Annotated in this window: 55 protein-coding genes (2 of these 55 running past the window's edge); 31 read left to right on the plus strand and 24 right to left on the minus strand. The window is 61.7% G+C overall.

Annotated features, from left to right (window positions below):
• On the plus strand, positions 1–59 hold the final stretch of the coding sequence (locus NKF25_RS10130; protein WP_253226555.1) for an AAC(3) family N-acetyltransferase. 742 nt of this gene lie to the left of the window's left edge; 59 of the gene's 801 nt are visible here — the last part of the coding sequence; its start codon lies beyond the left edge, outside the window; it ends in the stop codon at positions 57–59.
• 1 nt (position 60) lies between these two features.
• On the opposite strand, the gene NKF25_RS10135 is transcribed toward NKF25_RS10130, so the two are convergent.
• Positions 61–390, minus strand: a complete 330-nt coding sequence (locus NKF25_RS10135; protein WP_066143980.1) for a 2Fe-2S iron-sulfur cluster-binding protein — start codon at positions 388–390, stop codon at positions 61–63.
• A gap of 122 nt (positions 391–512) precedes the next feature.
• Between NKF25_RS10135 and NKF25_RS10140 the strand changes: the two genes are divergently transcribed.
• Complete coding sequence (locus NKF25_RS10140) at positions 513–1,880, plus strand: geranylgeranyl reductase family protein (RefSeq protein WP_253226556.1); 1,368 nt, start codon at positions 513–515, stop codon at positions 1,878–1,880.
• 174 nt (positions 1,881–2,054) lie between these two features.
• Here NKF25_RS10140 and NKF25_RS10145 read toward each other — a convergent pair whose 3' ends face one another.
• Positions 2,055–2,372: a HalOD1 output domain-containing protein gene (locus tag NKF25_RS10145; protein ID WP_253226557.1), complete on the minus strand. Its 318-nt coding sequence runs from the start codon at positions 2,370–2,372 to the stop codon at positions 2,055–2,057.
• 173 nt (positions 2,373–2,545) lie between these two features.
• Positions 2,546–3,829, minus strand: a complete 1,284-nt coding sequence (locus tag NKF25_RS10150) for an amidohydrolase (protein WP_253226558.1) — start codon at positions 3,827–3,829, stop codon at positions 2,546–2,548.
• A 254-nt stretch (positions 3,830–4,083) separates the two neighbouring features.
• Here NKF25_RS10150 and NKF25_RS10155 point away from each other — a divergent pair, with 254 nt between their 5' ends.
• The 3 genes from NKF25_RS10155 (at position 4,084) to NKF25_RS10165 (ending at position 6,460) form a co-directional block, all read left to right on the plus strand.
• Positions 4,084–5,655, plus strand: coding sequence for a Na+/H+ antiporter NhaC family protein (locus NKF25_RS10155; protein WP_253226559.1), 1,572 nt, complete (start codon positions 4,084–4,086; stop codon positions 5,653–5,655).
• On the plus strand, positions 5,652–5,912 hold the full coding sequence (locus NKF25_RS10160) for a hypothetical protein (protein WP_253226560.1): 261 nt from the start codon (positions 5,652–5,654) through the stop codon (positions 5,910–5,912). Before NKF25_RS10155 ends, NKF25_RS10160 begins: the two co-directional genes overlap by 4 nt.
• Positions 5,913–6,016: 104 nt before the next feature.
• Complete coding sequence (locus NKF25_RS10165) at positions 6,017–6,460, plus strand: hypothetical protein (RefSeq protein WP_253226561.1); 444 nt, start codon at positions 6,017–6,019, stop codon at positions 6,458–6,460.
• Positions 6,461–6,548: 88 nt separating this feature from the next.
• Here the strand turns inward: NKF25_RS10165 and NKF25_RS10170 are convergent, their stop codons facing one another.
• Positions 6,549–6,881 carry an uS10/mL48 family ribosomal protein gene (locus tag NKF25_RS10170; RefSeq protein WP_253226562.1) on the minus strand — a complete coding sequence of 111 codons (333 nt, stop codon included), beginning with the start codon at positions 6,879–6,881 and terminating at the stop codon, positions 6,549–6,551.
• 191 nt (positions 6,882–7,072) lie between these two features.
• Between NKF25_RS10170 and NKF25_RS10175 the strand changes: the two genes are divergently transcribed.
• Positions 7,073–7,501, plus strand: coding sequence for a bis(5'-nucleosyl)-tetraphosphatase (locus NKF25_RS10175; RefSeq protein WP_253226563.1), 429 nt, complete (start codon positions 7,073–7,075; stop codon positions 7,499–7,501).
• 26 nt (positions 7,502–7,527) lie between these two features.
• Here NKF25_RS10175 and NKF25_RS10180 read toward each other — a convergent pair whose 3' ends face one another.
• Entirely contained in the window at positions 7,528–8,241 is a 714-nt protein-coding gene (locus tag NKF25_RS10180) for a PGF-CTERM sorting domain-containing protein (RefSeq protein WP_253226564.1), read from the minus strand.
• A 135-nt stretch (positions 8,242–8,376) separates the two neighbouring features.
• Here NKF25_RS10180 and NKF25_RS10185 point away from each other — a divergent pair, with 135 nt between their 5' ends.
• Positions 8,377–9,411: a DUF5787 family protein gene (locus NKF25_RS10185; protein ID WP_253226565.1), complete on the plus strand. Its 1,035-nt coding sequence runs from the start codon at positions 8,377–8,379 to the stop codon at positions 9,409–9,411.
• A gap of 3 nt (positions 9,412–9,414) precedes the next feature.
• Here the strand turns inward: NKF25_RS10185 and NKF25_RS10190 are convergent, their stop codons facing one another.
• Positions 9,415–9,915, minus strand: coding sequence for a DUF5797 family protein (locus NKF25_RS10190; protein ID WP_253226566.1), 501 nt, complete (start codon positions 9,913–9,915; stop codon positions 9,415–9,417).
• A 676-nt stretch (positions 9,916–10,591) separates the two neighbouring features.
• Here NKF25_RS10190 and NKF25_RS10195 point away from each other — a divergent pair.
• On the plus strand, positions 10,592–11,368 hold the full coding sequence (locus tag NKF25_RS10195; RefSeq protein WP_253226567.1) for an enoyl-CoA hydratase-related protein: 777 nt from the start codon (positions 10,592–10,594) through the stop codon (positions 11,366–11,368).
• A 34-nt stretch (positions 11,369–11,402) separates the two neighbouring features.
• Here NKF25_RS10195 and NKF25_RS10200 read toward each other — a convergent pair whose 3' ends face one another.
• Positions 11,403–12,650: an MFS transporter gene (locus tag NKF25_RS10200; protein WP_253226568.1), complete on the minus strand. Its 1,248-nt coding sequence runs from the start codon at positions 12,648–12,650 to the stop codon at positions 11,403–11,405.
• A gap of 181 nt (positions 12,651–12,831) precedes the next feature.
• Here NKF25_RS10200 and NKF25_RS10205 point away from each other — a divergent pair, with 181 nt between their 5' ends.
• The 3 genes from NKF25_RS10205 to NKF25_RS10215 all read left to right on the plus strand — a co-directional run bounded on the left by NKF25_RS10205 (position 12,832) and on the right by NKF25_RS10215 (position 15,363).
• The gene (locus tag NKF25_RS10205; RefSeq protein ID WP_253226569.1) at positions 12,832–13,089 is read left to right on the plus strand and encodes a hypothetical protein; all 258 of its coding nucleotides are present in this window, start codon (positions 12,832–12,834) and stop codon (positions 13,087–13,089) included.
• Positions 13,090–13,149: 60 nt separating this feature from the next.
• The gene (locus tag NKF25_RS10210; protein WP_066144032.1) at positions 13,150–13,461 is read left to right on the plus strand and encodes a transcription factor S; all 312 of its coding nucleotides are present in this window, start codon (positions 13,150–13,152) and stop codon (positions 13,459–13,461) included.
• Between the two features lie 219 nt (positions 13,462–13,680).
• Entirely contained in the window at positions 13,681–15,363 is a 1,683-nt protein-coding gene (locus NKF25_RS10215; protein WP_253226570.1) for a methylmalonyl-CoA mutase family protein, read from the plus strand.
• A gap of 54 nt (positions 15,364–15,417) precedes the next feature.
• Here the strand turns inward: NKF25_RS10215 and NKF25_RS10220 are convergent, their stop codons facing one another.
• Together NKF25_RS10220 and NKF25_RS10225 are read right to left on the minus strand one after the other, a co-directional pair.
• Complete coding sequence (locus tag NKF25_RS10220) at positions 15,418–15,747, minus strand: DUF1330 domain-containing protein (protein WP_253226571.1); 330 nt, start codon at positions 15,745–15,747, stop codon at positions 15,418–15,420.
• 131 nt (positions 15,748–15,878) lie between these two features.
• A complete protein-coding gene (locus tag NKF25_RS10225) occupies positions 15,879–16,994 on the minus strand; it encodes an aminotransferase class V-fold PLP-dependent enzyme (RefSeq protein WP_253226572.1) in 1,116 nt (371 codons plus the stop codon).
• Positions 16,995–17,165: 171 nt separating this feature from the next.
• Between NKF25_RS10225 and mce the strand changes: the two genes are divergently transcribed.
• Positions 17,166–17,549 carry a methylmalonyl-CoA epimerase gene (gene mce, locus NKF25_RS10230; RefSeq protein ID WP_253226573.1) on the plus strand — a complete coding sequence of 128 codons (384 nt, stop codon included), beginning with the start codon at positions 17,166–17,168 and terminating at the stop codon, positions 17,547–17,549.
• A 28-nt stretch (positions 17,550–17,577) separates the two neighbouring features.
• On the opposite strand, the gene NKF25_RS10235 is transcribed toward mce, so the two are convergent.
• A complete protein-coding gene (locus NKF25_RS10235; RefSeq protein WP_253226574.1) occupies positions 17,578–19,494 on the minus strand; it encodes a beta-CASP ribonuclease aCPSF1 in 1,917 nt (638 codons plus the stop codon).
• 300 nt (positions 19,495–19,794) lie between these two features.
• Between NKF25_RS10235 and NKF25_RS10240 the strand changes: the two genes are divergently transcribed.
• Positions 19,795–20,271, plus strand: coding sequence for a hypothetical protein (locus NKF25_RS10240; RefSeq protein ID WP_253226575.1), 477 nt, complete (start codon positions 19,795–19,797; stop codon positions 20,269–20,271).
• On the opposite strand, the gene NKF25_RS10245 is transcribed toward NKF25_RS10240, so the two are convergent.
• Positions 20,268–20,657, minus strand: a complete 390-nt coding sequence (locus tag NKF25_RS10245) for a hypothetical protein (protein ID WP_253226576.1) — start codon at positions 20,655–20,657, stop codon at positions 20,268–20,270. The genes NKF25_RS10240 and NKF25_RS10245 overlap by 4 nt on opposite strands.
• Positions 20,658–20,748: 91 nt before the next feature.
• Between NKF25_RS10245 and NKF25_RS10250 the strand changes: the two genes are divergently transcribed.
• Both NKF25_RS10250 and proS read left to right on the plus strand, forming a co-directional pair.
• On the plus strand, positions 20,749–21,210 hold the full coding sequence (locus tag NKF25_RS10250; RefSeq protein WP_253226577.1) for an 8-oxo-dGTP diphosphatase: 462 nt from the start codon (positions 20,749–20,751) through the stop codon (positions 21,208–21,210).
• A gap of 185 nt (positions 21,211–21,395) precedes the next feature.
• Positions 21,396–22,853 (plus strand): proline--tRNA ligase, encoded by a 1,458-nt coding sequence (gene proS, locus NKF25_RS10255; RefSeq protein ID WP_253226578.1) that lies wholly within the window; start codon positions 21,396–21,398, stop codon positions 22,851–22,853.
• Positions 22,854–22,867: 14 nt separating this feature from the next.
• Here proS and NKF25_RS10260 read toward each other — a convergent pair whose 3' ends face one another.
• The gene (locus NKF25_RS10260; protein WP_253226579.1) at positions 22,868–23,755 is read right to left on the minus strand and encodes an ABC transporter permease subunit; all 888 of its coding nucleotides are present in this window, start codon (positions 23,753–23,755) and stop codon (positions 22,868–22,870) included.
• Positions 23,756–23,976: 221 nt separating this feature from the next.
• Here NKF25_RS10260 and NKF25_RS10265 point away from each other — a divergent pair, with 221 nt between their 5' ends.
• From NKF25_RS10265 to gltB, 5 genes are all read left to right on the plus strand, one after another.
• The gene (locus tag NKF25_RS10265) at positions 23,977–25,620 is read left to right on the plus strand and encodes an AMP-binding protein (protein ID WP_253226580.1); all 1,644 of its coding nucleotides are present in this window, start codon (positions 23,977–23,979) and stop codon (positions 25,618–25,620) included.
• A 142-nt stretch (positions 25,621–25,762) separates the two neighbouring features.
• Positions 25,763–26,452 (plus strand): metallophosphoesterase family protein, encoded by a 690-nt coding sequence (locus NKF25_RS10270; protein ID WP_253226581.1) that lies wholly within the window; start codon positions 25,763–25,765, stop codon positions 26,450–26,452.
• Positions 26,453–26,477: 25 nt separating this feature from the next.
• Positions 26,478–28,604, plus strand: a complete 2,127-nt coding sequence (gene ppk1 / locus NKF25_RS10275) for a polyphosphate kinase 1 (protein ID WP_253226582.1) — start codon at positions 26,478–26,480, stop codon at positions 28,602–28,604.
• A gap of 243 nt (positions 28,605–28,847) precedes the next feature.
• On the plus strand, positions 28,848–29,348 hold the full coding sequence (locus NKF25_RS10280; RefSeq protein WP_253226583.1) for an Lrp/AsnC family transcriptional regulator: 501 nt from the start codon (positions 28,848–28,850) through the stop codon (positions 29,346–29,348).
• A 215-nt stretch (positions 29,349–29,563) separates the two neighbouring features.
• A complete protein-coding gene (gltB, locus tag NKF25_RS10285; RefSeq protein WP_253226584.1) occupies positions 29,564–34,069 on the plus strand; it encodes a glutamate synthase large subunit in 4,506 nt (1,501 codons plus the stop codon).
• Between the two features lie 24 nt (positions 34,070–34,093).
• On the opposite strand, the gene NKF25_RS10290 is transcribed toward gltB, so the two are convergent.
• Positions 34,094–34,828, minus strand: coding sequence for a GNAT family N-acetyltransferase (locus NKF25_RS10290; RefSeq protein ID WP_253226585.1), 735 nt, complete (start codon positions 34,826–34,828; stop codon positions 34,094–34,096).
• 265 nt (positions 34,829–35,093) lie between these two features.
• Between NKF25_RS10290 and NKF25_RS10295 the strand changes: the two genes are divergently transcribed.
• Positions 35,094–36,083: an NAD-dependent epimerase/dehydratase family protein gene (locus NKF25_RS10295; protein WP_253226586.1), complete on the plus strand. Its 990-nt coding sequence runs from the start codon at positions 35,094–35,096 to the stop codon at positions 36,081–36,083.
• 143 nt (positions 36,084–36,226) lie between these two features.
• Positions 36,227–36,937 (plus strand): DUF4336 domain-containing protein, encoded by a 711-nt coding sequence (locus tag NKF25_RS10300; RefSeq protein WP_253226587.1) that lies wholly within the window; start codon positions 36,227–36,229, stop codon positions 36,935–36,937.
• Positions 36,938–37,065: 128 nt separating this feature from the next.
• Here the strand turns inward: NKF25_RS10300 and NKF25_RS10305 are convergent, their stop codons facing one another.
• The gene (locus NKF25_RS10305; RefSeq protein ID WP_253226588.1) at positions 37,066–38,028 is read right to left on the minus strand and encodes a formate/nitrite transporter family protein; all 963 of its coding nucleotides are present in this window, start codon (positions 38,026–38,028) and stop codon (positions 37,066–37,068) included.
• A 137-nt stretch (positions 38,029–38,165) separates the two neighbouring features.
• On the opposite strand from NKF25_RS10305, the gene NKF25_RS10310 reads away from it, so the two are divergent.
• The 3 genes from NKF25_RS10310 (at position 38,166) to NKF25_RS10320 (ending at position 40,958) form a co-directional block, all read left to right on the plus strand.
• On the plus strand, positions 38,166–39,215 hold the full coding sequence (locus NKF25_RS10310) for an NAD(P)-dependent glycerol-1-phosphate dehydrogenase (protein ID WP_253226589.1): 1,050 nt from the start codon (positions 38,166–38,168) through the stop codon (positions 39,213–39,215).
• Positions 39,216–39,467: 252 nt separating this feature from the next.
• On the plus strand, positions 39,468–40,118 hold the full coding sequence (locus NKF25_RS10315) for a helix-turn-helix domain-containing protein (protein WP_253226590.1): 651 nt from the start codon (positions 39,468–39,470) through the stop codon (positions 40,116–40,118).
• A gap of 264 nt (positions 40,119–40,382) precedes the next feature.
• A complete protein-coding gene (locus NKF25_RS10320; RefSeq protein WP_253226591.1) occupies positions 40,383–40,958 on the plus strand; it encodes a response regulator in 576 nt (191 codons plus the stop codon).
• 15 nt (positions 40,959–40,973) lie between these two features.
• On the opposite strand, the gene NKF25_RS10325 is transcribed toward NKF25_RS10320, so the two are convergent.
• The 4 genes from NKF25_RS10325 to NKF25_RS10340 all read right to left on the minus strand — a co-directional run bounded on the left by NKF25_RS10325 (position 40,974) and on the right by NKF25_RS10340 (position 44,584).
• A complete protein-coding gene (locus tag NKF25_RS10325; RefSeq protein ID WP_253226592.1) occupies positions 40,974–41,807 on the minus strand; it encodes an ABC transporter permease in 834 nt (277 codons plus the stop codon).
• Positions 41,804–42,739: an ABC transporter ATP-binding protein gene (locus NKF25_RS10330; protein ID WP_253226593.1), complete on the minus strand. Its 936-nt coding sequence runs from the start codon at positions 42,737–42,739 to the stop codon at positions 41,804–41,806. The genes NKF25_RS10325 and NKF25_RS10330 overlap by 4 nt, the downstream gene beginning before the upstream one ends.
• A gap of 64 nt (positions 42,740–42,803) precedes the next feature.
• A complete protein-coding gene (locus NKF25_RS10335; RefSeq protein WP_253226594.1) occupies positions 42,804–43,643 on the minus strand; it encodes an ABC transporter permease subunit in 840 nt (279 codons plus the stop codon).
• Positions 43,640–44,584 (minus strand): ABC transporter ATP-binding protein, encoded by a 945-nt coding sequence (locus NKF25_RS10340; RefSeq protein ID WP_253226595.1) that lies wholly within the window; start codon positions 44,582–44,584, stop codon positions 43,640–43,642. Before NKF25_RS10340 ends, NKF25_RS10335 begins: the two co-directional genes overlap by 4 nt.
• Positions 44,585–44,705: 121 nt before the next feature.
• On the opposite strand from NKF25_RS10340, the gene NKF25_RS10345 reads away from it, so the two are divergent.
• A complete protein-coding gene (locus NKF25_RS10345) occupies positions 44,706–45,209 on the plus strand; it encodes a GNAT family N-acetyltransferase (protein ID WP_253226596.1) in 504 nt (167 codons plus the stop codon).
• A gap of 74 nt (positions 45,210–45,283) precedes the next feature.
• Here NKF25_RS10345 and NKF25_RS10350 read toward each other — a convergent pair whose 3' ends face one another.
• Positions 45,284–47,089 (minus strand): S9 family peptidase, encoded by a 1,806-nt coding sequence (locus NKF25_RS10350; protein ID WP_253226597.1) that lies wholly within the window; start codon positions 47,087–47,089, stop codon positions 45,284–45,286.
• A 216-nt stretch (positions 47,090–47,305) separates the two neighbouring features.
• Between NKF25_RS10350 and NKF25_RS10355 the strand changes: the two genes are divergently transcribed.
• The 5 genes from NKF25_RS10355 (at position 47,306) to NKF25_RS10375 (ending at position 50,317) form a co-directional block, all read left to right on the plus strand.
• Positions 47,306–47,599 (plus strand): HalOD1 output domain-containing protein, encoded by a 294-nt coding sequence (locus NKF25_RS10355; protein WP_253226598.1) that lies wholly within the window; start codon positions 47,306–47,308, stop codon positions 47,597–47,599.
• A gap of 4 nt (positions 47,600–47,603) precedes the next feature.
• Positions 47,604–47,798 carry a hypothetical protein gene (locus NKF25_RS10360; protein WP_253226599.1) on the plus strand — a complete coding sequence of 65 codons (195 nt, stop codon included), beginning with the start codon at positions 47,604–47,606 and terminating at the stop codon, positions 47,796–47,798.
• 84 nt (positions 47,799–47,882) lie between these two features.
• Positions 47,883–48,341, plus strand: coding sequence for a hypothetical protein (locus tag NKF25_RS10365; protein ID WP_253226600.1), 459 nt, complete (start codon positions 47,883–47,885; stop codon positions 48,339–48,341).
• A gap of 262 nt (positions 48,342–48,603) precedes the next feature.
• Positions 48,604–49,203, plus strand: a complete 600-nt coding sequence (locus NKF25_RS10370) for a hypothetical protein (RefSeq protein ID WP_253226601.1) — start codon at positions 48,604–48,606, stop codon at positions 49,201–49,203.
• Between the two features lie 37 nt (positions 49,204–49,240).
• The gene (locus tag NKF25_RS10375; protein WP_253226602.1) at positions 49,241–50,317 is read left to right on the plus strand and encodes a glycosyltransferase family 4 protein; all 1,077 of its coding nucleotides are present in this window, start codon (positions 49,241–49,243) and stop codon (positions 50,315–50,317) included.
• A 4-nt stretch (positions 50,318–50,321) separates the two neighbouring features.
• On the opposite strand, the gene NKF25_RS10380 is transcribed toward NKF25_RS10375, so the two are convergent.
• From NKF25_RS10380 to purH, 5 genes are all read right to left on the minus strand, one after another.
• The gene (locus NKF25_RS10380) at positions 50,322–52,361 is read right to left on the minus strand and encodes a S9 family peptidase (RefSeq protein WP_253226603.1); all 2,040 of its coding nucleotides are present in this window, start codon (positions 52,359–52,361) and stop codon (positions 50,322–50,324) included.
• A gap of 37 nt (positions 52,362–52,398) precedes the next feature.
• Positions 52,399–54,846, minus strand: a complete 2,448-nt coding sequence (gene folP, locus NKF25_RS10385; protein WP_253226604.1) for a dihydropteroate synthase — start codon at positions 54,844–54,846, stop codon at positions 52,399–52,401.
• A gap of 131 nt (positions 54,847–54,977) precedes the next feature.
• Positions 54,978–55,520: an SHOCT domain-containing protein gene (locus tag NKF25_RS10390; RefSeq protein WP_253226605.1), complete on the minus strand. Its 543-nt coding sequence runs from the start codon at positions 55,518–55,520 to the stop codon at positions 54,978–54,980.
• A 59-nt stretch (positions 55,521–55,579) separates the two neighbouring features.
• A complete protein-coding gene (locus NKF25_RS10395) occupies positions 55,580–55,846 on the minus strand; it encodes a zinc ribbon domain-containing protein (RefSeq protein WP_253226606.1) in 267 nt (88 codons plus the stop codon).
• Positions 55,847–56,067: 221 nt separating this feature from the next.
• A protein-coding gene (gene purH, locus NKF25_RS10400; RefSeq protein WP_253226607.1) for a bifunctional phosphoribosylaminoimidazolecarboxamide formyltransferase/IMP cyclohydrolase crosses the window boundary here: on the minus strand, positions 56,068–56,233 show its 3' end. The gene runs 1,451 nt beyond the window's last position; the window shows 166 of its 1,617 coding nt (coding positions 1,452–1,617); its start codon lies off the right edge, out of view; the stop codon is at positions 56,068–56,070.

Raw genomic sequence — 56,233 nt, forward strand, 5'->3', positions numbered from 1 at the left:
TCCTCTCACAGCGGGAACTGGTCGAGTTCGGGACGAAATGGATATCGGAGAACAGATAGCTCAGTCGTCGGCCGCGGCGGCTTCGTCCATCGCGTCGGCGTCGGCTTCGATGCTCGGGGGATATTTTCCACGGTCGAGTTTCAGGTCGCTTCGTGGTCGGGCCATGCAGGTGAGCGCGTAGCGTTCGGCCTCTTCTTCGGTCAGGCCGCGAGCGGCGGGTTGGGTGACCTCCCCTTCGATGATTTCGGCCGAGCAGGCGAGACACATGCCGACGCGGCAGGAGTACTCCTGTGCGATGCCCTCCTCGATGCAGGCCTTGAGGATGGTCTGTTTGTCCGAAACTTCGATGGATTCACCGGTCCCGACGAACTCGACGGTGTACTCGGTCATACCTCGGCGTACGGAACAACTCGGCAAAACTCTTTATGGACGTCGCCGGACATTTTAGTCGTGGAAGATGCGACACAATAGGGGATAAAGAGTTTTCTCGTTGCCCTCTCGTAGCGACACACATGAGCGAACAATTTGATATGGTCGTTGTCGGTGCGGGAACGTCGGGGTGTTACGCCGCGGCGACCGTCGCGCGTGAGGGGTTCGATGTAGCCGTCATCGAGCGGAAGAACGAGGAAGAAGCGGGCCACATCGCGTGTGGTGACGCGTTGAAGGGGGCGGACGCCTTCCCGGAGGCGATTCCCAAGGAGCGAATCGAACCGGCGTTCACCAACACCGGCGTGGACCACGGTCGGTTCGAGATTCCGCAGGAGGACACGGTGCTCGAAATCCCCGTTCCCGGTGAACTCGCCGTCATCGACCGCTGGAAGTACGGACGGCTCATCATCGAGGGGGCGAAGGCGGCCGGTACCGAGTTCCACTACGACACGGTCGTGCAGGACGTGACGCAGGAGAACGACGGACGCGTCACGGGCGTTCGTGCCAAGAAGAACGGCGACGTCATCGAGTACGAATCCGACATCGTCATCGACGCCGCCGGATCGATGTCGCTGTTGCAGGACAAGACGGACTTTTCGGGGGCGACGTTCGACACGAACGTCTCCTACTCGCAGTTCTGTTCGGCCTACCGCGAAATCGTGCACGTCGAGGAGCCGGTCGAGTGGGACGACGCGCTCGTCTTCAAGCCGACCGACCGCGCCGCGGGGTACCTGTGGTACTTCCCGCGCACCAGCACGGAGATCAACGCCGGTCTCGGCTTCCAGATGAACGAGGAGCCGATGGAGCTCGTCGACGACCTGAAGCACGACCTCCGAAACCGACCGGAGTTCGAGGGTGCGACCGTCACGGACAAGCTCGGGGCGGCGCTGCCGACCCGACGACCGTACGATTCGGCGACCGCCCACGGTTATATGGCCGTCGGCGACGCCGCAGGGCACGTCAACCCGACCACGGGCGGCGGCATCGCGGGTGCGGCCTACGCGGGCAAGTACGCGGGTGAGCAGGCCATCGAGGCCATCGAAACCGGCGATACGAGCGAGCACGCCCTCTGGGAGTACAACCGGAAGGTCATGGACCATTTCGGCGCGCGCTACGCCGGTCTCGACATCTACAACATCTTCACGACCGCGGTGGACGTGGACGACCTGATGGGGATGCTCGGCGCGCTCCCCGCGGAGAAACTCTCGGAAGCGCTGTACTCGGGCAGTGCCAGTATCGGGACGAAGCTCAAACTCCAGACCGCGCTCGATGCGCGCAACCACTGGCGACTCGTCTACGACCTCTACAAGACGAAGCGGTTGGCCGACAAACTCCTCGACCACTACGAACACTACCCGACCGACCCGCGCGGCCTCGCGGCGTGGCAGGACGTTCGTGACGACCTGATGGACGACGTGTACGCGACGACCGGCGCGGTGCCGAAATACTGAATCCGGGTGGAAGCGGTCTTTTTCGTTCGACGAACGCCGACCGAAGTCGGTTCGATTACGGGAACATCGAGCGTCGGGAGGATGGGGAACGGGAATGATATGGTATTACATATCACAGTTAGAGTCGTGAAGAAGGAACGGGAACCAGCGGGCGCAAAAAAAAACGAAGACGGGCTACTCTATCTCGCGAATAGTGATTTCTCCGTAACTCTGTACGGTAACCTCGTAGTCGAGGATGGTGAAGATGACTTTTCCACCCATACGTGGAGAGCCGTCGTGTTTGTCGCTAAATAGGTTGTCGAGTGCGTCAGGGTCGATCACGTCGTATAGCGGTACGCCGATCTCCGCTGGATCGACACCGGCAACGTCGGCGAGTGCCATGACCACCGCCGTGCTTAGTTGCTCCCCGTCCGCATAGCTGGTGTATCGGTTCGGTTGTGCTGTACTCGTGATGACGGCACCGTCGTTACTGTCGTTGATGTTCCCGTTCATAGGTGTGTACCTCTCGAACACTGCAACACTCGTTCGAATCATTCAGAGGGTTGTGACGGGTGCATATAAAAATTACCGTGTTCTTTTGAAACTGTTGGAATTATATTATCAATTGCTGTCTAACAGGTCTCGGGCATAGGCGCGGTCGTGATTGATTGCCCGTTGATGACCACCTATGGTCGTTGCTGTGCGATTTCGAGGACGGATGTCGAAAGTAGATCGACCCCGATTCCGAGGCTGTCCTCGTCCACGTCGAACGTCGCGGTGTGGTGGCCGCCCGGGTGATCCGTTCCGACGCCGACGTACGCCGCGAGACCGCCGTTGTCCTGAACCTCCTGCATCAGATACGTGGCGTCCTCGCTGCCGCCGAGCGTATCGCGCCGGATCGGGTTATCGACGCCAGTCGTGTTCAGGGAGACGTCGTGGATGATGTCGACCAATCCGTCATCGCTCACGGCGCTCGGCGCTTCACCCTCAGAGCTCAGTTCGACCGAACAGCCGTGCATCGCCGCCGCGTTTTCGAGGACACGGACGGCACGTTCCTTCATGTAGTCCTTGAGTTCGGTCGTCTCGCCCCGCACCTCGCCGTCGATGAAGGCCCCCTCCGGGATGATGTTCGTCGCGGTGCCGCCGCCGACCTGTCCCGCGTTGATCCGCGTCGGGCCGTCCTCGTGGCGCGGAATGGCGTAGAGGTTCTGAACGGCGGTCGCCATCGCCTGGATCGCGTTCTCGCCCGCGTTCGGTTGGCCGCCAGCGTGGGCCGGTTGGCCGGTGAACTCCGCGAGGAAGTGATCCACCGCGAGGAAACCGCCCACACCCGCGACGACTTCGCCGGTCGGGTGATCGAGGCCGATGTGCACCGCCAGCAGGTAGTCCACGTCGTCCAAATGGCCGCTCTTCGCCATCGGTTTCGCCCCGGCGACCATCTCCTCACCCGGTTGGAAGAAGACCTTGAACGTCCCCTCGAAATCGCTGTCCTTGATCGCCTCCAGTACACCGATTCCCATCGTGATGTGCGAATCGTGCCCGCAGGCGTGCATCGCGCCCGGGTGCTCCGAGCGGAAGCCTTCGGCGGCAGGAACGTGGTCGTCGTCCGTCGATTCCTCGCGAATCAGGCCGTCGATGTCCACGCGCAGGGCGACCGTGGGTCCCTCGCCCCGTTCGAGGACGGCGACCGCGCCCGTGTTGCCGCCTTCGAGCCGTTCGAGAACGTCCTCGCGTGCCCCCGCCGCACGAGCCTGTTCGTACCACGTTTCGAGTTCGTCGTCGTCCGGGACGGCCATACGCTCCTCCTGAGCGAGTACCTCCGGCCCGACGTACAACTCGTCCACGCCGATTGATTCGAGTTCCTCGACGATCCGTGCGGTGGTGTAGAACTCGCGCCACGCCGGTTCGGGGTGGCGGTGAAGGTCGCGTCGGAGCGAGACGAGTCGGTCGCGGTGTTCCTGTTGACTCATAGCATGGGCCACGATTGCGGGGGTATTAAACACTCGAAAAGCGGCCAGGAGAACGTGTCGGAACCCCTCATATTATTGTTTGAGATCACGAATATTGCGGTATGAAACGGGTCCCCCAAGCCGTCCGGAAAGTCGTCTCCAGAATAACACGACCGTTCACGATTTCCGCCTGACGTCGCGACGTCTGCCAATTGTTACCGACTACATTTATACTACCCCGGTCGCTTGTCACAGGATGTCAGAGGGAAATACGAATGAGTACGCCAAGCGACGAGCGTGACGAAGAAGTCGAAGAAGAGTTAGCGCAAGCAGAACACGCACGACACGAATCCCGCATCGAGTTCTACGGCGGGACGGCGATGAGCGCGCTCCCCATCGGATTGTTCATCGTCTGGGCCGTGTTCCAGAGCGGGTTTCTCGGTATCGGAGACACATCGGGACTCGTCATCGGGATGCTCGTCTCGCTCATCGTCGGGATGTTCTTCGCGAAGGGCGACTGGAAGACGTACGCCAACACCATCTTCGAGGGGATGACCCAGCGCGTGGCCGCGACGGCCATCGTCGCGTGGCTCTGGGCCGGGATGTTCGCCCAAGTGTTACAGGACGGCAAGTTCGTCCAGGGACTCGTCTGGGCCGCCGAGACGCTACACGTCGGCGCGTCGCTGTTTCCGGCGGCGACCTTCATCCTCGCGGCGCTGTTGGCGACGGGCATCGGGACGGGATACGGGACGACCATCGCGTTCTCGGGGCTGTTCTTCCCCGCAGGACTCGTGGTCGGTGCCAACCCGGTGTTGCTGTTCGGCGCAATCCTGTCCGGCGCGGTGTTCGGCGACAACCTCGCCCCGGTCAGCGACACGACCATCGTCAGCGCGGTGACGCAGGACTCGGACATCGGCGGCGTCGTCGCCTCCCGCTTCAAGTACGCGCTCACCGCGGCGCTGCTCGCGCTCGTCGGGTACGTCATCGCCGGAATGATGATGGAGGGTGCGAACATCTCGGGGAACGTCTCGTTGAACAGCAACCCGGTCGGCCTCATCCACCTGGTCTCGATGGGCATCGTCATCGTGACGGCCATCTCTGGCCGCCACATCGTCGAGGCGATTTCGTGGGGACTCGTGTTCGCGGTCGTCATCAACGTCGTCACCGGTCTCGCGCCGGTTCAGAAGATGTTGGTGTTCTACGCGCCGAACAACGGCCCGCTGGCTAGTACCTTCGGGTTCCTACCGTTCGTTCAAACGGTCGCCGTGAACGCGGACAACGCGGGCACGGTCGGCGGAAGCCTCTACAGCGGCGCGTCAGGTTTCTTCCCGCTCATCGTATTGACCCTGCTCATCGTCGCGGGGGCACAGATCATGATCCGGGGCGGCGGCTTCGAGGCGCTCCAGAACTGGCTGTTGAACACCGTTGCGACCAACGTTCGGCGCGCCGAGACGACCATGGTGCTCGGGACGGCGAGCGTCAACGCCATGATCACCATCAACACCGCCGCCGAAATCGCCATCGCGCCGTACGTCGCCCGCATCGGGCAGCGGTTCAACATCAACGGCTACCGTCGCGCCAACATCCTCGACGCCAACAGCTCCGCCATGGGTTACATCTTCCCGTGGGGCGGCGGCGTCTTGGTCGGCTACGCGACGATGGTTCAACTCGTGGGCAGCGACCAGTTCGGTTGGTTCACGCGGTCGATGGTCGTCAGCCCCGCACACGTCTGGCCGTTCGTCTTCCAAGGCTGGTTCCTGTTCGCCGTGTTCCTCTTCTCGGCGCTCACCGGGTTCGGCCTCGAATACGTTTCCGACCGCCGTTCCGAGGAGGTGGCGCGGGTATGAGCCTCCTCGACAAGTATCTCGCGGGCTGGTCGTTCCGGACGAGCACCCCGACGTTCGAGGTCGGCGAGGAGATAGACGTCTACCTCACCGGTCAGCGCAACGGAACCGCGACAGCCCGAGTCGGCGACACCATCCTCCGAGTGGAGGGGGCACCACCGGGCAAGGTCGACGACCGCGTTCGACTTCGCGTCGAGGAGTTCGACGCGAACGAGCACCGAGGACGGGCGACGTTCGTCGAAACCATCGACGGGGAGTGAATCGACTCGGTTACGTCGAGGTAACCCCGTAACCGAGCGCTTACGGCCGGTTTATGCCTTCGAAAAGCCTCTTTTCGAGTACGTACCTTGGGGGGTGCGGAACGATGGAAACGGAAAACTCGATCGAGCTACCGGACGCGGGCGATTCGCGCCGGGAGTTCATGAAGAAAGGGCTGCTCACGGCGAGCGCGCTCGGCCTCGGAATAGCAGGGGTCGGGACGGCCGCGGCACAGAGTGAACGGAGCGTACTGGTGTATTTCGACGATTACGTCGCGGAATCGGAGTTTCGGGTCGTCTCGATGCTTCCGGCGACGATCACGGTTCGGATGTTGATGCTCCCAGGAGGGGGCGAAGCGCCCGAAATCTCGCAACCGGACGACTACAACGGCTACGCGATTCGGTACGTGCGGGGGACCAACGTCGCGGGTGCCTCCTACGTGTTCACGAAGGGGACGCTACGGGAGCGGACGAAGTATCGATTTTCGAACGACGCGGCGGTCTTCAGTAGCCGTCTCGGTCTCCTCGACACCACCGTCAACCGAAGCTAAGTCGGCGTCGAGGAACCGAGTCGCCACTATCCGTCGTCGATTCGAGTTGGAGGACGTTCGAGAATTCGAGAACCGAGAGAAACGAAAATCAGGCTTTGCCCATGCCCTGAATCTGTTCGAGTTCGACCTCGACGCGGATTCCGGGTGGGAAGTCCATCTGGGCGACGCGGCGGGACACGTCGTTGTGACCGACGATTTCCAGTCGTCGAGTGTAGACGGTGTAGTCCCAACTTCGGAACTGGCGTCCCTCCTCCCCGGAGAGCGTTTTATACTGTGGTACGCGGTGGTGTTCCGGCGGGTCCGAATGCGGGCCGCGCAAGTCCGCGCCTTTTCGTCCGGCGAGATTTCGAATGTCGGAAACGACATTGTCGAGAACGGGCCGGTTCCCGCTCTGTAGGAGTACTTTTGTGATGAAGGTCATGGCTAGCTCTGTAGGCAGTACACAATCCTGCTACGTAAAACGTCTGCTTCCGACTCGCCACTTTCCGCTTATATTTTGAGGGCATGTAATAAAAAAGGAGAGGATGAATTCAAAGCGCAGGACGGAGTAGACGGGAAAACGACTGTATTGCTTCGACATTCCTTTAATGGCTACCCGCGTACATGGACCCAATGGCAGTTAACGCTACGAGCGCGGGTGCGATCCTGTTCAGGGATACCCGTGGTCGACGAGAATACCTCCTCCTCAAAAGCCGTCCGGGCGATTGGGAGTTCCCAAAAGGCGGCGTGGAGGGCGACGAAGAGCTACAGCAAACGGCGATACGTGAAGTCAAAGAGGAGGCCGGAATCGAGGATTTTCGCCTCCTCGACGGCTTTCGCGACGACTACAGTTACGTCTTCGAGGCGAACGGGACGACGATCCACAAGACCGTCCACCTGTTCATCGCCAAATCGTACGAGGCCAGTGCGGAACTCTCGACCGAACACCGAGACCTGCAGTGGCGCGACTACGAACAGGCGATAAACACCATCACGCAGGACGGACCGCGTGACATCCTCCGGGATGCACACGAGTTCCTCGACGAGTACGACGACGACTGAAAAATCGAAATCGATTTTTTGGAAACTTACTGACGCCGAGCGAGCAGTGCGACTGCCGCAAGTGCGACGACCGAGACGCCGAGTCCGAAACCAGGCTGGCCACTGCTGTCCGAGGTCGTGGTGGTGCTGGAATCGTTGGCTGTCGTGGTGGTCGTCCTCTCGTGGTTCATGGTTGTCGTCTCGGAATCCAACCCGCTCGTCGTTTCGCGGGTGGTCGTCGAGTCGCCCTTCACTTCAAGGCCGCCGTAGCCGATCTTCGGGGCGTTCTTCCCGGTTCCGGCGTAGACGGTGAGTCCGTACATGTCCGGGGAGAACTCCGACTTCGTCTCGTTCTTGACGGTGAGTTCGTCGTCGCCGTTCACCGTCAGCGCCGAGCCGTCACCGCTTCCCGCCTTGGACGTGTCGAACACCAGGACGACGGTGCCGTCGCCGTTGCCGTCCGTGACGGTCGCGTTGAGTTTGTACTCCTTCGCGCCACCGCCGATCTGGACGGTTATCGCGTCGGCGTCTTTCAGGCCGAAACTCATCGTGACCGTTTCACCCTTCTGCACTTCGTACATGGAACGGTTGAACGTGACCGTGCTGTTCGCATCGTTCTCGAAGAGGTCGGGGGACTGTACCGCGGGGTTGTCCGTGTTCGTCGCGTTTCCGGCAGTCATCGCGGCGGCGGGACCGATGACCGAGCCGCTTGCGAGAAGCGAGACGAACACGAGGGCCGTGAGGGCGTTTCGTAGGTTCATATGTGTTGAATACCGGTAATCGTCCGGTTATACTCGTCAGCTGACGAGATTGATTTCACTTTCCCTTTATCCAACTAATGTTTTTTGATACGCCGTAGTCGAATCCCTTACCAACGTCGGGTGAGACGGGAGGGTATGGACGAATCGGAGTTCGTCTTCGAACTGCGAACCTGCCGATGGGCCGAGCGACGGTGGCCGCCCGGCGACAGCGAGCGTGCCGTCCTCGTCGCCCGGCAACTCGGCACGAAGCGTCGGCGATGGGACACCGTCGTCATCGAAGTCGATGCCGACGCGTTGGCCCGACGCGCGAACTTCGGTCGTGATCGATTGGACGGCGACATGCTACACCTCGTGAAACACGCCCCCGAAGAGTGGGAGTGGTACCGCGACGCCCTTCCCGACCCCGGCTATCCGTGGCGCTACGTGCGAGAGACGATTCACGAAGCGGACGACCGGGGAATCCTGGACGTCCGGAAGAACGGAAACCGCCTCGAAATCCGGCGGCGGTTCGTCTACCCAGACTGGGTTCGACGCATGGTCGCCATCGAGAACAAACCCGACCTGGACGCCAGTGCCGCACGGAACCTGCGCCCGCAGTTGGAGCGGGACGTCGCCCTCTCGCTGGCCGACGAGGTGTGGGTGGCGACGAACCGGACGGGGGAGCGCGTCGAACCGGCGTTACTCGAATCAATCCCGGTCGAAGCGGGAATCCTGACCTTCGACGGCCACGACGCCGACGTGGCGTGGTATCCCCGGACGCTCGACGTGAACGCGACCGGAACGCGAATCCTCGAACGCCCCGGCGGCGGGAAGTACGACCAGTCGGCGGCGCGGTTCGAGTACGTGTCCCCCGAGGAGAAACGGCGAAAACGACTCGCAATCGCGGAGCGGGCCTACGAACGCGGGTGGCGAACCTACACCCGGACCATGCGACCGGACTGTCGGCACTTCGAACTGCGGCGCGAGGACGAACTGGTGTTGCCGTACTGCGCCGCGAAAGCCTGCCATCAGACGGCGCGGGAGTGTTCTGGTCGCTGTCCGTCGTTCGAACCGGAGCCGCCAGCCTGGCGGCAGAAGGGATGGCCCATCGAGGGCGGGCCGGGGAAAGCGAACAAGCGTCTGCTCGAATCCCGTCGGGAGCGGTTTCGGCCGGGCGAGGCGAAACGGTAACCGTTAGCCCGACTCTTCGACCGTGATTTCGTCGCGCGCCACGGTCAGTTTGAACGTCGGAACGGTTCGGTAGACGACGTCCACGACGCCCTTTCGCTTCAGGCTCTGGAGCGCGGAGCGCACGTCGTCGACCTCGGGGTCGATATCGAACTCGTCACGGAGGCTGTGGAGAACGGCGACGACGCTCGACGACCGTTCGTCCGGACCGGGGACGACGTCGAACACCTGTTTCTGGAGTTTCGGGACGCGGACGACGCTCGGCACGTCGTCCTCCTCGTCGGCGACGACGCCGGGTTCCACGTCCACGAGGTCGTTCGCCTCGGTCGTCGCGCGGATGTAGCTGTTTTCGTCGCGGTAGTAGTACTCCTTGAGCTCGTTTTCGAGATATTGATGCACCTCGCTCCCGCTCTCCAACCCCCAGCGATCCTGGAGTTCGCTGTTCTTCGTGGGTTGAAGTTCGACCAAGTCCGCGAGTCGATCGCGGGCTTCCTCGGACAACGTCATTGTCGCGTGATTATGACGGGGGGTTATTTCCAACTTCCGGAGCGACGTGAATGACGATGAGGAAAGTGGTGGGATGGAAACAGATATGTTTTCTAGAAGTGGGTTTCTGTCCACTGAAGATGGGGATTTTCTGCCGTGAGTCAGTTTTCAGTGATGAGGAGGACCCAGAATGTCCTCGCCCGGTCCCGCAAGCGACGCAGGAGAGGGGGACGTTGTCGGAACTCGGTTCCGACTGAATTCGCTACGACGAGACTATTTTGGCTCTGACGAGAACGCAGCAGCGACGATGAAAATCTCGAAAACCCCCGCCACGCTCGCTACGGGTTGTGATTGGTTGGTGTGAAGTTGCAACTACTACAATGAAGACGTTGAAAGCCCCCGCTCGCGCACTGCTTGGTCGTCTCGCCGACCCCTCTCGAAGTAGTGAGCGACGAAGGAGCGAGCGGATGAGATATGTTGGCGAACGACCGCGAGCGTGGCGGGGGCTTTCGGGGTGGTCTGCTTCTCAGGAACTGCAATCACAAATCAATCAAGATCAATTCTGATTCATCGTAGCGAGTGGCGTGGGTTTCACCTACCAGTTGCTGTCCTCTTCTCGAAAACTCGTTCTCATCATCCATTTCCTCTCCGCCATCCGTCCGTAATGATTAACCGAACACCCCGAGAGGGTTCAGGCATGCCCGAATGGGACACGGTACGATACGACTTTTCGGACGGCGTGGCGACCATCACGGTGGACCGACCCGACCGACTCAACGCGCTGAACGTCGAGACGCTCCACGCGCTCCGGGGAGCGATTTCGGAGGCGGAGGCCGACGGTGCCCGCGCGCTCGTCCTGACGGGGGCTGGCGAGAAGGCGTTCATCGCCGGGGCCGACATCAGCTACATGAAGGACCTCTCGGTCACGGACGCACAGGAGTACGCGGAATTGGGACACGAGATTGCGGATTCGCTGGAATCGTTCCCCGCGCCGGTCATCGCGGGCATCAACGGCTACACGTTCGGCGGCGGGTGCGAACTCGCTCTGGCCTGTGACCTTCGGGTGGCGAGTTCGAACGCGGTCATCGGCCAAACGGAGATCGATCTCGGCATCATTCCCGGATGGGGCGGGACACAGCGCCTTTCACGCTTGGTCGGCGACGAGTTGGCGCGACGGCTCATCTTCTTCGGGGAACGAATCGACGCCCAAGACGCCAACGAGATGGGGTTGGTCGGTGAGGTAGTCGCGCCCGACGAACTGGACGACCGTATCGACGAGATGGCGACCGACCTCGCGGAACGCCCGGCGTACGCCCTCCAAGCCGCGAAAGAGGCACTGAATCAGGTGCAAGAGGGAACCCAGTCGGCCGGACTGCGCTACGAGCGTCGGCTCTGGAGTTCGTTGTTCGGCACGCACGACCAGCGGGAAGGGATGGCCGCGTTCGTGGAGGATAGGGAGCCGGAGTTCGAATAACGACGAATAATAATCGGACGAAAGTACTGTTTTCTCAGTCCTGCGGCGTGGGCTTGGCACCCGAGGACGGTTGGACCTGCTCGACCTGCGTGTAGACCAGGACGGCACCGATGGCCGCGAGCACGCCGCCGATTTCGAACGGCACCGGGAAACCGAACTTGACGAGGAATCCCGACGAGAGCGGGCCGATGGCGGTGCCGAGACCGAACGCCATCGTCAGCAAGGAGAGTTGCGTTCCGGACTGGCCTTTGCGTGCGATGTCGCCCGCCAACGCGAGCGCCGGGGCGAACACCAACGCGCCCGCGACACCTTGGGCGAGTCGCGCGATGAGCATCTGCATCGGGGTGGTCACGAAGCCCTGTACGATCGTCGCAGGGACGAGCAGGACGAGTCCGACGATGATGAACTGACGGCGGCCGTAGCGGTCGCTCGCGTGTCCGATGGGCGTCTGCAGGGCGACCTGTGCGAGGACGAACGCCGCGAACTCGATGCCGAACCAGAGTTCGTTCTGGTCGAGTCGTTGGTTGATGGTCGTCTCCAGCGTCGAGATCAGGGCGATACTGATGGCCATGAACAGCGAAGCGAGCGCGAGCGTGAAGATGGGATCGAGACCCCCGTGCGAGTCCAGAATCGAGATGGAAAAGTCGTCGGCCGCCTCGGCGTCGGTCGATTCGGGGTCGCTCACGAGGAGCGTGACGAGCAGGAAGCTGATGAGTGCCCCCGCCGAAGCGATGTAGAAGGCGGCTTCGAAACCGGTGATGTCGATGCCCGCGAGCTGATACGGTCCTTGGTGGACCAATGCACCGGCCGCGATCGGTCCCGCTCCGAACCCGAGCAGACGGAACGTGTTGAAGAGACCCATGTTTCCGCCCCGGTTTTCCTTCGACGCGAGGTCGTTGACGAGCGCGATGGTACACGGGATGGTGAACGCGACGCCGATTCCCTGCACCGCTCGGATGGCGATGAGAACTGGATAGCTGCTCGCCAGCGAGTACGAGAAGTTAGTCAGCGCCAGAATCGCCAACCCGAGCAGGATGAACACCTTTCGGCGCTCGGATTTGTCCGAGAGATAGCCCGCAAACGGTTGGGTGAAACTGTTCAAGAATCCGAACAGGGAGAGGACGATACCGGTGATGGCCGTCGCGGTCAGCCCGAACGCATCGCCGGTAATCACGCCACTGGTGATGTAGAGCGGCAGAACGACGATGAGAAACGAGTTCCCGGCCGAGTCGGCCATCCGCGCTATCGCCAGCGCTAGGACTCGTCTGTCGATATCGAACATTCGATACGAAATATCGGCCGCACGGTGAAGACAGTTGTGATGGCGGCGGTCCTGACATGAATTCGCCACACCGCCGTATGTAGGAATTAGATGCCTTCTATCCGCGAATTATTCGCTTCCGTGAGACGACAAAACCATGGTGTGTGATAACATCTAAGGACGACCCGACCGTCTATGTACCATGGCACAGAGAGTCAAGTACAACCGCGTCGAGACGGTGTTTCGGGAACTCTCCTATCCCATTCCGCGCGACGATGCGGCCGTGGAACTGGAAGAAACGATCCTCGTGCTCGCCGAGGGCGAGAGGAACCTCGGGGAACTCATCGCCGAAACCGATCAGTCGGAGTACGAGTCCGCTCGCGACCTCGAAGCCGAAATCAACAACGTCCTGCCGAGGGAGGCGGTCGGCGAACCGTACCAATCAGAAGGCGAGGGCTGATTCAGTGGATGGGAAAAAGCACGCGACTTAAATGGCCGCGTTTGTTAGTCCGGGACAACAATGGAGTTCTGTGACGAGTGCGGTTCCATGATGAAAGCGAACGACGGGTTCTGGGTCTGCGGGAGCTGTGGTCACGAAACGCCGCGCGGCGACTCATCGGAGTACGTCATCACCGAGGACCAGGAAGCCAGCGAGATCATCGAGAGCGGTGGCGGCAGCAACGGCCTGCCCAAAACCAGTGCACGCTGTCCCAGCTGTGACAACGACGAAGCCTACTGGTACCTCCAACAGATTCGCTCGGCCGACGAGAGCGAAACCCGATTCTTCGTCTGTACCGAATGTGAACACAAGTGGCGCGAAGACGACCACTAACGGCGCGATTTTCCGGGAGTCGGTTCTCCCATGCGTTTTCGACTGCAATTGAGAGGCTTCTGAGAAGGAGAGTACGAGTTCGATCCGTTCGGCATGAACGCCCAGCAACGTTTCGGACCGTCGTCACAGCAACTGTGCTGCCACGAACTCCGCCTCATCACCACCGCCGTCGAGGCCGTCCGTCAATCCTTAAGGCGAATCCCCACAACAGTTCAGGCAATGTTTGACGCGGACGACCTCGACAAAATCCGCCGGGGGAAAGACGAGTGGGAAGAAGAAACCCTCGACCCGACGCTGGAGCGCTTCGGCGAGCGAAAGGAGGAGTTCACGACCGACACGGACGGACAGACGGTCGAGCGACTGTACACGCCGAACGACATCGGCGACGCGGAGTACGACGAGGACATCGGCTATCCGGGTGAGGACCCGTACACGCGCGGGGTCTACCCGACAATGTACCGGGGGCGGTTGTGGACGATGCGCCAGTACGCCGGGTTCGGGACGGCGGAGGAGACCAACGAGCGCTATCACTACCTCATCGACAACGGCCAGACGGGGCTGTCGGTGGCGTTCGACCTGCCGACCCAGATGGGCTACACGTCGGACGACGAGATGTCGGCCGGGGAAGTCGGGAAGTCGGGCGTCGCCATCGACTCGCTGGCGGACATGGAGACGCTGTTCGACGGAATTCCGCTGGACGAGGTGAGCACGTCGATGACCATCAACGCGCCCGCGTCGGTGCTGCTGGCGATGTACATCGCGGTCGGCGACGAACAAGGCGTTCCGCGGGAGGAGCTCAGGGGAACGATTCAGAACGACCTGCTCAAGGAGTACATCGCGCGGAACACGTACATCTACCCGCCTGAACCGTCGATGCGCATCATCACGGACATCTTCGAATTCTGTGCCGAGGAGGTGCCGAAGTTCAACACCATCTCGATTTCGGGCTACCACGTCCGCGAGGCGGGCGCGACGGCGGCACAGGAACTGGCGTTCACGCTCGGCGACGGTATCGAGTACGTCGAGGCGGCACTCGACGCCGGGTTGGACGTGGACGACTTCGCGCCACAGCTTTCGTTCTTCTTCAACGCGCACAACGACATTCTGGAGGAAGTGTCGAAGTTCCGCGCCGCGCGGCGCATGTGGGCGAAAATCATGGAGGAGCGTTTCGGCGCGGAGTCCGAGAAATCCAAACAATTGAAATTCCACACCCAGACGGCGGGGTCGACGCTGGCCGCCCAGCAGATCGAGAACAACGTCGTCCGTGTGGCGTACCAGGCGCTCGCGGCGGTGCTCGGCGGCACGCAGAGCCTGCACACGAATGGGAAGGACGAGGCGCTGGCGCTCCCGACCGAAGAGAGCGTGCGAACCGCGCTCCGCACCCAGCAGATTCTGGCCCACGAGAGCGGCGTGGCGGACACCATCGACCCGCTGGCCGGGAGCTACTACGTCGAGGCGCTCACGGACGACTTGGAAGAAGAGGCGTTCGACCTGCTCGACACTATCGACGAGAAGGGCGGCATGCGCTCGGCCATCGAGAGCCAGTGGGTCCAGCGGCAGATTCAGGACGTGGCCTACGACCGCCAGCAGGAGATCGAGGCGGGCGAGCGAACCATCGTCGGCGTCAACGAATTCGAGGTGGACGAGGAGGCCGAGATAGACGTTCAGGAGGTGACCGCCGAAGACGAACGCCGTCAGATCGAGAACCTGAGCGAGATTCGGGACGAACGGGACGACGAGGCGGTCGAGGAAACGCTCGCCGCGCTCCGCGACGCGGCGGAGGGTGACGACAACCTCCTACCGTACATCGTCGACGCGGTGAAGGCTTACGCCACCGTCGGCGAGATATGTAACGTGCTCCGGGACGTGTTCGGCGAGTACCGGCCGGGCACGGCGATTTAATCGGGCGAATCGAACCCCCTCGACCCGTTCGAAAAGTGCTTGCTGAGTACCTCCTCAGTCGAGGTCGTCGGGCGAGAACGAGGAGGTAATGATCAAATCGGTGTACTCGCAGGTCTCGTGGCGAACCCGCTTGAGTTCCTGATAGGTATCGTCGTTGTACCACTCCTCGGCGGCTTCGACGGACGGGAATTCGAGGACGACGGTCAAGGAGTGGTCCCAGTCGCCTTCTATCACGTCGATGTCGGTCGATCCGACGAGTACCTCGCCATCGTGGTCCGCAACCGTCTCCCCGGCAGCGGGGAGGTACTCGTCCATGAAGCGGTCCACATCGGTTATTCCGTCGACGGCGATAACGTATCCCTTTCGTTGTGTATCGTGAGACATCCTTTTCCCCCACCGTCGGCCGATACCGAACTCCTCGGTCCGACGGACGCATACCATGACAACAGATGGCACGATGAACGTATGGGTACGGCCGTCCTGATTCGAGGAGAATAGGGAACGTGGTTCGCCGCTCAGACGTACTCCAGCAGCGCGTCGATGTCGTCCTCGGTATTGAAGACGTGTACCGAGGCGCGAACGGAGTTCCCGGGATACGGAAGCGGACGAATACGAACGTCCTCGTCGACGAGTCGTTCGACGAACTCGTCCGGGTCGTCCACCTCGAACGTCACCAGCCCGGATTCGTACTCGCGTGGGCTGAGCAACCGAACGCCGTCGGCGGCGACGAGCCCTTTCTTGAGTCGGTCGGTCAGTTCACGGATTCGACTCTCGATGGTTTCGTAGCCCAGTTCCTCGATGAGGTCGATGGCCTCCCCAAGCCCGGCGTACGGAGCGGGCGAGACGGTTCCGACTTCGAGTCGGCGCGCACCGGGTTCGTAGGAGAACGTCTCCGCGTCGGGGTCTTCGACGCTCCGGTAGCCGATGTGTGCGGGTTCGAGGTCAGTTTCCGCCCCGTCCCGGACGAAGCAGAACCCCGCGCCGAACGGTCCAAGCAACCATTTGTGCCCCGCTCCGGCGACGAAGTCAGCACCCCATTCGGTCACGTCGGTCGCCATCTGCCCCGGACACTGTACCGCATCCACGAGGACGAGCGCCCCCGCGTCGTGCGCGATGGACGTGAGTTCCTCGACCGGAAGCATCGTCCCGTGCGTCCACGTCAATGCACTGAAACAGAGGAGTTTCGCACCCGCGACTGCGTCCTTGACGGCGTCCGTATCGAGTCGCCCGTTCTCGCTTGCGAGGGTACGAGTCTCGACGCCGTGCCCTTCCAACCGCTTCCACGGGAGGATTCCCGCCGAGTGTTCGAGGTCGGTCCGAACGACCGTATCTCCCTCCTCCCAGTCGAGTGCGGCCGCGATTCGGTTGATGCCGTCGGTCGTGCTCTGTGTGAGCGCGATCTCGTCCGCCGACGCGCCGAGGTGGTCGGCGACGGTTTCCCGCGTTCGGTCGAACACGTCGAACGCCATCGGGTACATCCCCTCCGCGGCCGAGGCCTCGTACTCGTGGCGTTCCAGACAGGATTCGGCTGCTTCGACGACGCGAGTGGGACTGGGACCGCTCGCGCCCGTGTTCATGTACGTCGTGCGGTTCAATACCGGAATCTCCGAGCGAAGCTCCGTCGGCGTCATGGACCGATTCACGAAGCGAGGCGTGATAGTGCCTTTGTTGGCGGAAATCCCGCCGAGCGGATTCCTGGAACCAGCCATCGGACGACACTCGGGCGGCACTCGAACGGCCATCGAACAGCCATCGAACGGCGATTTCATCGAAGTTATCCGCTCCCGGAATGAGAATAGGATATGCAAATCGACCACATCGGTATCGCAACCGACGACGCCGCGGAACTCGCCGAAACCTACGAAGCGCTGTTCGACGCCCCGGTCGTCCACGAGGAGGTGTTCGACGGGATGTCCGTCGTCTTCCTCGACTTCGACGGGAGTTATTTCGAACTGCTCGAACCGCTCGAAGACGGCACGATTGCGCGGTACCTCGAACGGAACGGACCCGGAATTCACCACGTCGCGCTCGAAACCGACGACATCGAGGGCGCGCTCGAAACGGCCCGCGACCACGGCGTTTCCCTCATCGACGAGGAACCGCGACTCGGCGCGTGGGGTCACGACGTGGCGTTCCTCCACCCGAAATCGACGGGCGGCGTGTTGGTGGAGTACGTCGAGCACTGAAAAGGCGAAGCGGTCCGAAACGGCGATTCTATTTGAAGCGGAACGTTTCCAGGTTCTTCGGCGCGAACGTTCGGATGTTGAACTCGTGGTAGAGCGACGAGGAGAGGTCCTGGGTCGAACTCTCGTCACCGTGGACACAGAGGACCTTCTCGGGTCGCGGGTTCATCGTCTTGACGAAGTTCATCAGACCGGCGCGGTCGGCGTGGCCGGAGAAGCCATCGACCGTTTCCACGTCGAGTTTGAGGTTGAGCGTCTTGCTCCGGTTGCCGCGTCCGTTGAGCGGGATTTCGTCCCATCCGCTCTGGATACGGCGTCCGAGGGTACCCTGTGCCTGGTAGCCGACGAACACCATCCTGCTGTCCGGGTCCGGGCCGATGTGTTCGAGCCACGACATGATGGGGCCGCCGGTGACCATCCCGGACGTCGAGAGGATGATACACTGGTCGCCGTCCGCCACGTCCTGTCGTTCCTCCTCACCGCCGTCGATGTGGTTGAACTGCGGGGCGAGGAACGGGTTCTCGTTCTCGTGGAAGATGCGGTCCCGGAGATCATCACGCAGGTACTCGGGATACGTCGTGTGAATCGCCGTCGCCTCCCAGATCATCCCGTCGAGGTGGACGGGCATCTCCGGGATGTCGCCGTTGCGCATCGCCTCCTCGATGACGAGCATCATCTCCTGTGAACGACCGACCGCGAACGCGGGGATGACGACCTTGCCGCCCTTCTCGTACGTCTCGTTGATGACCCGCTTGAGTTTCTCCTCGGAATCCTTCTGGTCGGTCTGGTAGTCGTTGCGACCACCGTACGTCGATTCGAGGATGAGCGTCTCGACGCGCGGGAAGTCGTTCACCGCGCCGTTGAACAGGCGCGTGTCGTCGTAGTGGATGTCGCCCGAGAACGCCACGTTGTACAGTCCGTCGCCGATGTGGAAGTGCGTGACCGAGGAGCCGAGAATGTGGCCCGCGTTGTGGAACGTGAGTTTCACGTCGGGGGCGATGTCGGTCACGTCGCCGTATTCGAGCGGGATGGTGTGTTTGAGCGCTTCCCGAACCATTTCGCTCTCGTACGGTGGCACGCGGCCTTCCTTGGCGGCCACGTCGAGGTAGTCGAGTTGGAGCAGACCCATCAGGTCGCGGGTCGGCTCCGTCGTGTAGATCGGGCCGTCGTAGCCGTATTTGAACAGGAGCGGGATGAGCGCGCTGTGGTCCAGGTGAGCGTGGGTGAGCACCACCGCGTCGATGGTGGCCGCACCCGCACCGAGTGCCTCCTCGACTTGGAGGTACGGCACGTCGTCGGAACCTGGTTTGTCACCGCAGTCGATGAGGATACGCGTCTCGGGCGTCGAGAGGATGAAGCTCGCGCGTCCGACTTCTCGGCAGCAGCCGAGCGTCGTGATGCGAACCCACTCCTCGTTGCTCATCTCCTCGCGGTGAATCTGGCGACCGACCTTCTCCAAGATGTTGCGTCGGTCGTCGCGTTCCTGTTTCAGGAAATTCCTGACGTTGGAGACCGTCGAGGATTCGATCGGCGGCGTCCGGACGACTTCCGGCGTCCAGCCGACTTCCTGTGTGATTTCTCGGAGCGTACTGCCGTGTTTACCGATAACCATACCGGGTTTTTCGGCTTGAATGACGACTTCGCCGGTATCGGCGTGGAAATCGAGGTCGGTAACGCCCGCTTCCTCGGGGATAACGTCGAGGATTTCGCTACGAGCCGTATCGGGACGCGAAAGAACATCGGGGTCGGGACGAACCGTGATGCGCTTTCGCAGTTGGCTCGCCAACTTTCGGATGAGGTCGCCGTTGCGCGCGAACTTCTTCGGGTCACGCGTGTAGACGACGAGTTCCGGTCCTTCGTATTTGACGTCAGATACCGAAATGTCGCTCGGTAGTTCGCTCGTGATCGTTGCTTTGAGGTCTTCGAGTTGTTGCTCTACTTTACTCATGGTGAAAACAGTCCGCTTCGTCCGTTGAGAGAGCGAATGCTGTCGGTCCGGCGTATTTTGGATTGCCGCAGACGGCGGGGAAAACCACCGTGTTCACTACGACGTATACAGCACAGCATAGATTGTCTCGCTTGTTCTGCGGGATTGTCGGATACGCATGAATGCGCATAATGTGGTCCCGGTCTCCGAAAGCAATCTGCTCATGGATGACACAGGAAAACCCGCTTATCACCCACTAAACGGTGTGGTTATAAAAGCTTTCTCAAAACTCCTAAAGTGATCCTACACGACAGGTCCCCTATGCAACTCTCACCCGCCACGGTCGCCGACGAGTACGAATGGGTCCGCGAGCGGACCGAAGTCGTGGCGCTCATCAACGACGTCCGAGCGAACCTCGGCGAAGCGTTCGGAACGGACGTCGATTCGGTGTCAGAACCGCAGTACCGGACCGAAGTGGACGCCATCTTCGCCGACGGGGACCTCGCCGTGAACGTCGCCGCGCTCGTCGCCCTCCTCCGCGACCTCGACGTGCAGGAGGACTACCCCGGGTTCGTCGTGGACGAACTCCTCGGCCGGGAACTCGCCGGGATGATCGCCGGGAATCAACCGTTCCGACTGCTCGGCGAAGCCACGTTCCACTACGCGGACATCATGCACCATCTGGACGACGAGGAAGCGGGCAGGGACGACTTGGACGCCGCCCTCGCCGCCGGGTTTCAGACGCGACTGCCGGGGTGGGATTGGACGGAGGGAGAGAGTCCGTTTTCCGTCGATTAAGCGTCGGTGTTGGCCCGGAAAAAGCGGCCTCCGAGTGCGAGGTCGAAGCCGAACGTGGCTATCGTGAGTGCGCCGATGAAGCTCACCGCGAGCATCCACAGTCCGGCATCGACGCCGCTGAACAGGAACAGCGACGCGAGACAGACGTATCCCGCACCGGCGAGGCGATACCATTCGACGCCCCACGGCAGGTCGAAACTCGACAGGATCAACAGCACGCCAGCGACGAGGGCGACACAGAACTGCGCGAGTTGGCCCGTCGCGGACAGTTCCTGTAGTCCGAACACGGCGACCAACCCGACGTTTGCGACCAGCACGAACAACCCGAGCCACTTGTACCAGCGCCTCATCTCCCCGGCCGGTGCGGCCTCGATTGGAATTCCCATATTTATTTGTTGGATAATTGAATTCAAAAAGGTTCGCTCCACCAGCCGTCGGTTCGGAACCTTCAGTACGGTTCGCTGACAGTAGAGGGATATGCAACCCGCGACGCTCTGTTACCCGATTCGGGGCGACGAAATCCTCCTCATCCGCAAGAAGCGCGGCCTCGGCGAGGGCAAACTCGTCGGTCCAGGCGGAAAAGTCGAGGAGGGCGAAACGCCCCGCGAAGCCGCGGTACGGGAGGTCCAAGAGGAGGTTCGCGTGTCCGTCGAGAACCCGACCAAGGTCGGCGAGTTCGAGTTCGTCTTCGGGGAGCAGTCGGAGATGTTCGTCCACGTCTTCCGCGCCGAGGAGTTTTCGGGGACACCGCGAGAGACCGAAGAGGCGGACCCGGGATGGTTCGACGTCGATGAGATGCCCTACGACGAGATGTGGGAGGAAGACGAACTCTGGATGCCGTCTCTGTTGTCAGGCGAGACGTTTTCGGGGTGGTTCCGGTTCGACGAGGATGGGGACAAGATGGTCGAAGAGGAGTTGGAGACCGGCGTGGAGTTTTGACACGGAAGTTGAAAATTCGGCGGAGAGATCAGTTTGGGTATGATTCTGGTTTTGTCGTGATTGCATTAGCCGAGAGGACCACTTCTCAGTAACTGCAATCACGACAAAACCGAAACCACCCCGACTCACCTCCCCGTGTCGTTGCTTCAGGACATTTAAGACCGCATCCGGACTGGGTAGGAGTAATGAGCAACGACGATCAGGAACTCGGCATCACCGAGTCCAAATCGTACAGTCCCGGCGACTGGTACGCCGAAGTGGTTCTGAAGGCGGGTCTCGCCGACTACGCGCCGATGGGCGGTTTCATCGTGACCCGACCCCGCGGCTATGCCCTCTGGGAGGGCCTGCAGGACCGCCTCGACGGCTGGTTCAAGGAGACGGGCGCGCAGAACGCCTACTTCCCCGCGCTCATCCCCGAGAGCTACCTCGAACGCGAGAGCGACATCGTGGAAGGGTTCGACCCGGAAGTCGCGTGGGTGACCCACGGCGGACACGACGAACTCGACGAGCGTCTCGCGTTCCGCCCCACCAGCGAGAGCATCATCACGCCGTTCATGAGCCAGTGGGTCCGGAGCCACCGCGACCTGCCGCTCCGACTCAACCAGTGGTGTAGCGTGATCCGATGGGAAGCGACGGATACGAAGCCGTTCTTCCGCACGAAGGAGTTCCTCTGGCAGGAGGGTCACACCGCACACGAGACCCGCGACGAGGCGTGGGACGAGACGATGACCCGACTCGACCAGTACCAGCGAGTCTTCGAGGAGGTGCTGGCGATTCCGGTCATGCCCGGCCGCAAGCCCGAACACGACAAGTTCCCCGGTGCGGACACCACGACGACCGTCGAGGCGCTCATGCCCGACGGCAAGTCGGTGCAGGGCGCGACGAGCCACTACCTCGGGCAGGGCTTCGCGGAGGCGTACGACCTCTACTTCACCGACGAGAACGAGGACGAGCGTGTGGCCCACACCACCTCGTGGGGACTGTCGTGGCGCGCACTCGGCGCGCTCATCATGACCCACAGCGACGAGCAGGGCTTCGTCTGCCCGCCCACGCTCGCGCCCGAGCAGGTCGTCATCGTCCCCATCTGGCAGGAGGAGAACCGCGAGGAAGTGCTCTCGTACGCCGAGGGCATCGCGGAGGACCTCGAAGACGCGGGCGTCCGCGTCGAACTCGACGACCGCGACGAGCGCAACCCCGGCTTCAAGTTCAACGAGTGGGAACTCAAGGGCGTCCCCGTCCGCTTCGAAATCGGCCCGCACGAGGTCGAAGACGACGAGATCACGGTCGTTCACCGCCCCGACGGCGAGAACGTCGTGGAGGACCGCGCGGGCATCGCCGAAACCATCGAAAACCACTTCGACGTCGTGTTCGACAAGATGTACGAGGCGGCCGAGGAGAACCTGGAGGAGAACGTCCGCGAGGCCGACTCGCGCGCCGACATCCTCGGCACCATCGGCCAGCACGGCGGCTACGTGAAGACCGCGTGGTGTGGCGACGAGGACTGTGAGACGGAGATCAAGGACCAGATTTCGGCGGAAATCGTCATGGTGCCACTCGACCGAGACGAGGAACCCTGCGGCGACGAGTGTTCCATCTGCGGCGACGAAGCGGAGGAGACGGCGTACTTCGCGAAGTCGTACTGAACGGAAGTTCGTTTTTAGCTCACGTCCACGCGCTTGAACCGCCAGTAGCCGAACGCGAGCGGCAACACCAACCACAGGGCGAGAATCACGAACGCGAACCAGTTATCGAGATAGAACGGGACGTGCCCGCCGATGACCGTGTCGGCCATGCTCTTCGCGGCTTCCGTCGTCTGCTGGGCCTCGTTTCCGCTCCCGTTCGACGTGATGGCGTAATCCTTGTTCATGGGAGCGACGATTTTGGCGGCGATACCGTAGGCGTTCTTCGGGTTGAGGCGCTGAAGGAGGTAGTACCACGCCGGAAACTTTCCGCCGCTCGTCCCGAGGTCAAACAACAACGCGATGCCCGTCGTCACGATACTCCACAGCAGTTCGAAGAGGAAGAACAACCCTATCGCGCCCGCCATCGCCCGCGACCGTTTCGCGGTCATGGCCGACAGGCCGATGGCGATAGCCACGAAGACGAGCCCTAACAGGAACGTGAGCAATCCCATCAGGAGGAGTTTCACGACGGGAAATGTCCCGTAATAGACGACGAGGACGACGGCAGCGCTCGCGAAAGCGACGACCGTCGCAACCGCGACGACGGCCGTTCGACCGACGAGTTTCCCGAGAACGAGATCGAGTCGGCTGTGCGGTAGCCCGAGCAGGAGTTTGATGCTCCCCGACTCGCGTTCACCCGCGATGGAGAGATACGCCACGACGATGGCCGCGAGCGGAACGATCAGGCCCGCCGGTACGTCGAGAAACCTGACGGCCGCGTTCGCCGACAGATCCTCGAAGGCTAACTGAATGCCGTACAAGCCACCCGCGGTAAAGACGACGAACAGGACCGTGATGACCCACAACGTCTTCGAACGGACGGCGTCCTCGAAATCCTTGCGCGCGATGACGATCCAACTCATGCGTGGGCCACCCCACTGTGATCGATAGCGGCCGTCGAGTTCGGTACGTTCATGACGAGCACTTTCTCTCAGCCCCATTTATAGTTTGACGAGAATTTCGTCTGGAGAGATACATCCTCGACGGGATGAGTCGAAACGGACCGACCGGAATCGGGTAGCCAGCCACCGACCGTGACATGTGAACCTTGGATTAGATAGTCGCGCGCGTGTAAGCAGTTACCATGCCGAAGTACGTCACGCTCGACGACACGTACGAAACGACCCGTGAGAACTTCTCGTGGGACCTGCCTGAGTCGTTCAACATCGCGGACGACCTGCTCCGGAAGCACGACGACCCGAAGGGGTCGGTGGCGCTGTTCCAAGCGTACCCCGACGGGCGACGGGAGACGTACACGTTCCACGACATCGACGTGCTGTCCAACCGTGTTGCGAACGCCCTGTCGAACCTCGGCGTCGGGTTCGGCGACCGGGTAGCGGTCGCCGTTCCGCAGAAACCGGCCAACCCCATTACCCATCTGGCGTGCTGGAAACTCGGCGCGATATCGATACCGCTGTCGGTGCTGTTCGGGTCCGAATCGCTCGGCTACCGACTCGACGACAGCGGCGCGATGGTCGCCGTCGTGGACGCATCGGTCCGACCGACGCTCGCGGACGTCCGGGACGACTGTCCGAACCTCGACCACGTCGTCGAGGTGGACGGCGACGCCGAGGGTGATGCAATCGACTTCGAGGACCTCCTCCGAGATGGAGCACGCTCGTTCGAACTCGCCGAGACGACGCCGGAGACGCCCGCCATCGTCATGTACACGAGCGGGAGCACCGGACCGCCGAAAGGTGCGCTCCACGGACACCACGTCTGGATCGGCCATTGCCCGACGTACTCGATGGTTTTCGAACGGGATGTGGTCGGAAAGACGGTGGCGTGGACGCCCGCCGATTGGGCGTGGATCGGCGCGCTCGGCGACCTGCTGTATCCGTCGTGGCACTACGGCCGCCCCGTCGTCGGCTATCCGATGGGGAAGTTCGACGCCGAAGAAGCGTTCGAAATCGCGGAGGAGTTCGGCGTCACGGACGCGTTCATCCCGCCGACGGCCATCCGCATGATGATGGAGGTGTCCGACCCGACCGACGCCTACGACCTCGACCTCGATTCCATCAGTACCGGCGGCGAACCGCTGACCCCGGAAATCCTCGCGTGGGCCGAGGAGGAACTGGCGGGCGTCACGGTGAACGAACTGTACGGCCAGACGGAGGCGAACCTGCTGGTCGCCAACTGTCACGACTGGTTCGAGGCGAAACCGGGGAGCATGGGAAAACCCGTTCCGGGCCACGACGTCGCCATCGTGGACCCCGAGATTGGGACGGAACTACCCCGCGGCGAGGTCGGCCAGATAGCGGTCCGAAACCCCACCGAACCGGCGATATTCGAGGAGTACTGGAACGCTCCCGAGAAAACCGAGTCGGTTCGCGTCGGAGACTGGCACCTCACGGGAGACCTCGCGGTGCAGGACGAGGACGATTACATCTGGTTCAAATCGCGCGACGACGACCTCATCATCACCAGCGGCTATCGGGTCGGCCCCGGCGAAATCGAGAAGGCGATTCTCGAACACCCGTCCGTCGAACAGGTGGGCGTCGTCGGCATCCCGGACGAAACGCGCGGCGAGATAATCGCGGCGTTCGTCCAACCCACCTCCGGCGTCGATGGGGACGAGTCGCTCCGGGAGGAGATACGCACCCTCGTCCGAAACGACCTCGCGGCGTACGAGTATCCCCGCCGAATCGAGTTCGTCGCCGAACTCCCACAGACGACGACCGGCAAGATCCAGCGCACGGATTTACGGGGTCGAGCGACCGAGGAGTAGATCCCCACCGCTATTGATATTCATTCACATACGTATCGATCAGACCGCTACGGTCGGGAATTATAAACCGTTTATACCGCAGACCGGATTTTCCCCGCCAAGCGGCCGTTTATCGTTGCGGTGAGCGGCCACGACTACAACAATGGTTTCGAGTCCAACGTTCGACGATGGGGTGCCACACGAGCGAATCGACGCCGACGAGTGGGAGGATATCTACGTTGTCGGCGACGTTCACGGCTGTCTGCCGGAACTCGAATCGCTTCTCGACGAACTGTCGCCGAGCGACGACGACCTCGTGGTGTTCGTCGGCGACCTGATTCGAAAAGGACCGGACAGCCTCGGCGTCGTCGAGTTGGTACGGGAGAACGACAACCTCCGGTCGATTCGGGGTAACAACGAGCAGAAACTCCTCGACGGGGACGTCGAACTGGACGAGTTCGGCGAGAACGAAATCGAGTCCGTCCGGGAGTTCCCGGCGGCGATATCGTGGGAAGACGCGCTCGTCGTTCACGGCGGGGTTGACCCGCGAAAACCGCTTTCGGAGCACTCCGTGGACGACCTCGAAACGACGCGTTCGATGGACCCTGACGGGAGCTACGACCGGCCGTTCTGGTTCGAGCGGTACGACGGCCCGCGACGGGTGTTCTTCGGTCATACCGTGCTCGAACGGCCGGTCGAACGCGAATGGGCCGTCGGTCTCGATACGGGGTGTGTCTACGGCGGCGAACTCACCGCGTACGATTATCGCCGCGACGAGTTCGTCACACAGGAATCGTTGCGAACGGACGCGGACAGAAGCGACGACTCCATCGTCACTCCTCGGTCCCAATAAATCGACCCGTCCTCCGCGAGTAGTCATGTCACAACACGAGTTACCGGATGACGGCGACGACGAATCGGGAGCTGAAAACGCGGATATCGATCTCAGTGACCCGCAATACTACCTCAACCGAGAGTTGAGTCAACTCGAATTCCAGAAGCGAGTGCTCCACGAAGCGATAGACGAGCGCAACCCGCTGCTGGAGCGCGTGAAGTTTCTCGCCATCTTCACGACGAACATGGACGAGTTCTTCCGCAAGCGGGTCGGCGGCCTGAAACAGCAGATGGCGGCGGACGTCACCGAACTATCGCCCGACGGTCGGACGCCGGAGGAGCAGATAGACGAGATTCTCGACGTGACACACGACATGTTTCGTCGCCAGTCGGCCTGTTACCGGGACGTGATTCACGACGAACTCGCGGCGGCGGGAATCGACATCGTCGCCTACGATTCGCTTTCGTCGGCGGAACGCGACGACCTTCGGGAGTACTTCGAGCAGTCGGTGCTCCCGACGCTCACGCCGCTGACGTTCGACCCGGTCCACCCGTTTCCGTTCATCTCCAACTTGAGCCTCTCGCTCGCGGTGTTGACCCGCCGGGACGGGGACTCGGAGCCGACGTTTTCGCGCGTGAAGATTCCGCGAAACCGGCCGCGTCTCGTGCGAATCGGGGACGAAACGCGGTTCGTCCCCCTGGAAGACGTCATCAGGTCGAACCTCGACCTGCTGTTTCCGAGCACCGAAATCATCGACCATTCGACGTTCCGCGTCACCCGAAACGCGGAGGTCGGGAAGGACGAGGAGGTCGCCGAGGACCTCATCGACATGATAGAGACGGTACTGCGGGAACGACGGTTCGCCACCGTCGTCCGTCTCGAAATCGAGGAGGGGATGCCCGACGCGGTTCGGGACCTCCTGATGGAACAGTTGGACGTGGACGAGCGCGAGGTCTTCGAACTCCCGGGACCGCTGGATTTCCGCGATTTCATGGATCTGACCGACCTCGACAGGCCCGAGTTGAAGTCCGCACCGTGGACGCCACAACCACATCCGCGACTCACCAGCGGCGTGCCCGACGAACGAGTGGACGTCTTCGAGGAGATTCGGCGAAACGACGTGCTCGTGCACCATCCGTACCACTCCTTCGAGGACACCGTCCAGAAGTTCCTGAGTCAGGCCGCGACCGACCCCGACGTGCTCGCCATCAAACTCTCCATCTATCGAACCGCGAGCGATTCGAAGGTGGTCCAGAGCCTCATCGAGGCGGCGAGAAACGGCAAGCAGGTGGCGGTGATGGTCGAACTCAAGGCTCGATTCGACGAGGAGAACAACATCGAGTGGGGGAAGAAACTGGAGGAGGAGGGGATTCACGTCGCCTACGGGACCATCGGCTACAAGACACACAGCAAGACCGCGCTCGTCGTCCGCGAGGAGGAAGACGGCGTCCGGTTGTACTCGCACATCGCAACCGGGAACTACCACTCGGAGACGGCGAAGACGTACACCGACCTCGGATTGTTGACCGCCGACCGAAAGATCGGGCAGGACCTGAGCGCCCTGTTCAACTTCTTCACCGGCCATACTCACCACGAGGAGTACCGAAAACTGCTCATCGCGCCGGGGAACATGCGCGAGCGGTTTACGGAGGCGATTCGAAACGAGGCGGCACTGGCCCGCGAGGGCGAGGACGGTCGAATCGTCGCCAAGATGAATTCGCTCGAAGATCCGAAAATCGTCGAAGAGTTGTACCGTGCGGCGATGGACGGCGTCGATATCGACCTCATCGTCCGGGACATCTGTCGGCTTCGACCCGGCGTGGACGGACTGAGTGAGACGGTCGACGTCTACAGCGTCGTCGGTCGGTTTCTGGAACACTCCCGGATCTTCTATTTCGGTAACGACGGCGACCCGGACTACTACATCGGTTCGGCCGACTGGATGACCAGAAACCTCGACAATCGAGTCGAAACCATCGCGCCGGTGCGGGATTCGACGCTTCGGGAGGAACTCTCGACCATCCTGGAATCCATGCTCGCCGACAATCGACGCTGTTGGGAGATGGAGTCCGATGGGGGCTATCACCAACGGCGACCGGGTGACGACGAACCGACGGTAGACACACACGAGATTCTGATGCGACGGACGAATAGGACGAACGATTCGTAGCCTCCCCGAACGTCCATCGGTTGTCGAACACGTTTCCCTTCACTGCAAATATTCACAAAGTTATTTATACAATATGATATAAAAGAGAGGTAGATGATGGTGGGGAAGCGGGTAATATACGAAAAGTTGCGTATTTTGTGATAATAATATCAAATATCATATGTTGAAATCCATAGGATCACCATTCAACCAACGCAGGAATCGTTAGCAAAGTTTTAGAAACCCGGCTACAATCAGTTAGATATGGCCGAAGTCAATCTAGACGAAAAAGACTTTAAAATCCTTCAATGGCTCGACAGAGAGGGGGATATCGACGTCGACGAAGTGAGCGATGAACTCGATATCAGTACCTCTACCGTGTACTATCGGCTAGACAAGTATCGAAAACAGGGAATCCTCGCGGGAACCGTCTCGAAACTCGACGCGCGGGAGCTCGGTCTGGAGCTCACCGTCATCAGCGAAATCAAGAGCGACTACGGCCCCGGATACGACGAGATTGGCGAGTGCCTCACGAACATCTCCGGCGTCCAAACGGTATATTTCATGCTCGGGGAGAAGTCGTTCACCGTCATCGCTCACCTGCGTGACCACGACCACCTGCAGGAGTACATCGACGACATCATCCACACCGATGGGGTCGAACATTCCTCGACACAGATCGCGCTTCGAACCTTCAAGGACGAATCGAGACTCCTGGTCAACTACGACGATGAGGATTTGATGGCACTCATCGAGAGCGAATAGAACGAAAAGAGCGAAAAGAACAGCATTGACTATTTGTAGAGACAGCACGCATATGGAGATATTTCTCCTCCCTTTCGCCATAATATCTCTATTAGTTTCATTTCCTTGCCTTTCTATCACACGTCCGTCCAATATATAAGGAACACATATTGACAATAGCACACCCTTTCCCCTTCAGGAGAAACCTCTTATGTGTGTTTGTCATGCGCTCGCATATGACTGACTTCCTCGCCGATCCGACCGACCAGCGGTCGAACTGCGGTGTCGGTGTCGTAATGGACCTCGACGCCCACACCAGCCACGAAATCGTAACCGACGGCCTGTCGCTACTCGCCAACCTCGAACATCGCGGCACGACGGGCGCAGAATCGAACACCGGGGACGGTGCCGGAATCCTCGTTCAACGACCGGACGCCTTCTTCGCGGTCGAACTCGGCACCGACCTGCCGGAGACGTACGCCGCCGGCCAACTGTTCCTTCCGCAGGACGACGAACTCCGCGCCGAACTGAAAGAAACCGTCGAGGACGTGCTCCAGTCGGAGGGCGTGACCGTCTTCGACTGGCGAACGGTGCCGACGGAGAACGGGGATTTGGGAAAGACGGCGCTCGACTCGGAACCCGTCATCGAACAGTGTTTCGTCGCACCGGGTGAGGAGATGGACGTCGAGGAGTTCGACCGGACGCTGTACGTCGCCCGGCGCGCACTGGAGAACACCGTCGCGGCGCGCGAGGACGCGGAGGAGTTCTATGTTTGCTCGCTCGACCGGAAGACGCTCGTGTACAAGGGACTGCTCAAGGGTGACCAACTGGGCGGTTACTTCCCCGACCTCCGTAACGAACTGTTCGAATCGTCCCTCGCCCTGGTTCATGCACGGTTTTCCACGAACACGCTCGGCGCGTGGCGACTCGCTCACCCCTACCGCCGCGTCATCCACAACGGCGAAATCAACACGATTCAGGGGAACGGCAACTGGATGGCGGCGCGCGAGACGGACCTCGAAAGCGACGTGCTCGGCGACGACATCGACCGAGTCACGCCGGTGACGACGCTCGATCAGAGCGACACGGCGGTCGTGGACAACGTCCTCGAACTCCTCATGCAGGACGGACGGGAACTCCCCCACGCCCTCCGAATGTTGGTGCCCGAAGCGTGGCGCGACAGAACCGACGGCGACCGGAACGCGTGGTACGACTTTCACGCCTCCCTCATCGAACCGTGGGACGGCCCGGCGCTCGTCGCCGCGACGGACGGCGACCGCGTCGGTGCCGTGCTCGACCGGAACGGCCTGCGTCCGTGCCGCTACGACGTGACGACCGACAACCGACTCGTGATGGCCAGCGAGGCCGGAGCGCTCGACCTCGAACCGGACGAAGTCGTCGAGCGGGGTCGCCTCAAGCCTGGACAGCTATTCCTCGCGGACCCCGAGCAGGGCGGTCTCGTCTCGGACGAGGACGTGTTCGACGACCTGACCGACGAGAAGTACGCCGAGTGGGTCGCCGAGGAGCAAGTTCGACTGGACGAGGAAACGGATTCGGACTGGGATGGTTCCGGGGATCTGGAGGACTTCCTCGACGAGGACGATATCGGTTCGGGTGACTCCTCCCCGCTCCGCGCCCGGCAAGCCGTCTGGGGGTACACCCACGACGAACTGAGCGAACTCCTCGAACCGATGGCCCGAGGGGGCAAGGACCCGGTGGGGTCGATGGGTGACGACACGCCGCTGTCCGTCCTGTCGGACTTCGACCGGCCGCTGTTCTCGTACTTCAAACAGTTGTTTGCACAGGTGACGAACCCGCCCATCGACTACATCCGCGAGGAACTGGTGACGAGCCTCGAAACCCGTCTCGGTCGCCAGCGGAACCTCCTCGACGAGTCGCCCGCCCACGCCCGACAACTCGTCCTCGATTCGCCCGTGTTGACCGACGAGGAACTGGCGAACGTGAAGGGGACGGACTTCCCGACCGAAGTCGTGGACATCACCTTCGACGCCGATGGCGACCTCGAAACGGCGGTCGCACGGGTGCGCGAGGAGGCGAAGGACGCGGTCGAATCGGGTGCCGAAATCGTCGTGCTCTCGGACAAGGCGACGACGGCCGACAGGGTTCCGATTCCCTCCCTGCTCGCCACGAGCGCGGTCCACCATCACCTCGTGCGCGAGGGACTGCGAACCAGGACCGGCCTCGTCGTGGAGTCGGGCGACCCGAGAACGGTTCACCACCTCTCCACGCTCGTCGGCTACGGCGCGGGTGCGGTGAACCCCTACCTCGCCTACCGGACCATCACTGATCTGGTGGCCGGGCCGGACGGCGCTGACGAGGGCGAAGCCATCGACAAATACGTCACGGCGCTGGAGAAGGGCCTGCTGAAGACGATGGCGAAGATGGGAATCTCGACGGTCGAGAGCTATCGCGGTGCCCAAATCTTCGAGGCGGTCGGCCTGAACGGCGAGTTCGTCGAGGAGTACTTCGCCGGGACGGAGAACCGCACCGAAGGCATCGGCGTAGAGGAGATAGAGGACGACGTGCGCGAACGCCACGAGGCGGCGTTCGACGACCCCAAGGTTGCACGGAAGGGCGAGTACGAACACCGCTCGAACGGAATCCACCACCAGTGGAACCCGAAATCCGTCGGTGCGCTCCAGCGTGCCGTTCGGAAGAACGACATCGAGGAGTACGAGACGTTCGCCGAGGGTATAAACGACCAGCAGGGGACGCTCCAGACGCTCCGCGGGTTGCTCGAATTCGACACCGAAGCGCGCGAGTCGATTCCGGTCGAGGAGGTCGAACCCGTCGAGGACGTCGTCACCCGCTTCTCGACGGCGGCGATGAGCCTCGGGTCGCTCTCGCCCGAGATGCACGAGAACAACGCCATCGCAATGGACCGAATCGGCGGCAAGTCCAACACCGGCGAGGGCGGCGAACCGCCCGAGCGGTTCGACACCGAGCGCGAGTGCTCGGTAAAACAGGTCGCGAGCGCGCGGTTCGGCGTCACGAGTCGGTACCTGCAATCGGCCGACGAAGTGCAGATCAAGATGGCTCAAGGGTCGAAGCCCGGCGAAGGCGGTCACCTCCCCGGAAAGAAGGTGAACGAGATGATCGCTCACGTCCGCCACGCGACGCCGGGCGTTGGCCTCATCTCGCCGCCGCCACAACACGACATCTACAGCATCGAGGACCTGAAACAGCTCATCTACGACCTGAAGGCGGGAAGCGACGGGTCGGAGGTCAACGTGAAGCTCGTCTCGGAGGCGGGCGTCGGCACCGTCGCGGCCGGTGTCGCGAAGGCCAAGGCCGACGTAGTCCACATCTCGGGGCACTCCGGCGGCACCGGTGCGAGTCCGCGCACGTCCATCAAGAACGCGGGCCTGCCGTGGGAACTCGGCCTCGCCGAGGCGAACCAGATGCTTCGACAGACCGGCCTTCGCTCGCGCATCCGCGTCAGCGTCGACGGCGGCCTGAAGACGGGCCGCGACGTGGCCGTCGCGGCCCTCCTCGGCGCGGAGGAGTACGCGTTCGGGACGGCGAGCCTGGTCACCAGCGGCTGTGTGATGGCGCGTAACTGCCACGAGAACACCTGTCCGGTCGGTATCGCCACGCAGGACGAGGACCTCCGGGCGCGGTTCCCCGGCGAACCCGACCACGTCATCAACTACATGGTCTTCATCGCCGAGGAACTCCGGGAGATCATGGCCGAACTCGGCTTCGAGACCATCGAGGAGATGGTCGGACGCGTCGAACTGCTCCGCCAGCGCGAGACCGACCACCCGAAGGCGCGCAGTCTCGACCTCTCGCGCGTTCTCGCCGAACCGACGGGCGACGGTCGTACCAAAACGCAGGAACAGGATCACGAGTTGGACGACCACATCGACCACGACCTGCTCGATGCGGCGCGACCGGCCATCGAGGACGGCGAATCGGTCGAACTCGAACGCACGATTTCGAATCAGGACCGGTCCATCGGCGCGATGCTCTCGGGTCGAATCTCGGCGGTCCACGGCGAAGCGGGCCTGCCGGACGGGTCCGTCACCTGCCACTTCGACGGCTACGCGGGCCAGAGCTTCGGCGCGTTCGCCCAGTCCGGTCTCGACCTGTTCCTGACGGGCGCGGCCAACGACTACGTCGGGAAAGGTCTCTCCGGCGGGCGACTCGTGGTCGATACGCCGGACGAAGCCGCGTACGATGCGAGCGACATCGTGATCGGCAACGTCGCGCTGTACGGCGCGACCAAGGGCGAACTGTACGTCAACGGCGTCGCAGGCGAGCGCTTCGCCGTTCGGAACAGTGGCGCGAAAGCTGTCGTCGAGGGCGTCGGCGACCACGGTTGTGAGTACATGACCGGCGGCGTCGCGGTCGTCCTCGGCGAGACGGGCGAGAACTTCGCCGCCGGGATGACCGGTGGCGTGGCCTACGTGCTGGACGACGGCGAAAACGATGCGTTCCGGGAGCGCGTCAACGACGAGACCGTGACGCTCTCGTCGGACATGGACGAGCGCGACGAGCAGGTCGTTCGGCGGCTGGTCGAGAACCACGCCGCCGCGACCGGGAGCGAAACGGCGCTGTCGCTGTTGGACGAGTGGGACTCCGTCTCGTTCGTGAAAATCATGCCCGACGCGTACCGGCAGGCCATCGAGGAAGGGAAGGAAGACGTTCGCACGTCGCCACCCCGTCCGGTGCCCGCGGTCCGTCGATCCTCGGGGTTTCGCGTCCCGTCTGACGACTGAAAAAGGGAGTTCGACTTTTTAGAGTTAGAGGTAGGCCGCGTCCCACCGCGCCGCCTTTCGCTTGTTGCCACATTCGTTACACTCGATGCGTTCCATGCTGTCCATCGCGTTGTCGAGCGTCTCGCAGTTCGAGCAGTAGTAGCCGTAGCGCTCCTCGCAGTCCTCGTCGTTGAACACGGCGAAGAACGGCGCTTTCGAGCCGCGACTGCTCTCGGAGTGGTTGATGTATCGGGTTTCGCCGTCGAACTCGCGGGCTTCGAGTATCGGTTCGTCGCTCTCCGCGTAGACGTTCTCGGTGTAGGTCGCCTCGCCGATTTCGGCCGTGCGCTCGCCGACCTTGGTGAAGTCGTGTTCGCGGTAGAACTCGTTGCCGTCCTCGTTGTCTTCGAGAACGAGCCCCGAGAGGTTCTCGACGCCCTTGTCTTCGAGTTTCTCCTTCGTCTGGCCGAGAAGCTTGGTCCCGACCCCCTCACCGCGTCGATCGGGGTCGACGTGGAGCCAGAGGATGTTCCCTTCCGGACTGTCGGGCAGTACTTCGCTCTGGGTGAACCCGACCACGTCGCCGCCGTCGAGCGCGACGAGGTACAGCGTGCCCCTGCTCTGGAACTCGCCTTCCAGATTCTCGTCGTCGTACCACTCCTCGATGGCGTGTTCGATCACCTCGTCGTCCAAAAAGTGCGAGTACGAGGCAGTCAACGACTTCTCTGCGACGTCTTGGATTCCAGCGATGTCCTCGGTTCGCGCTTCGCGCACTTGCATACTTGGCCTACTCCGGGATGAACAATAAACATTCTACCGGCCGCATCTGTTGCACATGCATCGTTCTGGAGCGAGATTATCTTTCGATGGCCCGTCTCAACGGCGATAGTTACTCGATGTGAAAATTCTCCTCCAGCATATCGCTTTCTTCCCGGCCAACCGTCCAGTTTTGCGGTGTCGCCACCGACGGCGGTCCGTTCGGTCCGCCCACCCCCACTTCTCCGCCTTCGGTATCGTTTTCCGCCCGCCACGCAATCGGACCGGCATGGACACAGCACTCGTCATCGGGGGGACGCGATTCATCGGTCGTCACCTCGTCACCGACCTGCTCGACAACGAATATGCCGTGACGATTTTCAATCGCGGCAACCACGACAACCCGTTTTCGGAGACGGAAGGTGTGAGCCACTTCGAGGGCGACCGGACGAACGACAGCGCGCTCGAAGCGGCGCGCGACGAAGTGGATCCCGACATCGTCATCGACTGCGTGGCGTACAAACCCCGCGAGGTGCGTTCGGCGACGGAAATCTTCGCGGACGTCGAGGGATACGTCTACATCTCCAGCGGGAGCGCCTACGGCAGAGAAGTGATTCCGAAGCGCGAGAACGACACCGAACTGTGTGACTGCACGGCCGAACAGGCCACCGACGACTCCGGGGAGACCTACGGGCCGCGGAAGGCCGAGGGCGACCGAGCCATCTTCGAGGCCGCAGAGCGCGGCGTCAACGCGATGAGCGTCCGACCGTGCATCGTCTACGGACCCTACGACTACACCGAGCGCCTGGATTTCTGGATCGACCGCGTGAACGAGCACGACCGCCTCGTCGTCCCCGGCGACGGCGGGAATCTCTGGCACCGCGCCTACGCGGAGGACGTGGCCAGCGCGCTCCGCATCGTCGCCGAAGAGGGCGAACCCGGCGAGGCCTACAACGTCGGCGACCACCGACTGGTTACCATGGACGAGATGCTCTCGCTCATCGCCGACGCGCTCGATACCGAGGTGGAACTCGTCCACGCCAGCGACCGCGAACTCTCGACGGCGGACCTCTCCACCGACGACTACATCCTCTACCGCGACTACCCGCACGTCCTCGACACGAACAAACTGGAAGCGCTCGGGTGGGAATCCACGCCGCTCGACGTGGCCATGGAGCGCACCGTCGAGGAGCACTTGGAAAGCGAGCGTGATGGAGAAGAGTACGACCCCGGCCGCGAGAACGAGGAGCGGATTCTGGGCGTGCTGGATACGATCTGAAGGCGACGAGCGGACTGCGTTGAGTTTGGTCTTGGTTTCTCTGGTTCTGTCGAACTCACCCACGATACGCCATCCTACCCCGCTTAGACGCGAGATCCTCGGGAAAACTTTAGATTACTCGTCACCCTATCTCCGGCATTCGTATGCCTTTTCAACAGTCACACGATAGCGTTCTCACGAAACTCTCGACGAACCTGTGGGTGTACGAGGATTCCCTCCGATTTCATGGAATCCGGACCAATCGCATCATGGCCGTCATCCGTCTCTCGGACGGGAGTCTCTTCGTTCAGTCACCGGCGGAATTGACATACGAGGTGAAAGCCGCGCTCGATGCACTCGGTGACGTTCGGTTCGTCGTACCGACGAGTAAACTCCACGGTCACTTGTATATGGAACAGTATCGGGCGGCCTATCCTGACGTCAAACTGTTCGCTGCGCCGGGATTACCCGCTCGACGACCTGACCTCCGATTCGACGGCCTCCTCGGGAGCACGCCGGACCCTCGCTGGAGTACCGACATCGACCAGACCGCGCTTATGGGCAATTGGTGGATCACCGAACTCGCGTTCTTTCATCGGCCAAGTAAAACCGTCATTCTAGGCGACATGGGTGTTCACATCACCGAGAACAGCTCTTTAGAGATGCGACTTTTTGGCCGGCTAAGCGGCATCTACAATCGAGTTGGACAGCTTCCGGAATTCAAACTTCCCATTAGAAACAAGGAAACACTCACCCAGTCGGTGCGGAACATCCTTGCGTGGGACTTCGACCGCCTGATTCCCGGCCACGGCGATATCGTCGAATCCGGCGGTACGGAAGCCGTTCAGAATGGTTTTAAGTGGCTGCTGAAATGAAGCCGCCTATCGTTTTTCTCTCCGCCCTCATCAACCGAACTCGCCTTGCAGACCGACTGAGTTCCGTTATCGATATGTGCCCTGTATCTCACACGAAACCCGACTTCACGCCCGCATCCGCCAACGAACTATTCTCGCGGCGATTGTTCGAACAGCCACTCGAACCACTGGAGTTTGAAGTCCCGCTGTTCGCTCTCGTCCAGCGAACTCTCCTGCGTGTGGCTGTAGTTCAATATCGCGACGAGCAACACGCCGCCGACGGTGTTGCCGAGCGTTATCGGCAGCGTCACGCCGGACAGGGCGGCGACGACACCGGCGCTCCCGCTGAAGACCAGGTAGAACACCTCGCAGGTGGCGATGACGCAGTGGAACAACCCGTTCGCCGGGATGAGCGCCATGATGAAGATCACGAGCAGGACGCGGGCGGTCGATTCCCGGACCGCGTGGGTCATCCACACCATCCCCGCGACGAGCCATCCGGCGACGATGCCCTTGAAGAACAGGTCCAACCACGGCGTGTGCAATGCGTGCGTTCCCATCTCGGTCGCGACGCGCGCGACGTCCGGGCTAAAGATGCCCGTTTCGGCGAGCAACACGGCACCGAGTATCGCGCCGAGGATGTTTGCGACGAAGACGATGCCCCAGACGCGAAGCAGGAGGGGAACGCTCGCGATGCGGGTCAGGACGAGCGTGACCGGCGTGAGCGTGTTCTCGGTGTACAACTGGTAGCCGCCGATGACGATGAAGACGAACCCGATTGGGTAAAGGAGGTAGCCGAGGATTTCACCGGCGGTTCCGGGAACCGTCGCTTCGACCGTCGCGCGGGTGAGAAACGACAGCATTATCGAGAGCCCGGCGGCGAGACCGCTGAGGAACAACTGTCGGTCGGAACAGCTGAACTCGTACGATGCCGTCGCGACGATGCGTTCGAACACCTCGTCGCCGGAGAACCGGTCACGGATCGCTTCGCCCGCCGCGGGCGCGCCGCTCCGTGAGCGGTCGAGGAACTCCCGAATCTGTTTCCGTCGTTCCATCTCTCGTTCGTCCACGTCCAACTCGTCCGGTAAGTCGTCCGACTGCTCCGAATCCATCCTGTCATCCCTATCGACGAATCACGGTAAGGATGTTGTCATCCGGATGGCGCGAGTCGGAGGGGTCGTGGTCCAATCACGACCGTGCGCGTCTCCGGAGGGGAAAGTGTTTGACTGCGCAGAAAAGACCCACTGATATGTTCGAAAAATCGTCGTGGATTCGGCTACCGAGGAACGTCCTGGTAGGTCATGGCGTGCTCTCGGAGACGGTCGCCGCGATTGACGAGTTACATCTGCAGGGGACGCCGCTGTTGGTGACGAGTCCGACGCCGAACGAGGTGGCGGGAAAACGCGTCGTGACGCAGTTCGAGGAAGCGGGCTTGGACGTCGAAACGGTCGTCATCGAGGAAGCCAGTTTCGCCGCGATACAGCGCGTCATCGACATCGCGAACGAGGTAAAGCCGGGCTATCTCGTCGGCGTGGGCGGCGGGAAGGCCATCGACATCGCCAAAATGGCGAGCGACGAGGTCGGACGCGGGTTCGTCTCGATTCCGACGGCGGCGAGCCACGACGGCATCGTGAGCGGTCGCGGTTCGGTGCCGGAGAAGGACACGCGCCACAGCGTCGCGGCGGAGCCACCGCTGGCGGTCGTCGCGGACACCGAAATCATCGCCGACGCGCCGTGGAAGCTGACGACGGCGGGGTGTGCCGACATCATCAGCAACTACACGGCCGTCGAGGACTGGCGGCTCGCACAGCGACTCCAGAACGTGGAGTTCCACGAGTACTCGGCGACGCTCGCGGAGATGACGGCGGAGATGCTGGTGGACAACGCGGGCAGCATCAAACCCGGACTGGAGGAGTCGGCATGGGTCGTCGTCAAGGCGCTCGTCTCCTCGGGAGTCGCCATGAGCATCGCCGACTCCTCACGTCCGGCGAGTGGGGCGGAACACCTGTTCTCGCACCAACTCGACCGGATCGCGCCGGGCGCGGCGCTGCACGGCCATCAGGTCGGCGTCGGCTCCATCATCACGGAGTATCTCCACGGCGGCGACTGGCGAGGAATCCGCAACGCACTCTCGACCATCGGTGCGCCGACGACGGCCGACGAATTGGGTATCGATGCCGACACGGTGGTCGAGGCGCTCACGACGGCCCACGAGATCCGCGATCGGTACACCATCCTCGGCAACGGGATGAACAGAGCGGCGGCGTTCGAAGCGGCGGAGACAACGAAAGTTATCTGAATAATTTAGGGAGCGTACGAAACAGCGACGGAGTCGATACCGATCGAATCCGGAACGCTCACAGAACTGATTCGGAGGGGATAGAGACGTAATTGGCCGTCGATTCGGACGCAATCGGGGTTTCGTTCGAGGAGGAAACACGCCGCTCTCGTGTCGAATACAACGATTATTTTCGGACGATTGTAGCTGAAGTTGGCAACAACATTGAATACCTTCGCGTAACAGATTTTCGCGTGGTGGTATCGAAAACAAATGAGTTCCATCGTGGAGATTTCGATATCCGCCGATGAGTTTGCACTTGGCCGTGCGTTACAAGCGGACTCTCAGGTGCAGATAGAACTCGAACAAGTCGTCCCGGTGGGAACGTCGCTGTTCCCGTTCTTCTGGGCTCGCGGCACGGACGTCCAACGGTTCGAAACCGCAGTACGAGACGAACCAGCTGTCGACAAACTCACGAGAATAGACACCCTGACTGATGAAACGTTGTTCCACATCAGATGGAACGACGAGATCACGAACTTCGTCCACGGAGTCGAGGAAGCCAACGCGACTATCGTGGAAGCACACGGGACGGCCGACGACTGGACGTTTCATCTCCGGTTCCCGGCGCAAGAGGAGATGTCGGCGTTCCAGTCGTTCTGTCAACACGAGGAGATTCCAATGCAGGTCGAACGAGTGTATTCGATGCAGGAGCGAGCAGTCCACAACTCTGCGGGCGTCACGCCTGCACAGCGCGAGACGCTCGTCACTGCCTACGAGGAAGGATACTTCGAACGGCCGCGCGGAATCACACGCGAAGAGTTAGCCGACGAACTGGGAATCTCTCCACAGGCCGTCGGTGGCCGCCTTCGGCGCGGATATGCGAATCTCATCGCCGGGTTACTACGTCCGATGAATGTATAGCTCGTTGAATTGGAAACGCACTTAAGTGTGTTTCGTGGGAAACATGTGGTCTGAACTATCTCCGGCCACATCTTTTCTATGTGATCGGGCGCACGGAAAATCCGTTGGCAGTGGTCGGGAATTTTGACCCGATCGAAACGCGAACGATACTCTCACGCCTCCAGACCCATATATACCGCGGACTGCCGATTTCCGCGGGATAGAAAGCGTGTACTACCACTCGCCAATATGAAACCCGTGTGTCCATCGACCCGGAGATGACGAATGAGTAACCACCGAATACTGGTCGTCGATGACGAACAGCCGATTGCCGATTTGTTCGCCCGCTGGCTCGAAGACCGATACGAGGTCCGTATCGCGTACGACGGTGCCGAAGCCGTAGCTATGCTCGACGAATCGTACGATGTCGTGCTCCTCGACAGGGACATGCCCGACGTGAGCGGCGACACGGTTCTCGAAACGATTCGAGAGGAAGGGTTCGACTGCCGCGTCGGAATGGTGACGGCCGTCGAACCGGACTTCGACGTTATCGAGATGGGGTACGACGCCTACATCGTCAAACCGATAACCGAACCGAGCGAGCTATACGCCATCGTGGAGAGTTTGCTTCGCCGCTCCACGTACTCCAGCGACGTTCAGCAGTTGCTCACCTTGTCGTCGAAGCAGGCAACCCTGGAAGCACGCATCGACCAGTCGGAACTGGACCGCAACGAGGAGTATCAGGAACTCATCGCCGAGATTCGGACGCTGAAGGGGTCGCTTTCGACGACGCTCGACGAGATGGACGACGCCGAGTTGGGAAAAGAGATGGCGAGTAGGACCGTTGCCCAAGGGCGATAATTTTTTGCCGTTCGATTAGCTGATGTCCGCGCCTTTGAACCGCCAGTAGCCGAGGCCGAGCGGGACGACCAACCAGAACGCGAGAACGACGAACGCGAACCAGCCTTGGAGGTAGAACGGTGCGCTACCGTTGACGAACCCCGCGTACAAACTCGGGGCGCTCGGATCGGAGAGGAAGTTTGCCGCGACGCTGTAAGCGTTCGTCGGGTTGATGATTTGCAGGAGGAAATACCACGAAGGGAGCCCCTCCGTCACGTTCGGCATTCCACCCTCGATCAGGTAGTAGACACCGAGCGGAATGATGCTCCAGACGAGTTCGAACAGGAAGAACAGGCCAATGGCACCCGCCATCGCCCGCGACCGGGTTGCCGCCATCGACGAGAAGCCGATGGCGATTCCCACGAACACCATTCCGAAGATGAACGTGACGACTCCCTGAACGAGGAAGTCGGTCACGGGGAACGACCCGTACTGGATGGCGAGGACGATGGCACCGGCGATGAATGCGATGATGGTCGCAACCCCGACGACGGCCGAGCGCCCGAGGAGTTTGCCGATGAGTACGTCCCGTCGGGTGTGTGGCAGGCCGAGGAGCAGTTTGATGCTTCCCGACTCGCGCTCGCCCGCGATGGCGAGGTACGCGACGACGAGCGCCGCGAGGGGAACGAGGAGCGTCGCGGGCTGACTGAGGAGCCCGATGGCTTCTTTCGCAGTGAAGTCATCGGTGAACGCACCCACCGCGTACATCACGCCGGCGGTTGCCAGCACGAACAACACCGTGATGCCCCACAGCATCTTCGACCGCGCGGCGTCCTCGAAATCCTTGCGCGCGACGACGGCCCAGCTCATGGCCGGGCCTCCGATTCGATCCGCTGGCTTTCAGAACCGGTCGTGTACGCCTCGAAGAGGTCTTCGAGCGACGACTCCTTCGTCCGGATGTCGGCGACGGTCGCGCCCGTCTCCTCGACGGCGTTGATGACCTTCGCCTTCGCGCTCGCCTCCGTGTACGTGACGTGCAGTTCGTCGCCCTCCACCGTCGAATTCGTGACGCCGTCGATTCGTCCCAGATCGACGTTCGGCACGGTATCGACCGTCAGAACCATCGTTGCCCCGGTTCCGGTCGCGTTCCGAAGCCCGTCGATGGTGTCGACCGTGATGAGTTCGCCCTTGTTCATGATGGCGACGCGGTCACAGACCGCTTCGACCTGACTCAAGATGTGGCTGGAGAAGAAGACGGCCGTACCGCGGTCCGCCTCGGCCTGGATGATCTCTCGCATCTCCTTGACCCCGTGCGGGTCGAGACCGGAGGACGGTTCGTCGAGGATCAGGAGGTCGGGGTCGCCGACCAGCGCCATTCCGAGCGTCACCCGCTGGCGCATCCCTTTCGAGTAGCCACCTGCCGCACGTGCGGCGTCGTCCTCGGAGAGGCCGACGCGGTCGAGGATTTCGTCCGCGTCCTCGCCGGTCTCCTTGGAGTCGATGGCGAACTGGATGTGTTTCCGTCCGGAGAGCCGCCCGTACAGGTCGGTCGCGTCGGGGAGGATACCGATCCGTTCGTGAATCGGTTGCGTTTCCTCCTGTGCATCGTAGCCGAGCACTGTTGCGGTCCCGTCGGTCGGGCGGATGTAATCCATGAGCATGTTAATGGTCGTCGATTTTCCGGACCCGTTCGGACCGAGGAAGCCGAACACTTCGCCTTCCTTGACTTGGAGGTTCAGGTCACGGACTGCGACCACCTCACCGAATCGCTTGGTGAGGCCAGTTGTTTGTATAGCGGCCATAACGGCCATATAATTCCTAGGGTAGTTAAAACTATGTTGCTATGATAAGTCACCCCACGATTTCTCAGCCGAGGTCGGCGCGTTCGAACGATAGATAGCCGAGAACGAGCGGGACGACGAGCCACACGCCGAGGATGACGAGCATGAACCACTTTTTCAGGTAGAACGGAATCGCCGCTCCGTGTTCGAGGACGCGGAAGTGGTACACTCCTCCGCCCGAAAACACCAACCCGGAAGCACGCTGGAAGGCGTACGACGGGCTGATGAGATAGACGAATTCGTATATCCGCGGCGAGAGCTGTATCCCGAGTTGGTCGTGTGCGACGAAGCGGAGCGCCGAGGACGGCGATATGGGCGGAATCGTCCAGAGCACGTTGAAGATGAAGAAGACCCCGACGGAACTCACCATCGCACGCGACCGCGAAGCGCAGGCCGAGGAGAGACCGACCGCGATGGCGACGTACGTCACGCCGAAATAGAGGAACAGCAGGAAGAACTCGGCGAAGACGGTGAAGTCGATGGAATCGAGCATGAAGAGGCCCTCGAACGCCGCGATACCGAAGGCCAACAGGAGACCGAGGATGACGACCGCTGATCGGCCGACGAACTTCCCGACGACGAGGTCGAGGCGCGTGTTCGGCAACCCGAGGAGGAACTTGATGCTGCCCGATTCGCGTTCGCCCGCGATGGCGAGATAGGCGACGACGAGCGCGCTGATGGGGATGATGAAGATGCCGATGAGGGTGAGCACTTGGAGGATGTTCGTCATCGTAGAGCGGGGGTTCGACGACGCCGCGTACACCAACAGCGCGAGCAAGCCGACGTAGACGGCGATGAGCGCCCACAGTCCTTTCGAGCGTCTGGCGTCGATGAAATCCTTCCGTGCGACGGACAGCCAGGTCATGCGGGAATCTCCATGCGCGATTCTTCGGGTTCTTCCGGTTCGTCGCCCGTCGTGTACGTGGTGAACAGCTCTTCGAGCGACGCTTCCTCGGACTTGATGTCCGTGATGGTGGCCACGGCGTCGACGCGTTTGACGACGGCCGGTTTCGCCGCGGCGTCGGTGAACGACACGCGGAGCGTCGACCCTTCGAAGGAAGTGTCGCCGACACCCTCGATGCCGGTCAGGTCGAGGGCAGTCGGCATCTCCTCGACGGACAGGAGAAGTTGTGACTTGGAACCGGTGCGCTCCCGAAGTTGGTCGACGGTGTTCTGTGCGACGAGCTTCCCGCTATTCATGATGCCGACGCGGTCACAGACGGCGTCCACCTCGGAGAGGATGTGGCTGGAGAAGAACACGGCCGTTCCGGTGTCCGCCTCCGCTTGGATGAGTTCACGCATCTCGACGATGCCGTGCGGGTCGAGGCCGGAGGACGGTTCGTCGAGGATCAGGAGGTCGGGGTCGCCGACGAGCGCGGCGGCCAGCGCGAGTCGCTGTGTCATCCCTTTCGAGTAGCCACCGACCTTTCGGTCAGCGTCCTCCTGTGACAACCCGACGCGGTCGATGAGTTCCGCCGGGTCGTTGCTCGCGTCCTTCGCGTCGATGGCGAACGAGAGGTGTTCGCGTGCGGTCAGTCGGTCGTACAGGTGGTAGCCGTCCGGGAGGATTCCGATGGAGTCGCGGATGGCGCGGGAGTCCGTCTGTGCGTCGTAGCCGAGGACCGTCGCCGTGCCGTCGGTCGGGCGCATGAAGTCCAACAGCATGTTGATCGTGGTGGATTTTCCTGCACCGTTGGGACCAAGAAAGCCGTAGATTTCGCCCTCCGCCACGGTCAAATCGAGATCGTCAACCGCGACGACGTCGCCGAACTGCTTCGTGAGGGACTTAGTTTCGATGGCGGGCATGGCCGATAATTTTAATGCCATCTACAAATGCTTTCCGTTGATTGACAACTACTCCCGAGTCCGATGATAACTATTCACAAACAGAACCAAGACGCCCGAATCGAGAGTCGCTCGTAGCGAGATGAACGACGTCACCATCCGCGCCGCAAAACCGGACGACGCGACCGCCATTCGACGTGTCGCCCGGGAGTCGTGGCACGCGGCCTACGACGGGGTCGTGGGGGAAGAAACGGTGGACGGGGTCGTGGACCGGTGGTACGACACCGAGGGACTCCGCGAGAGCACGGCGCGGGACGACGACGAGTTCCTCGTCGCCGACCGGGAGGGCGGCAGTGTCGTCGGATTCGTCCACGTCGCGCCGATTCCGGACGAGAACGGCGGGTTCGACCTCGTTCGAATCTATCTCGTTCCGGAAGAGTGGGGAGCGGGGTTGGGGACCCGTCTACTCGACTGCGCCGAAAAGCGGATTCGTGAACGGGGAGCCGAACGGTTGCGGTTGACGGTCGTGGCCGACAACGACAGGGGCGTGGGATTTTACGAATCCCGCGACTTCGAGCGGATCGAGGAGCGGGAAGACGCTGCTCTGGGAGTGCAGGAGTACGTGTACGGGAAAGAGTACAGGTGAACGGTTGACCGAGAGTTAGTCTTCGAAAGCGTTCGAGCACGACGCGGCGACTGAAAGCGGGTCCCGAAACCCGGTCAGACGTACTCTTCTAGGAACTCCGCCGTCTTCGTGTACGCCTCGATGCGGTTCTCCAGTTTCGTGAAGCCGTGACCCTCGTCCGGGAAGACGAGTTTTTCGACGGGAACGCCCTGTTCGGCGGCTTCCTCGGCGATTTGCTCGGCCTCGTCGACGGGCACGCGCGGGTCGTTCTCCCCGTGGAGGACGAGCAGCGGGGCCTCGATGTTTTGGATGTTGTTGATGGGACTGACCGACTCCAAAAAGTCGCGGTCGTCTTCGAGCGAACCGTACTCGGCCTCCCGCAACTCGCGCCGCCAGTCGCCCGTGTTTTCGAGGAACGTGACGAAGTTGGCGATGCCGACGATGTCGATTCCTGCGGCCCACAACTCGGGGTACTCGGTGATCGCCGCGAGGACCATGAACCCGCCGTACGAACCGCCCATGGCGACGATTCGGTCGGGGTCCACGGCGCGCTGGTCGTGGAGCCACTCGACACCGGCCTCGATGTCCGCGACCGAATCCATCCGCTTTTCCACGTCGTCCAGATGGGTGTACTCCTTGCCGTAGCCCGACGAACCGCGGACGTTGGGTTCGAAGTAGGCGTAGCCGCGGTTCAGGAAGTACTGCTTGACCGGATGGAACGACGGTCGGCGCTGGCCCTCCGGCCCGCCGTGGATGTCCACGATGACGGGGGTTTCACCCGCCTTCGCACCGCCGGGGACGGAGAAAAACGCTGGAATCTTCCGCCCGTCGAAACTCTCGAAATGGACGAGTTTCGGGCGGACGAACGATTCGGTCGGAAGACCGGCGGTCGATGCCTCGGTCCAGCGTTCGGCCTCGCCGGTTTCGACGTCCACCACGTAGACGTTGGTGTTGTCCGTACTGCCGGTGGCACCGATGGCGAACCGCTCCGCGTCGGGGTCGAAACTGACCCCGCCCGCGATGCCGCGCGGGAGGTTGGGCGTCGGGAACTCGCGGATGGTCGTGTCGTCGGTCAACTCCCCGACGGTGAGTTCCGTGTACCCGTCCACGTTGCGCGAGTAGACGAGACGACCCGTGTCCTCGTGGAGGGAGAGACCGTCCACGTTCCACTCGCCGCCCTCCTCCACGAGTTCGACGTCGAGCGAATCGAGGTCCAGACGGGCGAGGTACATCGTGTCCGCCCCGTCGTCCGTGACGAGATAGAGCGCCTCCCCGTTCGGCCCCCAGTTGACCCCCTGGTACCGTACGTTGCCCTCGTGTGGCGTGACGTGTTCGAGCGCGCCGGATTCGATGTCGAGGACGGAGAGGTCCTGGTCGAACGAGGAGTGGGATTCGATGACGAGGAGTTTTTCGTCGTCGGGACTCCATCCCGCGAGCGAGAGCCAACCGTCACCCTCGTATACCAGTTCGGCGTCTTCGCCCGTTCCGTCCCGGTCCTGCACGTACACGTCGAAGACGGCGTTGTCGCGTCGATTGGACGTGAACGCGAACTGCGACCCGTCGGAGTTCCATCCGCCCCAGCGGTGTTTCGCGTCCGGCATCGCGGTGAGCGGGGTGATGGTTTCGCCGTCGCCGTCCAGTCGAAAGAGTTGCTGGCGCTCGTTCCCTCCGTCGTCCATTCCGAAGACGAATTCGTCGCGTTCCGGCGATTGGGAGATGAACGTCACGCGCTCGTCGTCGAAGGTCAACTGACGAGGCCACGAACGGGGCTCGTCTAGCTGCCACACCTGTGGAACGCCGGTCGTGTTCAGCAGAAAACACAGCCGCTCGCCGGCGAAGTCGAACGACGCGCCGTAGGCGCTTCGAACGTTCAAATATCGCTCGAAATCGTAGGTACTCATCTCCCTTTTCTTTTCATTCGTCCATCATAGTGCTTTGGTAGTCGGTAGTCCGGAACACGATATCGTCGTCGAAACAATCAGATATAAAATGTTTCATTGTACTTAAAGAATGGAGATGCAAAGGCACAGACTTTGTATGACCGATACCTTGATTTGTAGTACGCTGAGTGATATACTATGGATGCGACATCTCAAAATACCCATACTGATTCTGATTTGATACATCAATACTCGTTCGACGGTGACGAGACCGATAGTATCGTCGTCACGGTCAGTAGCGCCGTCTCCGACGTTACTGGAACGCCGATGGATGAGATGCCGCCGCTGCAGGAGACGCTCGATTGTGACTCGCTCGAATCGCTTTTTAGCTCTTTTAATATCGAAGAGATGTCCGGAATCGGCCAGGTGGGGTTTACGTTTCACGGTTGTACCGTTCGTATCGACACGACGGGAACCGTCCAAGTGTACGAGGAGAATCGTGGCTTTGCCGTCGATAGCTCAAGGTGCTAACATCGTGTCCCGCGACCTTGAACTCCTCTCGGTGGACGAGTTCGAAGACCAACTCGGCCACCTACTCGAAGTAAGTGCGGTGAACGGAATCGATTTCGACAGGTCGTGGACGTTCCGCCTTCCAGGCGACGACGTTCCCGACGTGATGGTCGAAATCACGCGTCTACAGAAGCCGTCCACCGATCAATCCGAACGGTAACGAGACCGTTCGATGGGTAAATTCGTCGTTTCTGCCCGGTAGTTGGCGAATAACAAAAACCCCTGCATGAGTGGCCCCGTTGCCATGCAACGCGAGAGACGACACATCCTGACGCTCGCCATCGTCTGCCTGCTTATCCTTGGCAGCGGTGGTGTCGCCGCCACGACGTACGACCAGCCTAGCCGCGACCAACCCACGATAACCACGCACGAGACGGTCCGCGTCGAGTTCGCTAACGACTCCACGGTCATCGTTCACGGGAACGTGGAGCGCGTGGGCATCGGGACGACGTGGAGCGCGACGGACGGTGCGGCAACGTCGTACTTCCAGTACGGTCCGATGAACGGGACGACTCGACTCGACGTGCCCAAGGAAGGGAAACGAACGGCAATCAGCTACGTGACCGTCTACAGCGGCGGAAACATGACCCCAATCTTGACCGTACAGAATCCGAGCAAGGAGTCTACGAACGCCACGAACACGTCCAATTGCCACGTCGGACCGTCCGGAGAGAGTGCCGCATCGTCAGTGCGAGCGGCGTAATGGATCGTAGTTGAATTCGGTCGCGTGGAACCGTCGGTAGAATGGTGATCTTTTTCGACTCAAACGAGCGGGTAATAGCCGATTGCACCGCGGAGAGTCCCGAGAATGCGTCATACTCGTTTTCCTTCGAGACGATACGCTCCCCACCCGTTTGTCAGTCGATAAACTGTTCACGTCGTCAAGACATCGGGGGATACAGGGTAAACGGAGTCGCTGATTTATGCGGTATCTCGGCGTCTACGCATCGACAGGGTGGGAAGAAATGAATACGACACAGTCACGGGAGCGCAGTGATCCGACACGGTCACGGGCGTTTTCAGAACAGGAGGTGTACGATGCGGTAAAGAATTTGCGACGACGGTACGTTCTCTATTCGCTCAATCGGGCACAGGAGTCCGTCGAACTGGGGGAACTCGCCGAACAGATAGCAGCGTGGGAGAACAACATCCCTCGGGATGCCGTTTCCCCCGAACAGCGGAAGTCAGTGTACAGCGCGCTGTACCAGACGCATCTCCCGAAGTTGGAGAACATCGGAATCGTCAGCTACGACCGCGACTCGAAACGCGTGTCGTTTACCGACGGTGCGGAGGACTTCGAACTGTATCTGGCGACGGATGCACAGACGACGATTCCGTGGCACAAACTGTACGTCGGGCTTTCGGCGTTCGGCGCGATACTCATCGCGCTCGGGTGGATCGGTCTCGTTCCTGCATCGGGGTTCCAACTCGCAGTCATCGTTCTCGGGGTGTTCGCTGTGACAGCTATCGCACATTTCTACGACCGCCATTGCTGGCAACGACGGTTTCAGGGTGCGACACCCGACCTCGCCGTGGAGTTCGGCGAGAATCGATGGTTCCAATGAAAGAAGACTTTTACTTTCTCGTTTCGTGGCGGCGAGTATGCGCGTCGCGTTCGTCGCAGAAGTAACGGCCCAACACGAGGAGTCGGGGAGGACTCACCGACTCCGACGTATCGCGGAACTGCTTGCGAACCGCGGCCACGAGGCCACGGTCTTCTGTGCACAGTGGTGGGACGGCGACCACGATACGTTCGAACAGGAGGACGTGACGTACCACGCGGTGACGACCGAACCACCCGGCGACACCCCATCGCGCCGGTTCGCGCTTTCGCTCCCCGGCGCGCTTCGTCGTGTAAAACCGGACGTGATTCACGCGACCGCAGTGCCGAAACACGTCCTCGCGGCGAAGACGGCGAGCAAACTCGCACGCGCGCCGCTCGTCGTCGACTGGTACGAGTCGCCGCCCGAAACCGCCGGGAACGCCTCGAAATCGCTTCGGATGGCCGCGCGTTCGCCGGACGGGGTCATCACGCCCTCGGAGACGGTGAAGACCCGAGTTCGGGAACTCGGCGCGGACGAGGCGGACGTGCGCGTGATTCCCAACAGCATCGATACGGACGCGATTCGGGAGGCCCGAATCGTCGAGGGGGCCGACATCGTCTATTCGCGTCGATTGGACGAGGACGCCAACGTCGAGAGCCTGTTTTTGGCGCTGGCGGAACTCCGCGGGATGGGCTGGAACGCCGTCATCATCGGCGACGGTCCCGAACGTGAAGGGTACAAACGGCAGGCCGCCGACCTCCGCATCGACGACCGCGTGGAGTTCACGGGCGCACAACCCGTCGAGAAGCGCATTCCGGTGTTTCGCGGCGCACACGTCTACGTCCAGACGGCGCGCAGGGAAGCGTTCCCCACCGACCTCCTTCGCGCGCTCGCGTGTGGCTGTTCGGGCGTCGTGGAGTATCACGTCGAATCGAGCGCCCACGAGTTGGTCGAACAGGAGGATCGCACGTTTCGGACGACGAGCGAACAGGAACTCACCGAGGCGCTTCGTTCGGCCGCCGAACTCCCTCACATGACCGAAAACGAGAAGTTCGATCGATATGACGACGATCCCGTACTCGAACAGTACCTCGACTGCTACCGGGACATACAGGATTCGTTCGGCTTTTTCTGAGTGTTCACTTGCTCTCGGGGTCGTGCCGTTCGAACCACTCGGTAAGCGTTTCCAATCGATGGCGCGTCCGTTTCGGTGCGCCGATATTGTGATGCTCGTTCGGATAGATAACGAGTTTCGTCGGCACTCCTTGTCTTTTCAAACTCACGTACAACTGTTCGGCCTGTGACGGCGGACAACGCCAATCGTTCTCCCCGGCCGTGACGAGCGTGGGCGTCTCGACGTCTCCCACCTCGGTGATGCTCGACATGGCGTGGTAGGCGTCCGGTTCCTCCCACGGAAGGCCGAGGTCGGTTACGTACCACTGGTGGTGGTCTCCGGTTCCGAACAGGGAGTAGAAGTCGTATATTCCGTGTTCGGGCGCGGCCGCGGCGAACAGGTCGGTCTGCGTGATGACGTGAGCGCTGTTCACACCGCCCTGTGAAAACCCAGTGACGAACAACCTGTCTTCGTCCGCCCAGCCGCGTCGAACCGCCCACTCGACGCCCGAAATGATGTCGTCGCTTTCGCGCGGTCCCCACTCTCCGCGGATGGATTCGGTGAACTCCCGACCGTACGAGATGCTTCCGCGGTAGTTGACTCGGAGGACGATGTATTCCTTCCCGGTCCAGTAGCAGTCGTCGACGCCGAACTGCGGGGCGTCGTACGACATCGGCCCGCCGTGGATGGCGGCGATGAGCGGATGCGGTTCGGGGTCGTCGGGGTCGAACGTCGGTGGAAGGTACGCGATGGCTTCGATCGTCCCGCCGTCGCCGTTCTCGAACGTGACGCGGCGACAGTTCGGCATCGCCACTTCATCCACGAGATCGGCGTTCATCGCGGTGAGTCGGGTTGGGGCTTCGCCCCCGCCGATTGCGTCGGTCGGCATCGCGTACACGTCGGTGGGTTCGCTCGGTCCGGTGAGACAGAGCGCGACGGTCGATTCCGTCGCATCGAACGACGTGATAGTCCGATACTCGTCTTGTGTTTCGAATACTCGTTCCGGGTCGTCCCTGCTCGCCGCTAATCGAACCAATCGCGTCCGCGCTTCGTCGCCGAACGGAGCGAGGAGCGTATCGTCGTCCGTCCACGTCGGCGCGCCGACCCGCAACACCGACCGGTCGAGGGATGTCGACACCGACTGGTACGTCCCACCGTCGGCCACGAACACTCGATTCGGGATACACCAGTTGTTCGGGTTGCCACCGACGAACGACAATCGACCGCCGTCCGGGCTCCAACGCGGTTTCGAAGCGGACAGTTCCCCATCCGTGACCCGTCGCAGGTCGCTCCCGGACGGGTCGATGGTGAACACGTCCATCATCGAGGTTCGGTCCGGGTGTTCCGTTCGATTCGAGATGAACGCGATTCGGTCCGGTCCCCACGCGGGTTGCAGTCCGGTCATGGCCTCGTATGCGCCGCCCCCATACGCGTCGTCGAGCCGACGGATAGCCCGGGTCCGAACGTCCACGACGAACAGATACGTTGTCACCTCGTCCAGAAAGCCGGTTCCGTCGTACTTGTGTTGGAGGCGCTCGGTTTCGACCGGTGCGTCCTCGTTTCGGCGGGCGTTCAGATACTCCGCCTCCTCGTCGGTCGGGTCGCGGGCGGAGACGACGAGACGCTCGCCGTCCGGCCCCCAGTCGAATTCTCGAACGCCCTCGTCCCGGTCGGTGATTTGACGAGCGTCGCCACCGCGCCCGAGGTCGAACAGCCAGACTTGGGAGTTCGGCGCATCGTCCAAATCGTCCGCATCCCCTTCGTCTTCTGCGTCGTCGTCCCGACCGACGCGCAGCGAGACGTCGCGTTCGCGAGCGGCGAGAAACGCGAGTTTCGACCCGTCCGGCGACCACTTCGGCGACTCAACGCCGGAAACACGAGTGAGCCGATGCGGGTCGTCGTCTCCGTCGGTCGGAACGACGAACAACGACCGGTGGTTCTCGTCGGCCGCCCTGTCGGCTTCCCTCAGTACGAACGCGATACGCTCTCCGTCGGGTGAGAGGGAACAGTTAGAAACGTGTCTGACATCGAAGAGGTCGTTCAGTTCAAAAGGGCGAGCGTCCATGCGGGACGTACCCTGTCACGCCGATAATATGCTTGGGTTATCGACGCTCGTTGCCGGATTCCCGAACGTTCGCCGCCTCGACGGCGCGAACGGCGGCGACGTTCTCCTCGACGTCGTGGACTCGAACGATGTCCGCGCCGCGTTCCGCGGCGATGGTCGTCCCGGCGACCGTCGCGGCGGTTCTGTCCTCGTCGGTTATGGAATCGAACATGGATTTGTGCGAGTGACCGATGAGGACGGGACAGTCGAGCGCGTGCAGTTCGCCGGTCCGTCCGAGCAGTTCGAAGTTCTCCCCGGCGGTCTTCCCGAAGCCGAGTCCGGGGTCCACGATTATCTTGCTCCGGTCGAGACCCGCCTTCTGTGCGAGCAGGACGCGTTCTTCCAGTTCCGCGATGACGTCCTCGACGACGTCGTCGTACTCCACCGTGTGCTCCGGAACGACGGGTGCGTCGAGGCTGTGCATGACGACCAGCGGTGCGTCGTATTCGGCGGCGACGAATCGCATCTCGGGGTCTTCGAGTCCCGACACGTCGTTCAGGATGTCCGCACCCGCTTCCAGCGCGGCGCGACCCACGGCGGCCTTTCGCGTATCGACGGAGATCATGACGTCGAGGTCACGAATTTCCTCGATGACGGGAACGATGCGCTCGATCTCCGCCTCGTCCGGAACCTCGTCGGCACCGGGGCGGGTGCTCTCGCCGCCGATATCGATGATGTCGACGCCCGCGTCGACCATCCGCTTCGCTTGGTCGATGGCGTCCTCGTATGCCTCGTACTGCCCGCCATCGTGGAAGCTGTCGGGCGTCACGTTGAGGATGCCCATCACCGCCGTCCGGCCTTCCCACGGGTACCCGTGACCGCCCGCCACGTCCCCAATGCCGAGCGTGTCCCGAAGGTCGTCGGCGAAGGTCGACAAGCCGTACGGTGAGTCGTCCAGTCGCCCCACGAGTCGCCGGTACTGTGCGAGCGTCCCCATCAACAGCACGTCGATGTTTTCGTCGTCCCGTTCGTGGAGGCCGGATTGCGCACATTCGCCGCCGAGAGAAAGCATCTCGGCTTTGATGTACTGGGCCTGTCGCGTCTGGACGCGGGTCTTCACGACTCGGTGAACCGCCTTGCCGCGCGCGAGATGGCGTTCGGGTCTGGTGGTGTGCGTGCTTTCCAGCGCTTCCTGTGCGTCCTCCAACGATGCGATTCGTTTCGGAATCTCCGCGCGCGTCCAGCGCGTCCGTGCCTCCGCCACGGCGAACAGCGACCCCACGACGAGGACGAAATCGTCCTCCTCGGCCGCATCGAGCGCCGTATCGAGCGCGCTTTCGACCGAACTCACTCGGTCGACTCGTTCGACGTCTTCGGCTTCGAACACGCGTGCGACGACCTCTTCATCCTCCGCCCGGCCGATGTTGGCGTGGGTCGCGACGACGTGGTCGGGCGTCGGAAGCGCGTCGGCCATCCCCTGAATATCCTTGTCGTGCATCGCACCGAAGACGAAGTGGAGGTCGTCGTAGTCGAATTCCGCGATGGTGTTGGCGAGGGCCGCACAGGCACCGGGGTTGTGCGCGCCGTCGAGCACGACGAGCGGGTTCGTTCCCATCACTTCGAACCGGCCGGGCCAGAATCCCTTCCGCAGTCCTCGGGCGAGTTCGTTCTCCGTCACGTTCGCGACTTGGCGGGCGAGGGCCGCGGCGATGCCCGCATTCTGCGCCTGATATTCCCCGAGCAGTGGAATCGCGGTCTCGACGCTCCAATCCGCTCCGGAGATGGAAACTGCGGCCTCGGTGTGGTTCGTCCGTCCGCCGTAGGTCGCTCGCACGTCGCTGCCGTCGTCCTCGCCGTCGCCCACGACGATCACGTCGCCCGCCTGTTTTCGAACGGCATCGAGGGCGTCTCCTTGCGTGCCGGTGACGAGCGGTGTGGTTTCCGGGGCCACGTGTGCCTTGTCGGTGGCGATTTCCTCGATGGTCTCGCCGAGGATGCCCGTGTGTTCGAGCGTGACGCTGGTGACGGCGGCGGCGACCGGGTCGATCACGCTCGTCGCGTCGTAGCGTCCGCCGATACCGACTTCGAGGATGGCCACGTCCACGTCCTCCCGGGCGAAATACCACAACGCCATCGCGGTCATTCCCTCGAAGAAGGTCGGCGAGTCGCCGCGAGTCGCCGTCTCCGTTACGTAGTCGTAGACGGACTCGACGTACTCGACGATGGCCGTCTCGGTGATCTTTCGTCCATCGACCGTGATTCGTTCGCGAACGTCGTCGAAATGTGGGGAGGTGTAGAGACCGACCGACAGCCCCGCTTCGCGGAGTACCTGCTCGGTCATTCGGGCCGTACTGCCCTTTCCGTTCGACCCGGCGACCTGTACGAACCGTCCGCCGTCGTGTGGATTGCCGAGGTGGGAGAGGAGGTTTGCGGTGGAGTCCGTCCCCGGCTTCGGACGGAACCGCCGCAGGTCGAAAAGAAAGTTCGCCGCCTCGTGGTAGTCCATAGCTGTGAGGACAGATGCCGAGCGCTTTAGAGTGTCGGAGTTGAGATTCCCGGCAATTCGGAACCGGCTACGATTCCACTCGGGAGGGACGTCTTTTCAGTTCCAAGGGTTCCCGGTCCAACGCTTGGAAGCTACCGCTCGAATTCCCACTCGTACTCCCGTTCGAAATCCCGCTCGAACCACCGTCGCGTATCGCGGTGAGCACCGTCGTTCGTTCGTCCTTCGTCCAACAGTCGCATCATCCGTCGTTCGAACTCGTACTCGTCGATCTCGTCCGCGACGTACTGTCGCTTCAGTTCCTTCATCCGATCCTCCTTCGTCGGCGTGACGTGCTTCGAGAGACCGACCTCGCGAGCGCGCGGCGAAACCGCTTCCGCGACGCGAGCCATTCGTCCGAGTCGATCGCTCCGCGGGACCGATACCCCCTGAACGATGGCGACGGCCAGCCAGACGAAGAAGACGCAGGCCACCACCGCATCGAAGAAGAACGCGACGACGTACGGAAACGCGGCGCGGAAGAACGCGGGGATCAGGGGCGCGTTCGCGTACGCCGGACTGCCGAGCGCGGCGAGCGTACCGAACACCCCGAACACCACGATTGCAAGGAGGGTGAGGAGGGACACCACGAACGCGGCGAACAGCCGCTTGACCTTGGTGCTGGCGAACGCGTTCATCACGAGGACGTTGGGCGGCTACCGGTTTAAAATCGTCTTCCGTCGCTCGCGGTCGTCGGTCATCGAACGTCGGCCAACGCTTCTCCGCAGTACGAACATTCCGCGTCGTCCACGAAGTTCCGCGCGCCACACACCGGACAGTTGCGTTTCGGCTCCGATTGTGTCCCCTGAAAGAAGCCGCTCCACTCAGCCAATTTGAGGACTGCAAGGACGAACACCACGTCGAAAATCCACCCCACCGGACCCATGAAGGAGAGTAGGATGAAGAATACGACGCCGACGAAGGCGAGTACCAAATAGACGCCGTGCTCCGTCCGGAAATTCATGGCTCCACAACGGATAGACCAGTGATAAGTTTTCTCCCGCATTTAGACCGCAACAAAAAGACGCGCACGTCTCGTTTCAGCACCCATCTCAATCGTGTCTGAAGTACCGTCAGAGCAAGCTCTGACGTGCTTCCGCCATTCTTCGCTAACGCTCAGTCATGGCGGAAGCACCGTCGTTCCGCTACGCTCCACGACGAACCTCAGACACGATTTCACTCCGTTCAATCGTGGCGGAAACACCGACTCCCGGTGAACACCATCGCCATGTCGTGTTCGTTCGCGGCCTCGATGACGTCGTCGTCGTTGACCGATCCGCCCGGTTGGATGACCGCTTCGATGCCCGCCTCGGCGGCCTCCTCGATACCGTCCGGGAACGGGAAGAAAGCG

Source organism: Haladaptatus sp. AB643 (assembly GCF_024136975.1).
Lineage (GTDB): Archaea > Halobacteriota > Halobacteria > Halobacteriales > Haladaptataceae > Haladaptatus.

What these genes read in the sequence shown, in the direction of transcription:
- NKF25_RS10135 (WP_066143980.1), bottom strand. Translation starts at nt 390, where the DNA reads ATGACCGAGTACACCGTCGAGTTCGTCGGGACCGGTGAATCCATCGAA.
- NKF25_RS10140 (WP_253226556.1), top strand. Translation starts at nt 513, where the DNA reads ATGAGCGAACAATTTGATATGGTCGTTGTCGGTGCGGGAACGTCGGGG.
- NKF25_RS10145 (WP_253226557.1), bottom strand. Translation starts at nt 2,372, where the DNA reads ATGAACGGGAACATCAACGACAGTAACGACGGTGCCGTCATCACGAGT.
- NKF25_RS10150 (WP_253226558.1), bottom strand. Translation starts at nt 3,829, where the DNA reads ATGAGTCAACAGGAACACCGCGACCGACTCGTCTCGCTCCGACGCGAC.
- NKF25_RS10155 (WP_253226559.1), top strand. Translation starts at nt 4,084, where the DNA reads ATGAGTACGCCAAGCGACGAGCGTGACGAAGAAGTCGAAGAAGAGTTA.
- NKF25_RS10160 (WP_253226560.1), top strand. Translation starts at nt 5,652, where the DNA reads ATGAGCCTCCTCGACAAGTATCTCGCGGGCTGGTCGTTCCGGACGAGC.
- NKF25_RS10165 (WP_253226561.1), top strand. Translation starts at nt 6,017, where the DNA reads ATGGAAACGGAAAACTCGATCGAGCTACCGGACGCGGGCGATTCGCGC.
- NKF25_RS10170 (WP_253226562.1), bottom strand. Translation starts at nt 6,881, where the DNA reads ATGACCTTCATCACAAAAGTACTCCTACAGAGCGGGAACCGGCCCGTT.
- NKF25_RS10175 (WP_253226563.1), top strand. Translation starts at nt 7,073, where the DNA reads ATGGCAGTTAACGCTACGAGCGCGGGTGCGATCCTGTTCAGGGATACC.
- NKF25_RS10180 (WP_253226564.1), bottom strand. Translation starts at nt 8,241, where the DNA reads ATGAACCTACGAAACGCCCTCACGGCCCTCGTGTTCGTCTCGCTTCTC.
- NKF25_RS10185 (WP_253226565.1), top strand. Translation starts at nt 8,377, where the DNA reads ATGGACGAATCGGAGTTCGTCTTCGAACTGCGAACCTGCCGATGGGCC.
- NKF25_RS10190 (WP_253226566.1), bottom strand. Translation starts at nt 9,915, where the DNA reads ATGACGTTGTCCGAGGAAGCCCGCGATCGACTCGCGGACTTGGTCGAA.
- NKF25_RS10195 (WP_253226567.1), top strand. Translation starts at nt 10,592, where the DNA reads ATGCCCGAATGGGACACGGTACGATACGACTTTTCGGACGGCGTGGCG.
- NKF25_RS10200 (WP_253226568.1), bottom strand. Translation starts at nt 12,650, where the DNA reads ATGTTCGATATCGACAGACGAGTCCTAGCGCTGGCGATAGCGCGGATG.
- NKF25_RS10205 (WP_253226569.1), top strand. Translation starts at nt 12,832, where the DNA reads ATGGCACAGAGAGTCAAGTACAACCGCGTCGAGACGGTGTTTCGGGAA.
- NKF25_RS10210 (WP_066144032.1), top strand. Translation starts at nt 13,150, where the DNA reads ATGGAGTTCTGTGACGAGTGCGGTTCCATGATGAAAGCGAACGACGGG.
- NKF25_RS10215 (WP_253226570.1), top strand. Translation starts at nt 13,681, where the DNA reads ATGTTTGACGCGGACGACCTCGACAAAATCCGCCGGGGGAAAGACGAG.
- NKF25_RS10220 (WP_253226571.1), bottom strand. Translation starts at nt 15,747, where the DNA reads ATGTCTCACGATACACAACGAAAGGGATACGTTATCGCCGTCGACGGA.
- NKF25_RS10225 (WP_253226572.1), bottom strand. Translation starts at nt 16,994, where the DNA reads ATGACGCCGACGGAGCTTCGCTCGGAGATTCCGGTATTGAACCGCACG.
- mce (WP_253226573.1), top strand. Translation starts at nt 17,166, where the DNA reads ATGCAAATCGACCACATCGGTATCGCAACCGACGACGCCGCGGAACTC.
- NKF25_RS10235 (WP_253226574.1), bottom strand. Translation starts at nt 19,494, where the DNA reads ATGAGTAAAGTAGAGCAACAACTCGAAGACCTCAAAGCAACGATCACG.
- NKF25_RS10240 (WP_253226575.1), top strand. Translation starts at nt 19,795, where the DNA reads ATGCAACTCTCACCCGCCACGGTCGCCGACGAGTACGAATGGGTCCGC.
- NKF25_RS10245 (WP_253226576.1), bottom strand. Translation starts at nt 20,657, where the DNA reads ATGGGAATTCCAATCGAGGCCGCACCGGCCGGGGAGATGAGGCGCTGG.
- NKF25_RS10250 (WP_253226577.1), top strand. Translation starts at nt 20,749, where the DNA reads ATGCAACCCGCGACGCTCTGTTACCCGATTCGGGGCGACGAAATCCTC.
- proS (WP_253226578.1), top strand. Translation starts at nt 21,396, where the DNA reads ATGAGCAACGACGATCAGGAACTCGGCATCACCGAGTCCAAATCGTAC.
- NKF25_RS10260 (WP_253226579.1), bottom strand. Translation starts at nt 23,755, where the DNA reads ATGAGTTGGATCGTCATCGCGCGCAAGGATTTCGAGGACGCCGTCCGT.
- NKF25_RS10265 (WP_253226580.1), top strand. Translation starts at nt 23,977, where the DNA reads ATGCCGAAGTACGTCACGCTCGACGACACGTACGAAACGACCCGTGAG.
- NKF25_RS10270 (WP_253226581.1), top strand. Translation starts at nt 25,763, where the DNA reads ATGGTTTCGAGTCCAACGTTCGACGATGGGGTGCCACACGAGCGAATC.
- ppk1 (WP_253226582.1), top strand. Translation starts at nt 26,478, where the DNA reads ATGTCACAACACGAGTTACCGGATGACGGCGACGACGAATCGGGAGCT.
- NKF25_RS10280 (WP_253226583.1), top strand. Translation starts at nt 28,848, where the DNA reads ATGGCCGAAGTCAATCTAGACGAAAAAGACTTTAAAATCCTTCAATGG.
- gltB (WP_253226584.1), top strand. Translation starts at nt 29,564, where the DNA reads ATGACTGACTTCCTCGCCGATCCGACCGACCAGCGGTCGAACTGCGGT.
- NKF25_RS10290 (WP_253226585.1), bottom strand. Translation starts at nt 34,828, where the DNA reads ATGCAAGTGCGCGAAGCGCGAACCGAGGACATCGCTGGAATCCAAGAC.
- NKF25_RS10295 (WP_253226586.1), top strand. Translation starts at nt 35,094, where the DNA reads ATGGACACAGCACTCGTCATCGGGGGGACGCGATTCATCGGTCGTCAC.
- NKF25_RS10300 (WP_253226587.1), top strand. Translation starts at nt 36,227, where the DNA reads ATGCCTTTTCAACAGTCACACGATAGCGTTCTCACGAAACTCTCGACG.
- NKF25_RS10305 (WP_253226588.1), bottom strand. Translation starts at nt 38,028, where the DNA reads ATGGATTCGGAGCAGTCGGACGACTTACCGGACGAGTTGGACGTGGAC.
- NKF25_RS10310 (WP_253226589.1), top strand. Translation starts at nt 38,166, where the DNA reads ATGTTCGAAAAATCGTCGTGGATTCGGCTACCGAGGAACGTCCTGGTA.
- NKF25_RS10315 (WP_253226590.1), top strand. Translation starts at nt 39,468, where the DNA reads ATGAGTTCCATCGTGGAGATTTCGATATCCGCCGATGAGTTTGCACTT.
- NKF25_RS10320 (WP_253226591.1), top strand. Translation starts at nt 40,383, where the DNA reads ATGAGTAACCACCGAATACTGGTCGTCGATGACGAACAGCCGATTGCC.
- NKF25_RS10325 (WP_253226592.1), bottom strand. Translation starts at nt 41,807, where the DNA reads ATGAGCTGGGCCGTCGTCGCGCGCAAGGATTTCGAGGACGCCGCGCGG.
- NKF25_RS10330 (WP_253226593.1), bottom strand. Translation starts at nt 42,739, where the DNA reads ATGGCCGCTATACAAACAACTGGCCTCACCAAGCGATTCGGTGAGGTG.
- NKF25_RS10335 (WP_253226594.1), bottom strand. Translation starts at nt 43,643, where the DNA reads ATGACCTGGCTGTCCGTCGCACGGAAGGATTTCATCGACGCCAGACGC.
- NKF25_RS10340 (WP_253226595.1), bottom strand. Translation starts at nt 44,584, where the DNA reads ATGCCCGCCATCGAAACTAAGTCCCTCACGAAGCAGTTCGGCGACGTC.
- NKF25_RS10345 (WP_253226596.1), top strand. Translation starts at nt 44,706, where the DNA reads ATGAACGACGTCACCATCCGCGCCGCAAAACCGGACGACGCGACCGCC.
- NKF25_RS10350 (WP_253226597.1), bottom strand. Translation starts at nt 47,089, where the DNA reads ATGAGTACCTACGATTTCGAGCGATATTTGAACGTTCGAAGCGCCTAC.
- NKF25_RS10365 (WP_253226600.1), top strand. Translation starts at nt 47,883, where the DNA reads ATGCAACGCGAGAGACGACACATCCTGACGCTCGCCATCGTCTGCCTG.
- NKF25_RS10370 (WP_253226601.1), top strand. Translation starts at nt 48,604, where the DNA reads ATGAATACGACACAGTCACGGGAGCGCAGTGATCCGACACGGTCACGG.
- NKF25_RS10375 (WP_253226602.1), top strand. Translation starts at nt 49,241, where the DNA reads ATGCGCGTCGCGTTCGTCGCAGAAGTAACGGCCCAACACGAGGAGTCG.
- NKF25_RS10380 (WP_253226603.1), bottom strand. Translation starts at nt 52,361, where the DNA reads ATGGACGCTCGCCCTTTTGAACTGAACGACCTCTTCGATGTCAGACAC.
- folP (WP_253226604.1), bottom strand. Translation starts at nt 54,846, where the DNA reads ATGGACTACCACGAGGCGGCGAACTTTCTTTTCGACCTGCGGCGGTTC.
- NKF25_RS10390 (WP_253226605.1), bottom strand. Translation starts at nt 55,520, where the DNA reads ATGAACGCGTTCGCCAGCACCAAGGTCAAGCGGCTGTTCGCCGCGTTC.
- NKF25_RS10395 (WP_253226606.1), bottom strand. Translation starts at nt 55,846, where the DNA reads ATGAATTTCCGGACGGAGCACGGCGTCTATTTGGTACTCGCCTTCGTC.